The following is a 57,253-nucleotide window of genomic DNA, read 5'->3' as shown; positions in this document are numbered from 1 at the left end:
CCGCACCGCGGTCGCGGAAGGACCACGTGCCGGCACGATCAGATCGGGAAACCCGGAGACGTCGAACCGGCATCCGTTCCCCACGCACCGGTAGCGCGTTGCTGCTCGGGCTGGCCGTCACGGTCAGCCTCGCGGCCTGCTCGGCGGCACCGGCCGCGACTCCCTCGAGCACGGCCACGGCGTCGGCGTCGGCTCGTCCGACCGCGAGCGCGGCGCCCATACCCGCGCCGCAGCTACAGCCGGAGAAGGATGCCGCGGCGAACCTGGCCTACTTCGACAGCGTCGCCACGGCGGTCGTCACCGCCGACGAGAATGCCGGCGGGCGGGCATTCGTGGACGCGCTGGGGGCCTCCGGCTTCGACCGGGCCCAAATGGAGGTTACCTTCGACGAGACCAACATCGACCTCCCAGCGGACTCTATCCAGTTCTCCGTTCGGTTCAACGGCGAATGCCTGATCGGGCAGAACGGACCGGCCACGGGCGGGTACCACAGCGCGGTCACGGCGATCCTCGCATCCGGAACGTGTCTGGTCGGGGCCACCCGGCAAATAGACTGGTAAGTACTATGGCTGAATTTATCTACACGATGGTCCGCGCTCGCAAGGCGGTCGGCGACAAACTGATCCTCGACGACGTCACCATGTCATTCTTCCCCGGCGCCAAAATCGGTATCGTGGGGCCGAACGGCGCCGGAAAATCCACGATTCTGAAGATCATGGCCGGGCTGGACACCCCCAGCAACGGCGAGGCGAAGCTCTCGCCCGGCTACTCGGTCGGCATCCTGATGCAGGAGCCCGAACTCGACGAGACCAAGACTGTCCTCGAGAATGTGCAGGAGGGCGTCGGCCCGATCAAGGCCAAGGTCGACCGGTTCAACGAGATCAGCATCGCGCTCGGCGAACCCGACGCGGACTTCGACGCACTGCTGGCCGAAATGGGCACGCTGCAGGAGGCCATCGACGCCGCCGACGCGTGGGACCTCGATTCCCAGCTGGAGCAGGCCATGGACGCCCTCCGCACCCCGCCGGGCGATTACTCCGTCGCCGACCTCTCCGGCGGTGAGAAGCGCCGCGTGGCGCTGACCAAGCTGCTGCTGCAGAAGCCCGACCTGCTCCTCCTCGACGAGCCCACCAACCACCTTGACGCCGAAAGCGTGCTCTGGCTCGAGCAGCACCTGGCCCAGTACCCCGGCGCCGTTCTCGCCGTCACCCACGACCGGTACTTCCTCGACCACGTGGCCGAGTGGATCGCCGAAGTCGACCGCGGCCACCTGTACCCCTACGAGGGCAACTACTCGACCTACCTCGAGAAGAAGCAGGAACGACTGCTCATCGCGGGCAAGAAGGACGCAAAGATGGCCAAGCGCCTCGCGGACGAGCTCGAATGGGTGCGCTCGAATGCGAAGGGCCGCCAGGCAAAGTCGAAGGCGCGTCTCGCCCGCTACGAAGAAATGGCGGCAGCGGCCGAGAGCACCCGCAAGCTTGACTTCGAAGAGATCCAGATTCCCGTCGGCCCGCGCCTCGGCGCCCAGGTCATCGACGCCAAGAAGGTCAAGAAGGGCTTCGGCGACCGGGTCCTCATCGAGGATCTCTCCTTCACCCTCCCGCGCAACGGCATCGTCGGCATCATCGGCCCCAACGGCGTGGGCAAGACCACGCTGTTCAAGACGATTGTCGGCCTCGAGCCGCTGGACCTGGGTGAACTGAAGATCGGCGAGACGGTCGACATCTCCTACGTCGACCAGAGCCGCGCGGGCATCGACCCGAACAAGTCGCTCTGGGAGGTCGTCTCCGACGGCCAGGACTACATCCAGGTCGGCAAGACCGAGATCCCGTCGCGGGCCTACGTGTCCACATTCGGGTTCAAGGGTCCCGACCAGCAGAAGAAGGCCGGCGTGCTCTCCGGTGGTGAGCGCAACCGCCTCAACCTGGCGCTCACCCTCAAGCAGGGCGGCAACCTTCTGCTGCTCGACGAGCCCACCAACGACCTGGACGTCGAAACCCTCGGCTCGCTCGAGAACGCGCTCCTTGAATTCCCCGGCTGCGCCGTGGTCATCACCCACGACCGGTGGTTCCTCGACCGAATCGCCACGCACATCCTCTCCTATGAGGGAACCGACGAAGACCCGGCGAACTGGTACTGGTTCGAGGGCAACTTCGAGTCGTACGAGCAGAACAAGATCGAACGCCTTGGCCCGGATGCCGCGAAACCGCACCGGTCCGCGTACCGCAAGCTGACCCGCGACTAGGGCCCGCGATGAAGCTGCGCGTTCCGGTGAAGTTGCGCTGGTCGGATCTGGACGCCTACGGCCACGTCAACAACGCCGAGTTGTTGCGTGTGCTCGAGGATGCGCGCATCCAGGCGTTCTGGCCGGATGAAGACGGCGACGGCCCCGGGACGTTCGCCGGCACCGCCGTGCTGGACGGGCGCCCGGGCGCGGCGACGCTGACCCTGATCGCGCGGATGGAGGCCGAGTATCTGGCTCCGATTCCGTATCTGAGGCAGCCTCTGGACATCCGTCTCTGGCTCGGCAAGCTCGGCGGCGCCAGCCTCGAGGTCTGCTACGAGGTCTGGACTCCGATCGGCCTGGAGCCGGCGGTTCTCTTCGCGCAGGCGAGCACCACAATCGTGTTGGTGGACGCCGCGACAGAGCGGCCACGCAAGATCAACGAGGTCGAGCGCGCCGCTTGGGCTCCATACGTAGACGAACCCATCCGATTCACCCGGCGCGCGTCCCTGCCGGCGGAGTAGACCGACCCGGACGCAGTCCGCCTCAGCCTGCGGTGACGGCGTCGCCGGTGACGGTGACCTTCACCGACGCCAGCGGTTCGGTTGCCGGTCCGGCGAGAACCTCGCCGGTGGCACGGTCGAACTTCGAGCCGTGGCAGGGGCAGTCGAACTCGTCCTTTACCGCTTTGACCACGCAGCCCTGGTGGGTGCAGATCGCACTAAACGCCACCACGGTGCCGGCCGTGGGCTGGCTGATCAGGATGGGCTTGTCATCGAGAGAGGCCTCGATCGAGCCGCCCACGGGGATGTCGGCGAGCTTGGCTAACTCCACCGGGCCAATGTTGCCGGTGCCGGAGTCTTCGGCGCCGTCGGTGCTGCAGCCGACCAGCGCGACGGCGGTGCCGGCGGTGCCGAGCAGGAGCGCGGTGCGGCGGGAGATGTCGGTGGCGTTCGTCATGGTTCTCCTCGATCGGGCGGGCGTTCAGAGATGTTCATATACGTTCAGACACGTTCAGACACGTTCAGACACGTTCGGAGATGCTCAGAGACGCTCAGAGCATGTGAAAGAGGCTACTCTGCGTTCGTGGGCACGCGCAGCATGCCCTCCTGCGCGACCGTGGCGAGAAGCAGGCCCGCCCGGCTGTAGATGCTGCCGGTGGAGAGTCCGCGTCCACCCTGGGCGGTCGGGGAATCCTGTACGTAGAGCATCCACTCGTCGACCCGGCCGAAGCGGTGGAACCACATGGCGTGGTCCAGGCTCGCAACCTTGAGCCCGGGTGTGGCCCAGGCCACGCCGTGGCGGCGCATGACAGGCTCCATGATCGAGTAGTCGCTGGCGTATGCCAGCGCGGCGCGGTGCAGGTCAGGGTCGTCGGGCAACGGGCCCATGGTCTTCATCCACACGGCCTGGCGAGAGGTGTGCTCGCCGTTCACCTTGAGGTAGATCGGCGACGGCAGGTGCCGCATGTCGAACGGACGCTCGTTCGCCCAGTAGCGGGCGATGGAGTGGTCGACCTGGGCCAGGGCATCCGCCGCCGTCGGCAAGGACTCCGGGTCGGGCATATCGGTCGGCATCTCGATCTGGTGCTCGAGGCCTTCATCATCGTCCTGGAACGAGGCGATCATCGACAGGATCGGGTGCCCGTCCTGATAGGCCTGCGTGCGGCGGGTGGAGAAGGATCGGCCGTCGTGGATGCGATCGACGGAGAAGGTGATCGGCTGGCCCACGTCGCCGGGGCGGAGGAAATAGCCGTGCATCGAGTGCACATGGCGGTCGTCGGGAACCGTGCGCATCGCGGCAACCAGTGACTGGGCGAGCACCTGCCCGCCGAAAACGCGGCCGAGCGGCATCCACTGCGACGGCCCGGTGAAGATGTCCTCGCTGGTGCGGGCGCCCGTGTCGGTGAGGTCCAGGGCGGTTAGAAGGCCCTCCATCGGCAAGTCCATGTGGCCTCCTCAGGCGCGTGGCGGAGCAGACGCGCGCGCCGGTGTGACGCGCGCCGTACCTTGGTAGTTTAGGAGCAGATGAGTAAATCATTTTCTCTCCCAGAGTCCCTGTCCCTTCGCGACCTCCAGGTCTACCTCTCCCGCGCTAGCCGGGTGGAGGACGGTTCCGTGCGCCTCATTCAGGCCGCGGGGGTGCTCGCTGTCTACACCGCGATCCTCTACCCGCGCGGTCTCCTCGACTCCAGCCCGACCGTGCTGGGCCTGCGCACCTTCGCGCTCACCGCACCGGTCGAGCTCGACGCGGTCGTTCCCGTGCGCTCCCTGCTGGACCGCCTCGCCCGCCTCACCGCGGCCGTGCTGGAGGACGAGGCGACAGTGACCGTAACCGTGCCGCTGGAAGTGACCACCGTGACCTGGGCCGGTATCTCGCCGCCCCAGGGCGGCTGGACCCTGCTCGGTGAAACGGATGCCGCCCTGCTCGACGGTGCGGCGCAGGCAGGCATTGAGGAAGTCGCCGCCGTCATCCCGGCGGGGACCGGCGGGCAGATCGTGCAGCGGGTGCGCTCCGAAGTCTGGAGCCGCCCGATCTCCGGCCTGGAAATCGTGCCGGCCGGCGCCGCCTTCGCGGCCGTCAGCCTCGGCTTCCTTTCGAAAAACGAGCCCGTGCGCCTGTTCGAGACGGGCCTGTGGACCCGGCTGAGCACGAGCCGCGGCCACATCCTCGTGCGTCGCAAGCCCTGGTCGCTGAGCCGCTGACTATTCGCTGGGTGTTCGCACCGTGCCCCGAACGAATTCGACGGAGATTTTGGCCGGATCGGCGTTAAACTGACCGAAAATCGGCTCAAACATCAAAATCTCCGTCGAATTGGTTCGACACCGGTCGCTGACTCGGCGACACGCGGGCGTCCTGCCACAGCCGGGTGAGCACGTCGGCCGCCGGTTCTGCGCGGGCAGAGCGGAAGCCGGTGCCCGCCCAGAGGGCGAGCCCGTCGGCGTCGCCGCGTCGACCCGCATCCGCCCTGAGGCCACTGGTGAGATGGTTCACCTGAGGATAAGCCCGGGGCGCGGTGGCGTCGTGCTCGATGATGAACGCGTTGCGCAGCCCCCGTGCCGGACGCCCGGAGAACGCGCGCGTGACCACGGTGCGATCAAAGTTCGGGTCGACGAGCGCGTCCTTGTGCGCCTGCTGGGCGCCGGACTCCGCGGTGCGGAGGAACGCCGTGCCCAGTTGCACGGCGTCCGCGCCGGCCGCCAGGAGCGTCGCGATCCCGGCACCGGAGTGGATGCCCCCGGCCGCGATGAGCGGCAGAACCGCCAGGTCCGAAATGGCGCGGACCAGTTCGATCAGGGGAGTGGTCTCCGGTTCTTCGGCCGTCGTGAAGGTCGCCCGGTGTCCGCCTGCTTCCGGGCCCTGCACGCAGAGCACATCGACTCCGCGTTCCTCCGCGAGAACCGCCTCTCGAACCGAGGTGACCGTGGCGATCACGCACGCGTCGACGGCGTGCAAACCGTCCACGGTATCGGCCGGCGGCAACCCGAAGGTGAACGACACCACGGGGACTCGGTGCCCGATGAGAAGGGCCACCTTGGCGGAGAACCAGTCATCGTCCGCGGCCAGTGTCGGGGGCAATTCCACGCCGTGTTCCAGCGCGGTCGCTGTCAGGCTCCGGCGGTAGGCATCGACTCCGGCCTGGTCGGTCAGTGGCGGCCCGGGAACGAACACGTTCACGCCGTACGGCGGCCGCGAGCCCTGGTGCACGTCGGCGATCTGCCGGGCCAGCGCATCCGGGGTCTTGTACCCGGCGGCCAGGAACCCGAGGCCGCCCCCCGCGCTGAGGCTGCGCACCAGGGCCGGGGTGGATGCGCCACCGGCCATGGGTGCCGCGATGATCGGAATGCGAAGGTCCTTCAGGCTGAACATTGTCTCTTTCCGGTGTGTGGGTGCTTACGTCACAGTGTGCGAGCCGCCTCGTGCGTGCGGTGTTTCCGGCCTATCCCGCCGACGCCAGCAGCGCCGCCCAGAGGTCGGCGCGGGCGTGGAAGGCGCCGAGGTCCCGCCCGAGCAACTGCTCGGCGTGGCTGATCCGGCCGCGCACGGTGTGTCGGTGCACGCCGAGCTCCGTCGCGGCCGGGCCGAACTGGCCGTTGCGCTCGAGCCACACCCGCAGGGTGGGGAGCAGCGCCGTGCCGTGGGCGGCATCGTGGTCGGAGAGTGGCCGGAGGGTAGCGCGGCCGACCTCCGAGGCATCCGTTCGGGCCAGGAACGCGAGCACGCCCTGCCGTGAGATCACCTCGAATTCGACGATGCCCGCTGCACCTTCGTGGGCGCGCTCGAGCGCCTGTCGGGCCTGGGCCGCCGCGTGCGGCAGGGCACGGTAGGCGCTCCGGTCGGAGACGCCCACGTGCAGCCCGAGGCCCACCAGCTCGGCGAGCACCGGATCGGCGGCGACATCGAGGACGAGCAGCACCTGGCCGCCGTCGCGGGCGAAGAACAGGTGCCCTGGGCGTTCCTCGACCCGCAGTTCGAGCAGCTCGGCCAGAGCGTCCAAGCGTTCGGGCGGCGGGGAGACGACGGCGACCCGTACCGGCTCGGCCGGGAGGGCACCCCAGAGCTCCCGGGAGATGCTCTGCACCAGCGGCAGGTCGCCGCCGAGCAGCGCCTGCAGCAGCCCGGACCGCAGGTGGCCGCGGGCGCGACCCTGGGCGCTGTTCTGCTCGAGCGCGAGCCCGGCGAGGGCGATGACGCTGGTCACCACCTGCTGGCTGGCCTGGTCGAGCAGGGTGCCGCCGCCGAGGGCCAGCACCCCGCGCAGCTGGCCCTGCCGCCCCAGGGTCTGCAGGGTCAAAGTCTCGCCGCCCTCGTCGAGGGTGGTGCCGGCCCGCTGCCCGCGGCGGAGCAGCCGGCCGGCCTCCGCCTGTACCCGCGGCAGGGCGGGGGAGGAGGCGGAACCGGAGAACGCGTCGCGGGGAAAGACCCGGTCGAGCGTGCCGCTCGCGTCGAAGAGCGCGACCCAGTGGCCCAGCTGCCGGGACAGCTCGCTAAGAATGTTGCTCAGGCCGTCGGGTCGGAGGGCCGCGTGCGAGATGGCCCGCTGGGCGTCCAGCGCCCAGGTGTTGCGGGCGTAGCGCAACTCGGCGACCAGGTCGCCGGCCGCGCGGGCCACCGCGATGAACGGAGTGTCATAGGGCACCTCGATCAGGGGCAGCCCCTCGGCAAGGCAGGCCGCAACGAGGGCCTCCGGCGTGCCGGCGCGCACGACCTCCGTGCCGAAGCCGAGACAGGCGATGCCGCGGGCCGTGAGCCGGCGCACGTAGTCGCGGTAGTAGGCATCCGTCATCGGGTCGGCGAACTGGGTGCCGGTGGTGAGGAGCACCTGGCTGGCTGAGAGAAACGGCGTCGGGTCGGCCAGGTCGGAGCCGTGCACCCACTCCACGGGCTGGTCGAGCGCGTGTGCCGGCAGCTGCGGCTCGGCCGTGAGCAGGTGCAGCTGGAGGCCAGGCTGGGCCAGCAGGCGGCGCACGGTGGGCAGAAGCGGCGGGGCCAGGTTCGGAGCCATGCGACGAGTGTACAACGTGGCGAAAGTTCACCCGCGCGTTGTACACGGTGCCGGATGTTGCGGGTGGCCGCCCTGCGTAGCCTTCTGGAATCGGTATCGTCGCCGGCCCCGCGCCGATGCAACAGCCAGCGAACTGGAGCAGCAATGACCCTCGTAGACGCCCTTTCTGTGATCCCGGTCGGCGGACCGTCCCTTCCCCAGGAACGCCGCCTCGTCACCGCCATCCCCGGCCCGAAGTCCCAAGAGCTCGGACGTCGCAAGATCGAGGCCGTCTCCGCCGGGGTGGGCGTGACCCTGCCTGCCTATATCGTCGCGGCCGGCGGCGGTGTGCTTGTTGACGTCGACGGCAACTTCCTGATCGACCTCGGCAGCGGCATCGCCGTGACCGGCATCGGCAACAGCGCCCCCGAGGTCGTGGCCGCCGTGGCCGCCCAGCTGGCCCAGTTCACGCACACGTGCTTCACCGTGACGCCCTATGACTCGTACATCGAGGTAGCCGAGACGCTCAACCGGCTCACCCCGGGCGACCACGCCAAGCGCAGCGCCCTGTTCAACTCCGGCGCCGAGGCCGTGGAGAACGCCGTCAAGATCGCCCGACACTACACCGGCAAGCAGGCCGTCGTCGCCTTCGACCACGCTTACCACGGCCGCACCACCCTGACCATGGGCCTCACCGCGAAGAACCAGCCGTACAAGAACGGCTTCGGCCCCTTCGCCGCGGAGATCTACCGGGCACCCACGTCGTACCCCTACCGCGACGCCGGACTCGACGGGGTCGGGGCCGCCCGGCGCGCCATTTCCCAGATCGAGAAGCAGGTCGGCGCCGACAACCTGGCCGCCCTGATCATCGAGCCGATCCAGGGTGAGGGCGGCTTCATCGTGCCCGCACCCGGCTTCCTTCCCACCCTGGTGGACTGGTGCCGCGCGAACGAGGTCGTCTTCATTGCCGACGAGGTGCAGACCGGATTCGCCCGCACCGGCGACCTCTTCGCCAGCAACCACGAGGGCATCGTGCCCGACCTGATGGTGATGGCCAAGGGCATCGCCGGCGGCCTGCCGCTCTCCGCCGTCACCGGCCGCGCCGAGATCATGGATGCGCCGCAGGTCGGCGGCATCGGCGGCACCTACGGCGGCAACCCGCTCGCCTGCGCCGCGGCCCTGGCCACCATGCGCAGCTATGAGACCGAGAACCTGGCCCAGCGCGCCCGTGAAATCGGCGCCATCCTGACCGGGCGGCTGAACGCCATCCGTGCCGTCGACAAGCGTGTGGGCGATGTGCGCGGCCGCGGCGCCATGATCGCCATCGAACTGGTCGACCCGGTGACCGGAGACCCGGATGCCGCCCTCACCGGCCGCGTCGTGGCCGCCGCTCACGCCTTGGGTGTCGTGCTGCTCACTTGTGGCACCTACGGCAACGTGATCCGCTTCCTGCCGCCTCTGAGCATCTCCGACGACCTCCTCGTCGAGGGCCTGCAGGTGCTGGCGAACGTGCTCGCCGCCGCATGAGCCCTGGCTCCGCGGTCTCCTGCCCGAACCCGACGGGGGTACAGGGCGATCAGTCATACTGGGGGAACGCCGCGGGGAGGGTGGCGGAAACGCCCTTTCTGCACGGCCTCCACCCCTGATCAAAACCTCATTCGCATCTCCCGTATCGCATCGGAAAGAGACTCATCGTGTCCACTCGTGAAACCGAACTGCTCGCCCGCGTCCCGGACGGCCTCTACATCAACGGCACCTGGCAGCAGGGCGGCGGTAAGGCCATCGAGGTCACCGACCCGGCGACCGGTGCTGTGCTCAAACGGATCGCGAACGCGGATGCCGCCGACGGCATCCGTGCCCTCGATGCGGCCGTCGAGGCGGCCGAGTCGTGGGCGGCTACCGCGCCGCGTACGCGGGCCGAGATCCTGCGCCGGGCCTTCGACCTGCTGCAGGAGCGCCGCGATGACTTTGCGCTGCTGATGACCATGGAGATGGGCAAACCTCTCGCCGAGGCCAATGGAGAGGTCACCTACGGCGGCGAGTTCCTGCGCTGGTTCAGCGAGGAGGCCGTGCGCATCAGCGGTCGCTTCGGGCTGAACCCGGAGGGAACCGGCACGATGGTTGTCTCTCAGTATCCGGTCGGACCGTGCCTGCTGATCACTCCGTGGAACTTCCCGCTGGCCATGGCCACCCGCAAGATCGCCCCCGCGCTCGCCGCCGGCTGCACGGTCGTCGTGAAGCCCGCCGAGCTGACCCCGCTGACCACCCTCTTCTTCGTGCAGCTGCTCGAAGACGCCGGGGTACCGGCCGGCGTCGTCAACGTGATCACCACGTCGACCTCTTCCGCCGTTGCCGGGCCGATCATCGCCGACCCCAGGCTGCGGAAACTCAGCTTCACCGGGTCGACCCCCGTGGGCCGCAAGCTCATTCAGCAGGCGGCTCAGGGTGTGCTGCGCACCTCGATGGAGCTCGGCGGCAACGCCCCGTTCGTCGTCTTCGAAGACGCCGACCTGGACAAGGCCGTCGAGGGCGCGATGCTCGCCAAGTTCCGCAACATCGGGCAGGCCTGCACCGCGGCCAACCGTTTCATCGTGCACGAGTCCGTCGCCGCCGAGTTCGCCCGCCGCCTGACCGAGCGAGTCGGCGCGCTGAAGATCGGCCGCGGCACCGAAGCCGGCGTCACCATCGGCCCGCTCGTCAGCGAGGCTGCCGTCGCCGGCACCGACGCCCTCGTGCAGGACGCGCTGGCCCACGGCGCCACCCTGCTCGCCGGCGGCAAGCGCCCCGAAGGCGCCGGCTCCTTCTACGAGCCCACCGTGCTGACGGACGTGGCCCCGGCCAGCGCCCTCCTGACCGAGGAGATCTTCGGCCCGGTCGTCGGCATCGTCACCTTCGCCGACGAGGCCGAGGGCGTGCGCCTGGCCAACTCCACCGAGTATGGCTTGATCAGCTACGTGTACACCCAGGACCTCGCCCGCGGGCAGCGGATGATCGCCAAGCTTGAAACTGGAATGATGGGTCTGAACACGGGCCTGGTCTCCAACGCGGCGGCACCGTTCGGCGGTGTCAAGCAATCCGGTCTGGGCCGCGAAGGCGGGCTCGAGGGCATCCAGGAGTACCTGTCCACCAAGTACACCCTCATCCCGGTCTCCTGACCGGCGACGTACCCGTTTTTCACCTGCTTCCCCACCACCAGAACGCAATGGAGCACTCCTTGAGCATCATCGAACGTGACATCGTCATTATCGGCGCCGGGGCATCCGGCCTGACCGCCGCGACCGAGCTGCGGAAGGCCGGCCTCACCGTGGCCGTGCTCGAAGCGCGCGACCGCGTCGGCGGCCGCCTCCACACCGACGACATCAACGGTGCCATGCTTGAGATCGGCGGCCAGTGGGTTTCGCCCGATCAGGACGCACTCAAGGAGACCATCGCCGAGCTGGGCCTCGAGACCTTCGCGCGGTACCGCGAGGGCGAAAGCGTCTACATCAACGCCGCGGGGGAGCGAACCCGGTTCGAGGGCGAGATCTTCCCGGTCTCGGCCGACACCGAGCGCGAGATGGTGGCCCTGATCGCCACTCTCGACGAGCTCGTGGACCAGATGGACCCCGACCGTCCCTGGGCACATCCGCGTGCGGTGGAGCTCGACCAGATCTCCTTCCGGCGCTGGCTGGAGCAGGAGACCGACGACCAGGAGGCCCGCGACAACATTAGCCTCTTCATCGCCGGAGCCATGCTGACCAAGCCGGCGCACGCTTTTTCCACGCTGCAGGCCCTCCTGATGGCGGCCAGCGCCGGCAGCTTCAGCAACCTCGTCGACGCCGACTTCATCCTCGACGAACGGGTCGTGGGCGGGCTGCAGCGGGTGCCGATCCTGCTGGCCGAGAACCTCGGTGACGACGTCTTCCTCGGGCAGGCCGCCCGCACAGTGCGCTGGGGCGACGCTGGTGTGAGTGTGCTCACCGACGACCTCGAGGTGCGTGCGCGTCGCGTGATCGTTGCCGTTCCTCCCGTGCTCTACACCCGGATCTCCTTCGATCCGCCGCTGCCGCGCCGCCAGCAGATGATGCACCAGCACCTCTCGATGGGCTTCGTGATCAAGGTGCACGCGGTCTACGAGACCCCGTTCTGGCGGGAGGACGGCCTCTCCGGCACGGCCTTCAGCCCCTACGAGCTCTCCCACGAGGCCTACGACAACACCAATTTCAACGACCCGCGCGGCACTCTGGTCGGCTTCGTCTCCGACGAGGCCGCCGACGGCGTGTTCACCGTCTCGGCGGAGGAGCGCAAGCAGCGCATCCTCACCTCGCTCTCGCACTACTTCGGCGAGAAGGCACTGACCCCCGTCGTCTACTACGAGAGCGACTGGGGCACGGAAGAGTGGACCCGCGGCGCCTACGCGGCGAGCTTCGACCTGGGCGGGCTGGCTCGCTTCGGCGCGGACCTGCGCACACCGGTCGGCCCGATCCTGTTCTCCTGCAGCGACCTCGCCGGAAAGGGCTACCAACACGTCGACGGCGCGATTCGGATGGGACGCGCAACGGCCGCGGAGATCGTCGCCGAGCTCGACTCGTAAAGCAGGCGCGGCGGCATCCGTCGGTCGGCCTGGTTCGGTCGGTCTGTGTCTCGCGGCGCAGATTGCAGAAGCGGGCGCACGGTAGAACGTGCGCCTGCGTCCCAAGGGTGCGCCGAGAGCGGGTGCGCTGCTACTCGTCGAAGGTGTTGAGCATCGCGAAGGCCGCGCGCTCGAGGTAGTCCCAGAGCTGGTCGCGCTGCAGCGGTGGCAGAGCGGCCTTGTCGACGGCGGCGCGCATGTGGTTCAGCCAGCGGTCGCGGGAATCCGGGTTCACCTTGAAGGGCTGGTGCCGTTGGCGCAGCCGCGGGTGGCCGCGCTGCTCGCTGTAGGTGGTCGGGCCACCCCAGAACTGCTCGAGGAACATGGTCAGACGCTCGGCGGCCGGGCCCAGGTCGTCCTCGGGGTACATCGGCTTCAGTACCGGATCGGTGGCGACGCCGCGATAGAACTCGTTCACCAGATTCTCGAAGAACGGCCTACCGCCGACCTGCTCGTAGAACGTGGGGCCGATCGCGGTGCCGTTCTCGCCCTCGCGCAGGTGGACCGCACCGGGCGTGGCAGGAGTGGGGGCGTCGGCGTCATTCATCATCGTGAGTCTCCGGATCCGGTGCCGTGTGAGTGGGTGCCTCGGTCTTGGGTGTCGGGGCCTTGGGTGCCTCGGTCTTCGGTGTCGGGGCCGTGGGCACAGCCGGGTCTGTACCGGAAACATCCGCTGACGCTGCGCGTGGGTGTGCCTCTTGGGGCAGCGCGGTCGCGGCGTTCTTGGGTCGGCGGGGTGCACGGGGAGCCTTTTTCTTCCGCACCGGGATCGGGGCGGTGAACGGGCCGGTGGTGAGGTCCGGCATGGCCGCGGCTGCTTCCGCGGCCGCGTCGGGCGTTCCCTCGGAGCCGGGGTCGGAGCCGGCGGCGACCGCGCCATCCGTGCCGGCCATGACCACGCTGTTGAGCGGAGTCAGACCGATGCCGAGCCCGTCCAGCGCCTTCTTCAGGTGCAGGCGCAGGTCGCGGGCGAAGTCCCACTTCGCCGCCACCCGGGTCTTGACGACGAGGCGCACGACGAGGGCCTCGGCGGAGATCGACTCGAGTCCCCAGATCTCCGGCTTCTCCAATATCACCGACCGCCACTTGCGGCTGGAGGCGAGCGCCTTCGCGACGCGCAGCAACTCGTTCTGCACCGCCTCGACATCGGACGAGTAGGGGATGGCGAGGTCGATGATCACGCGCGCCCAGCCCTGGGACATGTTGCCGACGCGCAGGATCTCACCGTTGCGCACGAACCACAGGGTGCCGTCGATGTCGCGCACCTGGGTGACACGGATGCCGACGGTCTCCACGACCCCGGAAGCGAAGCCCACGTCGACGATGTCGCCCACGCCGATCTGGTCCTCCACGACCATGAACAGCCCGTTCAGGATATCCTTGACGATGTTCTGCGCGCCGAAACCGAGACCGGCGCCGAGCGCGGCCGTCAGCAGGGCGAAAGAGCCCAGGATTTCATTGTTGATGATGTTGACGATCAGCAGGATCGTCACGATCAACAGGGTTACGTTGATGATATTCGAGAGCACCGAACCGAGGGTGCGGGTGCGCTGCACGACGCGCACGGCGGCTAGCGGCGAAACGCTCAGCGCCTGCGTGTCCTCCACGTTCTGGGTCTTCTTGACCCCCGTGACGATCTGTTGCACGACGCGGTCGATCACGAAGCGCAACACCCACCGGATGACCAGCGCGGCCACAATGATGACGACGATATTGATGACCCTGAGCCACAGGTCGATTTTGAAAAATTGAATCAGTTCAAGCCAGATTGCGTCAAAGTCCATAACGATCCGAGTCTACAGAGCCGCGTCCTGTCCAAGTCCTGAGTCCGCGGCTCCGCACCCAGCCGCACCCTGTTGAGCCCTGCCACCCGCCCGAACAAATTCGACGGAGATTTCCGCCCAGGTGACGAGCTGAACCGGTTTTGTGCGGCTCGGGGAGCAGAATCTCCGTCGAATTTGTTAGGGGCGAGGGTGGGAGCGGGGGTGGGGACGGGGGCGAGGGCGGATGCGGCGTGGGGCACGAACGGCGCGGGCGGGCGGATGCCTCGGCGCGGCTACTCCGCGTCGCGCGCCTGGGCGGCGAGGGCGCGTTCGACCCCGGCCAGGTTCTCGATCACCAGGCGACGCAGCGCGAGCGGCTCCGGGTTGGCGTCGAGCCACGTTCGCGTCGCGGTGACGAGCGCCCGGTCAGCCAGCGGCGCCGGGTACAGTCCGAGCACCAGCTTTTCCGCGATGGAGAAGCTGCGGGCGGCCCAAACCGGCTGCAACATGGCGAAGTACTGCTCGACGAACGGCTCCAGCAACGTGGTGTCGTTGGCCCGCAGGAAACCGGCTGCCGTGACCCGCACGATGGTGTTCGGCGCGGTGTCCACGTCGATCAGAGACGACCAGGCGGCCTGCTTGCCCTCCAGGGTGGGGATGGCGGCGCGGGCCTGCGCGGCCGACTGGGCGCCGGTCGCGGTGTTGTCCGCGGCCAGTGCTGCGTCGATCTCGACCGCGCCGGCCTTGCCTCCGGCCACGAGGGCGATGAGCAGCTCCCAGGAGAGGTCGGTGTCGATCTCGAGGCCGTCGAGCGGCGCCGTGCCACCCCGCAGCGCGGCAACGGATGCCAGCTGGCTGTCCGTGGTTGCGATGGCGGCGAAGAACTTCACGAACTGGAACTGCTCGTCGCTGCCGGCGTCGGCGTGGCGGGCGAGGGACCAGAGCGCGTCCCCGACCTCCTTGACTGTACTCGTGCGGAATTCCTCGGCGACGTAGTACGAGGCGGCGAGCACAACCTGGCCGAGCACGGTGCGCAGCGTGGTGGACTCGGATTCCGTCGCGACGTTGCCGAGCACAAGCGTGATGAAGTCGCGCGCCGAGGTCTCGGCGTCGCGGGTGGCGTCCCAGACCGCGCCCCAGATGATGGCGCGGGCGAGGGGGCTCTCGATCGCGGAGAGGTTCTCGAGGGCCACCTCCTGCGATGCCGGGTCGAGGCGGATCTTGGCGTAGGCCAGGTCATCGTCATTGAGCAGAACGAGGTCGGGTTGTTGGCGGCCGAGCAGTGACGGGACATCCGTCTGCTCGCCGTCGACGTCGATCTCGATCCGGTGAGTGCGCACCAGGGCGCCGTCCACCCGGTCGTAAAAGCCGATGGCGAGGCGGTGCGGGCGGATGGTGGGGTAGTCGGCCGCGGCGGTCTGCAGCACCGTGAAGCCGGTGATGGCGCCGGACTTGTCCACGGCGATCTCGGGACGCAGCGTGTTCACGCCCGCGGTCTCGAGCCACAGCTTCGTCCACTCGGTGAGATCGCGGCCACTGGAGGCTTCGAGCAGGGCCATCAGGTCGGTCAGCTCGGTGTTGCCCCACTGGTGCTTCTGGAAGTACGCGGCGACGCCGGTGAAGAATTCGTCGCGGCCGACCCAGGCCACGAGCTGCTTGAGCACGGAGCCGCCCTTGGCGTAGGTGATGCCATCGAAGTTGACCTGCACGTCTTCGAGGTCGTTGATCGTGGCGGTGATCGGGTGGGTGGAGGGCAGCTGGTCCTGCTTGTAGGCCCAGCTCTTCTCCATCACGGCGAAGGTGGTCCACGCTTCGGTCCACTCGGTGGCCTCGGCGGTTGCCATGGTCGACGCCCACTCGGCGAACGACTCGTTCAGCCACAGGTCGTTCCACCACTTCATGGTGACGAGGTCGCCGAACCACATGTGCGCCAGTTCGTGGAGCACGGTGACGACGCGGCGTTCCTTGATGGCGTCGGTGACCTTGGACCGGAACACGTACGTCTCCGTGAAGGTGACCGCGCCGGCGTTCTCCATGGCGCCCGCGTTGAATTCCGGCACGAACATCTGGTCGTACTTGTCGAACGGGTACGGGTAGTTGAACTTGCCCTCGAAGTATGCGAAGCCCTGGCGGGTCTTCTCGAACAGGTAATCCGCGTCGAGGAACTCGAACAGGCTTTTACGGCAGAAGAGCCCGAGCGGGATGACGCGGGCGTCGCTGGAGGTCAGCTCGCTGCGCACGACTGCGTAAGGACCGGCGACGAGGGCAGTGATGTAGCTGGAGATGGTGTGGGTGGGGGCGAATGCCCAGGTCTTGTGGCCGCTGCCGGCATCCGTCGGCTCGGGCGTGACGGAGTTGGAGATGACTTCCCAGGCGCCGGGGGCGGTGACGGTGAAGGCGAACGTGGCCTTGAGGTCGGGCTGCTCGAACACGGCGAAGACGCGGCGGGAGTCGGGCACCTCGAACTGGCTGTACAGGTAGACCTCGTTGTCGACCGGGTCGACGAAGCGGTGCAGGCCCTCGCCGGTGTTCGTGTACTCGGCGTCGGCGACGACGGTGAGCGTGTTCTCGGCGGCTAGGCCGTCGAGCTGAATCCGGATGCCGTCACTGACGACTGAGGGGTCGAGCGCGGCGCCGTTCAGCGTCACCGAGTGCACGGTGCGGGTGATCGCGTCGATGAAGGTGGACGCGCCGGGCGTCGCGGTGAAGTGCACCGTGGTCTCGCTGCCGAACGTTTCCGGTCCGGTCGTGAGGTCGAGGGTGACCTCGTAGCTCTGAACGGTGATGAGCGCGGCGCGCTCCTGGGCTTCGATCCTGGTGAGGTTCTCTCCGGGCAACGGTTTCTCCATCTCGGTTTCGCGGTCTGCACGCGCGCCGACGTTTGTGGCGCAGCGCACCGACAATCAGCCTAGCCAAGGAATATGGTGTCTGCACGAGGGTAAGCACCGACCCGCGGGCCGCGACGGACGACCGGTACCGTGAGTTTGCTGACGTGGGAGCGCGCGGCATGAGCGCCTGCTACGAGGCGTGGGCACAAAGTGTCGGATGACCCGGCGACCTCCGCTCCGATCGACCGGCTCTCGGCACCGAAACGGTCTGCGGAAAAGGGCCGATTAAGGCCTCCGTGGAGCCGTTTCGGGCAAGATCTCCGTCGAATTCGTGCTGGGCGGCTCTAGGGTTAGCCACGATGACAACCCGTGACGCGCTCCGTGACGCCTACGACGCACAGCTTCGGCTCTGGGTTCCGAACGACCGGCCCACGGGCATCCGTTACGAACTGTCGGGCCCGGTTCTGCGGATCTTGGGACGGCACCAGGGGCTCGTCGAGACCGCTCGCGACGTGGGTGCGACCGGCGCGGCGCTCGACGCCCTGATCGCGGAGCACCGCGACTTCTTCACTGCCCGCGGCGAGGCCTTCGAGTGGAAGACCCGCGGCCACGACCTGCCAGCCGATCTGCCGGACCGCCTGCTCGCGGCCGGCTTCGTGGCCGAGGAGCTGGAGACGGTCGTCGTCGCCGAGACCGAACGCCTGAACGCCGTGCCGGTGCTGCCGGTCGGCGTCACGATCAGGCAGGTCGACACCCGGGCCGACTTCGAGCGCATCGCCGCGCTGCAGTCGCAGGTCTGGGACGAGGACTACGCCTGGCTGGCCGACCAGCTGGAGGCCGGTGTGCGTGATGCCCCGGGCGACGTGCTCGTGTTCGTCGCCGAGGTCGGCGGCGTGCGCGGCGGCGAGCTCGTCTCCTCGTGCCGGCTCGAGTTCACCCGCGGCACTGATTTCGCGGGACTCTGGGGTGGGTCGACCCTGGCCGCCTGGCGGGGCCGCGGCATCTACCGGGCGCTGGTGGCATACTGCGCGCGGCTCGCGCACCAACGCGGTGTGCGCTACCTGCAAGTGGATGCCTCCGACGACAGCAAACCGATCCTGCTGCAGCTGGGCTTTCAGGCCATCACGACGACGACCCCCTGGGTCTGGACCCCGCCGGCTCCTGACTGAGGTGCGGTTCGGCGGGGCGCGATCCCGGTGCCGGCGCCCAGCAGCATCCGCTCGCCGCACCAAAATGGCCCGCACCATGTCGCCCGCCCGAACCAATTCGACGGAGATTCTGCCGAAACCAGGCCGCAACCGGCCGCCTGGGTGCGCAAACCTCAAAATCTCCGTCGAATTGGTGAGGGGCCTGCTGGCTGTCCTGCTGGCTGTCCAGCGCGCCGACTTGACTCGCCGACTCGACTCGCCGACTCGCAGGCCGACCCCGCCGACTCGACCCGCCGACTCGCAAGCCGACCCCGCCGACGACCGCCCCGGCTACCAGGCGCCGGGCTTGTAGTCCTTGAGGAAGACGCCGCAGAGGTCCTCGCCGCCCTCGCCGCGCACAATCGGGTCGTAGACCCTCGCCGCGCCGTCGACCAGGTCGAGTGGGGCGTGGAAGCCCTCCTCGGCGAGGCGGATCTTGGTGGGGTGCGGCCGCTCGTCGGTGATCCAGCCGGTGTCGACGCTGGTCATCAGGATGCCGTGGGACAGCATTTCCTTCGCGCTCGTGCGGGTGAGCATGTTCAGCGCGGCTTTGGCCATGTTCGTGTGCGGGTGACCGGGCCCCTTGTAGCCGCGGCCGAACACGCCCTCCATTGCCGACACGTTCACGATGTAGGTGCGGCGGGCGTCGGATGCCGCGAGCGAGCCACGCAGACGGCTCACCAGCAGGAACGGGGCCGTGGTGTTGCACAGCTGCACCTCCAGCATCTCCAGCGGGTCGACGTCTTCCACGTTCGCGGTCCAGCTGTTTCGGGAGTCCAGGTCGGGCACGAGCCCGCCGGCGTCGATCGCGGTGCCGGCGGCGAGACGCGCGAGAGACGAGGAGCCCGGCGCGAGCGCCAGGGCGGTCAGGTCGTCGGCCGTGAGTGCGCCACTCGCTCCGGCTGCTGCGGCCAGGATCGGGTGGCTGGTGACGGATGCCGCGAGCGCGGTCGGGTGCGCGTCACTGGTGTGCCCGAACGTGACGATCTCCGGGATGACGCCCTCCGGCAGCGGCGACTGCTCGGCCTCGACCAGCATCGAGTAGGAGCCGGGGGAGCGGCGCACGGTCTGGGCGGCGTTGTTGATCAGGATGTCCAGCGACCCGGCCGCGGCGACGGAGTCGGCCAGGCCGATCACCTGGGCCGGGTCGCGCAGGTCGATCCCGACGATGCGGAGACGGTGCAGCCAGTCGGCCGAGTCCGGCATGGCGCTGAAGCGGCGCACCGCGTCGCGCGGGAACCGGGTGGTGATGGTGGTGTGGGCGCCGTCGCGCAGCAGGCGCAGGGCGATGTACATGCCGATCTTGGCGCGGCCGCCCGTGAGCAGGGCGCGCTTGCCGGTCAGGTCGGTGCGGGCATCCCGCTTCTCATGGCTCATCGCCGCGCAGGCAGGGCAGAGCTGGTGGTAGAAGGCGTCGACGAGGGTGTACTTCTGCTTGCAGATGTAGCAGGCCCGCGGCACGAGCAACTCGCCGGCCGACGCCCGGTCGGTGCCCAGGCGCAGCTGGGCGCCGATGGTCTCGTCGTCGATGCGGGTGGCGGCGCCGGTCGCGGTCGCGGCGATGACCTCCCGGTCGGCATCCGCGATCGCCTGCCGCTTCTCGCCGCGTCGCACCATCTTGACGGACTTGAACATCTTGGCGGTGGCCTGCCGCACGGTGACGAAATCGGGGTCTTCGGGGTCGATCTCGCTGAGCGAGGCGAGCACGCGCAGGGCGATCGCCATCTCGGCAGGGTCGATGCTCAGGGTGGACACGGCCCCGGGAGCGGGCTCGGTCGGAGGCGTCGTGGTCATCGGACAATTCTACGATGGCCCCCGCGATGGCCCGGCCCGGTGCACACAGCACACAGACCGGTGGCCCGGCGCGCCGAGACCAGGGTCTCCGCACGCCGGGCCACCAGTCGATGCAGCAGGGTGTCGCTAGACCTTCAGCGGCTCCGGCTCGGTTTCCGGCTCCGTCGCGAGCGATGAGAGATCCATCGACGAGGTCGGCGGCTCATAGGTCTCGTCGAACGGCATCTCGTCGGTGTCCAGGGCAGGGTTGTCATCCTGCGTGGCTACCAGTTCGCGGGCCTCGAAGACCGAGTCCACGCTGGGCATCGAGCCGATCAGCGGACGCCCGGCAGACTCGCGCAGGAAGAAGATCGCGATTCCACCGATGACGGATGTCCCCATCAGGTAGTACGCCGGCATCATGTCATTCTCGGTCGTGGCGATCAGCGCCGCGATGATGAAAGGCGTCGTGCCACCGAAGATGGCCACCGAGAAGTTGTACGCGATGCCCATGGCACCGTAACGGCTTTCGGTCGGGAACAGCGCCGGCAGGGCCGAGGCGAGGTTGGAGACGTAGAACGTGACGGGCAGGGCGATCAGAGCCAGGCCGAGCAGCGTCGTCCAGATCTCGCCGACGCCGATCAGCATGAAGGCGGGGATGGAGAGCACTACGGCGCTGAGCGAACCCATCCAGAGCACGGGACGACGACCGATCTTGTCGGACAGGCGGCCGGCCAGGGGGATGCAGAGCGCCATGATAACGAGGATCGGGATGGTGAGCAGTGTCCCGTGCAGCTCGTCGTAGCCCTTGGTGGCGGTGAGGTAGGTCGGCATGTATGAGGTGAGCGCGTAGCCGAGCGTGTTGGCCGCGGCGACAAGGATCATCGCGACGATGATGCCGCGCCAGTGGTTCTTGAAAATACTGACCGGGCTGTTGGACGGGGCGGACTCGTCGGAGAACGACGGGTCGGTCGCGGCCAGTTCCTTCGCGTCCAGGGTGGCCTGGAAGGTGGGGGATTCCTCGATCTTCAGACGGAACCAGATGGCGATCAGGCCGAGCGGTCCGGCGATCAGGAATGGGATGCGCCAGCCCCAGTCTTCCATGACGGGCTGCCCGAGGGTGACCTGCAGGATGGACACGAGCGCGGCGCCGATGGCGAAGCCGAGGTAGCTGCCCATATCGAGCAGACTGGCGAAGAAGCCGCGGTGCTTGTCGGGCGAGTGCTCGCTCACGAAGGTGGTCGCACCGGCGTACTCACCGCCGGTGGAGAAGCCCTGCACGAGTTTGGTGAAGACCAGCAGCGCGGCGGCGAGCATGCCCACCTGGGCGTAGCCGGGCAGCAGGCCCACGCTGAAAGTGGATGCCGCCATCAGGATCAGGGTCATCGACAGCACCTTCTGGCGGCCGATCTTGTCCCCGAGCCAGCCGAAGAACACACCACCCAGCGGGCGGGCGATAAACGTCGCGGCGAAGGTGCCGAGCAGGAACAGGGTCTGCACGGTCGGGTCGGACTCGGGCAGGAACACCGGACCCATGGTCGTGATGAGGTAGCCGAACACGCCGACGTCGTACCATTCCATCGTGTTTCCCACGATGGTTCCGCCGAGGGCTTTCTTTAGCCTTGACTGATCGACCACGTTCACGTGTGACACCTTTAAGCGGCGCTGCAGGAGCGGATTCTTGGTCTTCACCGCCGTGCCGTCGGCACCGGAAAGTGAGCTGGTTCTGGGCATTGGAACTTCTCTCGTAGAGATCATGTTGCTGCGAAAAAAAGGGGCCCGCTTTCGGGCATAACGAATAATTTTAGTCGGAAATGGGCAACAACCAGACATTTTGCCGAGGATACCCTCTCTGGACAGGGGTTTACGTTCGGTCTCCGTCGGCGCTTTCCCAGCCGGGAGACACTTAGGCTGGGCCCTATGGCTGACTCTGTGAAGTTCTGGTTCGACCCCTCCTGCCCCTGGGCCTGGATGACCTCCCGCTGGGTGGAGGAGGTCTCCGCCCTGCGCGGTTTCGACGTCGAGTGGAAGGTGATGAGCCTCGCCGTCCTGAACGAGGACCAGGACGTGTCCGCGGAGTACCGCGCGTTCTTCCCCCGGGCTCTCAAGTACACACGCCTGGTTGCTGCCGCACAGGAACTGCACGGCCAGAAAACGGTCAAGGCGCTCTACGATGCCCTGGGCGCCCGCATCCACCTCGGTGGCAGCACAAACCCCGACGAGGTCATTCCCGCCGCGCTCGCCGAGGTGGGCCTGCCGGCATCGTTCGCGGAGTGGGCCGACAGCGACCACCACGACGTGCAGATGCGCGCCAGCCACTTCGACGGCATGGAGCGGGTGGGCCAGGATGTCGGCACCCCCGTCATCGCCGTGAACGACGTGGCCTTCTTCGGCCCGGTCATCTCGCCCGCGCCGAGCGGAGATGCGGCGCTCAAGCTTTGGGACGGTGTGGTGGCCGTTGCCGGGTACGACGGTTTCTTCGAGCTGAAGCGCTCCCGCACCCGTGAGCCGACCTTCGCCGCGGCTGCGACGGTACCGGCCGAGTAAGCCGAGTAAATATAATCGGTTGCATGCGCATCCACATCGCCACTGACCACGCCGGCCTCGACTTCAGCCACCAGCTGGTCACGCACCTCACCCTGGCCGGTCACGAAGTCGTGGACCACGGACCGGAGGTCTACGACGCCCTCGACGACTACCCCGGTTTCTGCATCCGGGCGGCCGAGGCCGTCGTCGCCGACCTGTCCGTCGGCGTCGACGCGCTCGGCGTCGTCTTCGGCGGCTCGGGCAACGGCGAGCAGATGGCCGCAAACAAAGTGAAGGGCGTGCGCGCCGCGCTGGTCTGGAGCCTCAGTACCGCCAGGCTCGCCCGCGAGCACAACGACGCGAACGTCATCTCCATCGGTGCCAGGCAGCACAGCATCGAGGACGCCATCGACTTCATCGACGCCTTTATCTCGGAGCCGTTCCCCGGCGACGAACGCCACTGCCGCCGCATCCTGCAGCTGGCGGAGTACGAGGCGCACTGCACCATCAACGGCACGCGTCTCGCCGACTAGCCGTGCCTGAGGGTCATTCCGTCCACCGCATTGCGCGCCAGTTCGCCCGCAACTTCGTGGGTAAAAGCATCCGACTGTCGTCGCCGCAGGGCCGTTTCGTGGACGGCGCGGCGATGCTCGACGGCCACATCATGACGGATGCCCGTGCCGTCGGCAAGCAGATGTTCCTCGAGTTCGACAACGGGCTCTGGCTGCGCGTGCACCTGGGGCTCTACGGCGCCTGGGACTTTGCCGGGGACATCCAAGCGCACGGTACGGACGCCGCCATCAAGGGTCGCAGGCGCCGGACCGTCAGGCGCGGCGCGGGTGACGTCATGCAGGGCCTGGCGGGGGAGGACTCGCTGCAGAGTATCGGCGCGCCCCGGCTGACCCGGCTGCGGATGGCGGAAGACGAGAAGGTCAGCGTCGAACCCGACGGCTTCCCGCCCGCACCCATCGGTCAGGTGCGGGTGCGTCTGCTGGCCGACGACGTCGTGGCGGACCTGCGCGGGCCCACGGCTTGCGTGGTGCTCGACTCTCAGGAGGTGCACGTGGCGATGGACCGTCTCGGGCCGGACCCGATGCTCGACGACAGCCGCGCCGCCGAGGACCGCTTCGTCACGGTGGTGCGGAAGAAGCCCACCCCGATCGGGCGCCTTTTGATGGACCAGTTGGTGGTCAGCGGCATCGGCAACGTCTACCGGGCCGAGTTGCTCTTCCGTGCGCGCCTGAACCCGTATGCGCCGGGCAAGTCGCTCAGTGACGAGCAGTCCCGTGCGCTCTGGCGAGACTGGGCGCACCTGCTGAAGATCGGCGTGTCGACCGGGCAGATGATGACCATGGACGGCCTCGGCGACGCGGCTTACGGGCGCGCCCTGAGGCGACGGGCCGACCGGCACTGGGTGTACAAGCGCGAGGGGCTGCCCTGCCGGGTCTGCGGCACCCACATCACCCTCGAGGAGATGGCCGCACGCAAGCTCTACTGGTGCCCGAAATGCCAGGCCTGACCTGCTCGCCCTGATCTGCTTCACCTGATCTGAATCCACGACCAGAACGGGACACCGATGAGACACAACCCCATTTTTGCGCAGGGCGACCCGGCCGAGATCCGCCGTCTCATCCGGGAGAACCCATGGGCCACGCTGATCAGCCACACCGAGTCCGGTCTGGTGGCCTCGCACTACCCGGTACTGCTCGACGAGGAGGCCGACGAGACCGACGGAATCGTGCTGGTCAGCCACGTCGGACGCCCCGACGAGGCCCTGCACGAACTCGGCCGGCACGAGCTGCTGGTGATCATCCAGGGGCCCCACGGCTACATCTCGCCCGGCTGGTACGACGCGGCGCCCGCCGTTCCCACCTGGAACTTCGTCGCCGCGCACCTGAACGGCACACCCGAACTACTCAGCGACGAGGAGAACCTGCGGGTGCTGGACCGCCTGGTCGACCGCTTCGAGGAGCGGATGCCTGAACCGCGTCGCCTGTCCGGCACCGAGGCCAACGCCGCCTACGCCGCCCGCATTGTGGCCGGTACGGTCGGCTTCCGGCTTCGGGTGAACCGCCTCACCGCCAAGAGCAAGCTCAGCCAGAACAAGCCGGCCGAGACCGTGGCGCGCATTCTGGGTGAACTCGAGGGAGACGGTCCCTATGCGAGCCCGGGCCTGGCAGCCGAAATGCGCCGGGTGCACGGGGTCGACCGGTGAGCGTGTCCACGCCCGCTCCGGCAACAGCGGCGGCCCCTCCGCTCGTCTTGCGGAACGGCCGGCTGCCGGGAAGCGACGAGATCGTCGACACGCTGATCGTCGACGGCCGGGTGCGCCGGCTCGGGTATCTGAGTCAGGCGGCTGCGGGCATCCGTTCGGTCGATCTGGAAGAACGCTGGTTGATTCCGGGCCTCTGGGACAACCACGTGCACTTCAGCCAGTGGGCGCAGACGAATCAGCGGCTGGATCTGTCCGGCACCGGCAGTGCCGCCGCCGCGGCCGACCTGGTGGCCGGCCGGGTGCCTGGCGTTTCGAGGGGGGAGACCCTGGTCGGGTTCGGGTTTCGCGACGGTCTGTGGCCGGATGCCCCGAGCCGGCCCCTGTTGGACGCCGCCGCCGGCACCGTTCCGACCGTGTTGATCAGCGGTGACCTACACTCATGCTGGCTGAACTCGGCCGCGCTCGCCCGCCACGGTCACACGGAGCACCCGACCGGGCTGCTCCGTGAGGAGGACTGCTTCGCCGTGGTGCGCACGCTCGCCGAGGTGCCCGATGTCGTGATGGACGGCTGGGCCGACAGCGCGGCCCGGGCCGCGGCGACTCGCGGGGTCGTGGGCATCGTCGACATGGAGATGGACTGGAACCTCGCCACCTGGCTGCGGCGCATCCAGGGCGGCACCGACTCGCTGCGGGTGGAGTTCGGTATCTACACCCAGCACCTGGAGCGCGCCATCGCACTCGGTCTGCGGAGCGGGGCCGGCATCGACGGCACCGGCGGGCTGCTCACGGTGGGATCCTGCAAGGTGATCACCGACGGCTCGCTGAACACCCGCACCGCGTACTGCGTCGACGAGTACCCCGGCCTGGAGGGCCAGCCCGGGTCACGCGGGATGCTCACCGTGCCGCCGGAGGAGCTGCTCGCGCACCTGGGCCGGGCCGTGGCCGCGGGCATCCGCCCCGCCGTGCACGCCATCGGCGACCGGGCCAACGCGCTGGCCCTCGACGCCTTCGAGCAGCTCGGCTGCGCCGGCAGCATCGAGCACGCGCAGCTGCTCACGAGGGAGGACGTCGCCCGTTTCGCCCGGCTCGGCGTGGTAGCGAGCGTGCAGCCCGAGCACGCCCTCGACGACCGGGACGTCGCCGACCGCTACTGGGTGGGACGCACCGACCGGGCCTTCGTGCTGAAGAGCCTGCTGAACGCCGGGGTCACGCTCGCGCTCGGGTCCGACGCCCCGGTCGCTCCACTGGACCCGTGGGTGAGCATCGCCGCCGCCGTCGGGCGCACCCGCGGCAGCCGCGAACCCTGGCACGCCGAGCAAGCCATCTCCCGGCAGGCCGCACTCGCCGCGTCCGCGCGCGGCCGGCACCGCGTTCTGGCGGGGGACGTCGCCGACCTCGCGGTGTGCGAGATCGACCCGTTCGTCGCCTCAGTGCCCGACCTGCGACGGATGCCCGTGGCCGCCACCCTGCTCGCCGGCCGCTTCACCCACACCACCCTCTGACCTGGGGGTTTACCCCCGGCGAGATCCGGTTGGCAGCGGGATGTCGTCTACCCGGCCCGGCGATCAGGCTGAGTACCGACAGACTTAATGGAGGACACTATGACCGCACCGACCGAAACCCTCGCAGGCGCCGGATATAGCGCGCTCTGGCGGCGCGTGCCGCAGGAGCTGCTCTTTCTACTGCTGACCCTGCCGGTGGTCGTGATCGCCCTCACCGTTCTGAGCACCGTATTCTTCACCGGCATCGGCCTGCTCGCCGCCGTCGTCGGGATCGTCGTTGTCGTGGCGTCCCTCTACCTCGCCCGCGGCATCGGTCTGGTCGAACTCGCCCGCCTGCGCTGGGCCGGCCAGCCTGCCATCACCCCGCCGCGGTGGGCGACGCCGGGGGAGCCGGCCACCACCCTCCGCGCCCTGCTCGGCCCGCTCGTCAACGGGCACTACTGGCTCTACCTGCTGCACGGCATGGTCGTGAACTTCGTGGTCGGGCTTGTCAGCTGGATCGTCACCGTAGTCTGGCTGTCGGTGGGCCTCGGCGGCGTCAGCTACTGGATCTGGGGCCGCTTCCTCCCCGAGGACTGGAACGACGACCTGCACGCGATCATCCTGAACTGGATTCTGCCGGGCACCACGCTCCCGATCGACCCGCTCCTGGCCGAAAGCCTCCTCCAGCTCGTCCTGGGCATCCTCTTTCTGCTGACTCTGCCGTACATCACGCACGCGTTCACCCGGCTGCACCAGTTCGCGGCCCGCGGCATGCTGGGCGCCTGGCGGTCCGAGGCCCTGCAGCGTGAGGTCGCCGACCTCAGCGCGTCGCGCGGGGCGGCCGTCGCCGCGGAAGACCAGTCCCTGCGGCGCCTGGAACGGGACATCCACGACGGTCCGCAGCAGCGCCTGGTGCGCCTGCAGATGGACCTCGCCAGCGCCGAGCGCAAGCTCGATACCGACCCGGATGCCGCGCGCACCCTGATCGTGGAGGCCCGGGAGCAGGCTCACGACACCCTCGAGGAGCTGCGGGCGCTGTCCCGCGGTCTGGTGCCGCCCCTCCTGCAGGACCGCGGCCTCCTCGCCGGCCTCGAGTCCCTGGCCGCCCGTAGCACCATCCCGGTGCGGCTCGAGCTGCAGGTCGACCCGGCGCTGCGGCTGCCCAGCGAAATCGAGCGGAGCGCATATTTCGTCGGCGCGGAGTTGCTCACCAACGCCGCCAAGCACTCGCGGGCCACGGACATCCGTCTGCACCTGGCCCTGCGCGCCGTCCCCGACGACGGGAGCACCGGCAGCCCTGCCAGCATGGGGGCCGCCGGCGCCATCTGGCTCGACCTATGGGTGATCGACGACGGCATCGGCGGGGCCCGGCTGACCGATGCCCACGGCCTGCAGGGACTCGACGAACGCCTGCACGGCCTTCGCGGGGTGTTGTCGGTGCGGAGCCCCGAGGGTGGCCCGACCGCGATCGGGGCACACATCCCACTGCCCGCGGCCCGGCCGGCGCGAGCCGTCGCCGTATCCTGAACGGATGACCGACCTCGCCTCAGCCATTCCCGCCGCTGCCTCCGCCCCACCCCTGCGGCTCGTGCTGGCCGAGGACTCGGTGTTGCTCAGAGAGGGTCTGATCCGCCTGTTCGACGAGGCCGGGTTTGTGACCGTCGCGTCCTACGGCGACGCGGATTCCCTTCTGGCCGAGGTAGACGCGCTGCGGCCCGACATCGCCGTGCTGGATGTGCGGATGCCGCCCACCTTCCGGGACGAGGGCGTGCGCGCCGCGCTGGAACTGCGCCGCAGGCTGCCGTCGGTGGGCATCCTGCTGCTCAGTCAGTATGTGGAGGGCACCTACGCGCATGAACTTCTCGCCGCCGGCAACGGGGGACTGGGCTACCTGCTCAAGGACCGGGTGGCGTCGCTCGACGAGCTGCGGGACGCCGTGACCCGGATCAGCGCGGGCGGCACCGTGCTCGACCCGCAGGTCGTGCGCGAGTTGCTGGCCCGCCGCACCGACCCGGTCGCGGCCCTCACCCCGCGTGAGCGTGACGTGCTCGGGCTGATGGCGGAGGGGCGCACCAACGCCGGCATCGCCGCGAAGCTCGTGATCGGCGTCGGCGCGGTCGAGAAGAACGTCACCTCGATCTTCCAGAAGCTCGGCCTCGACGACTCGGGCTCCGACCACCGCCGGGTGCTGGCCGTGCTCACCTACCTGCGGCACTGACCCGGCGGCACTGACTCAGCCACGGATATCCGGATGCTCGGATCCGGCCCGGTCAGGGGTGCAGAATTAGCTCATGAGCGAGATCGCGAATTCCAAGCTGGCCATCATCGGAGCCGGGGCCGTCGGGTCGTCCCTGGCCTACGCCGCACTGATCCGGCAGTCCGCGCGGGAAGTCGTGCTCTACGACATCAACGGGCCCAAGGTGGAGGCCGAGGTTCTCGACCTGGCCCACGGCACCCAGTTCACGGGTGCTTCCTGCGTGGCCGGCGGCAGCGACCTCGACGCCATCGCGGGGGCGAACATGGTCGTGATCACGGCCGGGGCCAGACAGCACCCCGGTCAGTCCCGGCTCGAGATGGCCGGCGTCAATGTCGGGATCCTGCGGGAGCTGATGCCCCAGCTGGTCGAGCGAGCCCCGGACGCCGTCTACATGCTCGTCACCAACCCCTGCGACGTGCTTGCCTATGCTGCCCGCCAGTTCAGCGGGCTGCCGGCCACGCGCGTCTTCGGGTCGGGCACGGTGCTCGACTCCTCCCGGCTGCGCTGGATGCTCGCGCACCGGGTCGGCGTCGCGATCGCCAATGTGCACGCCGTGATCGTCGGAGAGCACGGCGACTCGGAGTTCCCGCTCTGGTCCCAGGCCCGGATCGGCCCGATCTCCCTGGCCGAGTGGGTGCAGGACGACATCTCGCCCAAGGGTCTGGTGCCGTTCTCGGAGGCGGAATTCGACGCGATAACCGAGAGCGTGAAGACCGCGGCGTACACAGTCATCGCCGGCAAGGGCGCCACGAACTACGCGATCGGGCTTTCGGGGGCCCGGATCGCCGAGGCCGTGCTGCGCGACGAGGGCGCCGTGCTTCCGGTCAGCTCGGTGCTCACCGACTACCGGGGCGTCAGCGACGTTGCGCTGTCGGTGCCGAGCGTGATCAACGCCGAGGGCGTCTCGCGTGTGATCGAGGTTCCCTTCAGCGAGAAGGAGCAGGAGCTGTTCGAGCACTCGGCGGCGACGTTGCGCACGACGCTGAACGGGCTCGGACTCGACTGAGCCGTGTGAGACGGTCCGTCCAGGGCATGGTGTGGAGGGGATGACGGGAATCGAACCCGCGCCATCAGTTTGGAAAACTGAGGCTCTACCATTGAGCTACATCCCCCGGGCGCAGTTCCCTGCGCACTCACTCAGCGTAGTACACGTCGACGGTCGCCAGCTGCACGTCTCGACCCGCGGCATCCGGACCGTGCAGTAGACTCATTGAGGTCATTCCGCGAATTGCGCGAACTCTGCGCGCCAAGCGGATGCCATCACCGGGTTGAGAAATTGTCCGGGGCGTAGCTCAGCTTGGTAGAGCGCTCGGTTTGGGGCCGAGAGGTCGCAGGTTCGAATCCTGTCGCCCCGACCAACACCCCCTAAATACATCGGTCGAACACAGGAGATTGCCACGTGAAGTCCACGGTAGAACAACTGAGCCCCACTCGCGCGAAGGTCACCATCTCGGTGGCTCCCGAGGAGCTGAAGCCCAGCATCACCCACGCCTACGGCCACATCGCCGAGGACATCAACATTCCCGGCTTCCGCAAGGGCAAGGTCCCGCCGGCCATCATCGACCAGCGTGTCGGCAAGTCCGCCGTGCTCGAGCATGCGGTCAACGAGAGCCTCGACGGTTTCTACCGCTCGGCCGTGACCGAGCACAAGCTGCGCCCACTGGGCCGCCCCGAGGCAGACATCGTCGCCTGGCCCAGCGACAAGGACTTCTCCGGAGACCTGGAACTGGCCATCGAGGTCGACGTGCGCCCCGAGATCGACCTGCCGAACTACTCCGGGCTGAAGCTCACCGTCGACGCCGTCGAGGTGTCCGATGAAGAGGTCACCGAGGAACTCGACAACCTGCGCAGCCGCTTCGGCACGCTCGTCACCGTCGATCGCCCCGCCACCACGGGCGACTTCGTGCAGATCGACCTGATCGCCGCCATCAACAGCGTCGAGGTCGACAACGCCACCGGCATCTCCTACGAGGTCGGCTCCGGCGACCTCATCGACGGCATCGACGAGGCGCTCGACTCCCTCAGCGCCGGCGAGACCACCACCTTCAACTCCAACCTCATGGGTGGGGACCACGAGGGCGAGACCGCCGAGATCACCGTCACCGTCGGCGCCGTCAAGGAGCGCGAGCTTCCCACCGCCGACGACGACTTCGCGCAGATCGCCAGCGAGTTCGACACCATCGCCGAACTGACCGAGAGCCTCAAGGGCCAGGTCGAGCGCTCCAAGGTCTTCGGCCAGGGCACCCAGGCCCGCGAGAAGCTCGTCGAGCAGCTGCTCGAGTCGGTCGAGGTGCCGATTCCGACCGCGATCATCGAGGACGAGGTTCGTCGCCACCTCGAGGGCGAGAACCGCCTCGAAGACGCCGAGCACCGCGCCGAGGTCACCGAGGCCAGCGAGAAGACCTTCCGTCAGCAGATCCTGCTCGACACCATCGCCGAGGCCGAGAAGGTCCAGGTCAGCCAGGACGAGCTCACCCAGTACCTGATCCAGGGCGCAGCCCAGTACGGCATGGACCCGAGCGAATTCGTCCAGGCGCTGAGCGGCAACGGTCAGATCCCGTCGATGGTGGCCGAGGTTGCGCGCAACAAGGCCCTCGCCATCGCACTGGGCAAGGCCGAGGTCGTTGACTCCAACGGCAACGCCGTCGACCTGTCCGAGTTCGTCGCGGTCGCCGACGAGGCGTCCGGCGAGGACGAGGAGATCGAAGAGGACGACTCCGACGCCGCCGAGGTCGACGCCGAGGTCGAGGCCATCAAGGCCTCCGCGGCGAAGAAGAAGGCCGCCGCCAAGAAGTAGCACGACGACCGCTCACGCGAGCGTACGGGTTGGATGTCACAGACATCCGGCCCGTTCCTCGTTTCTGCCCTGCCGCCCCCACCACGCCCATGTCCCTGATCCCGTCCCTGTCCCTCAGGCATCCCGCCCTGGACCAATTCGACGGAGATTTTCGGGTTTAGGGCCGTTATTCACGGTTTTCGGGGCCAGGAGAGCAAAATCTCCGTCGAATTGGTTCGGAGCGACGGATGCGTGGGCGGCGCGTTATCTGCCGAGGGCGAACACAGCCGTTCCGGAGCGTCGGCTCCTATAGATTCAATCTGAAGCGACAAGTGAAACGGAGCGCGACATGGCCGATATGACACCTACACCGGGCATTTTTGACCGACTGCTGAAAGACCGCATCATCTGGCTGGGTTCAGAGGTCCGGGATGAGAACGCCAACGAGATTTGTGCCAAAATCCTGCTGCTGGCCGCAGAGGACTCGGAGCGGGATATCTTCCTGTACATCAACTCGCCCGGCGGCTCAATCACGGCGGGCATGGCCATTTACGACACGATGAGGTTCGTTCCGAACGACATCGTCACCGTCGGCATCGGACTCGCTGCCTCGATGGGGCAGTTCCTGTTGTCCTCTGGAACCAAGGGCAAGCGGTACATCACACCCAACGCCCGGGTCCTGTTGCACCAGCCGTCCGGCGGATTCGGTGGCACGGCCGCCGACATCCAGACGCAGGCGAAGGTCATCCTGGATATGAAGAAGCGGATGGCCGAACTCACGGCAGAGCAGACCGGCAAGTCGGTCGAGCAGATCCTCATCGACAACGACCGCGACAACTGGTTTACCGCTCACGAGGCCGTGGCCTATGGTTTTGTCGACCACCTGCGCGGCTCCGCGTCGGAAGTGGTCGGCGGCGGCGGCACCAACGACTCAGTGAACAAGAAGTAGGACGGGCGAGACGACATGGAATTCACGAATTTTGGTCACCAGGCCGGGGGCCGCGTTTCGCAGGCTCCCGAGGCCCGATACATCCTTCCCACGTTTGAAGAGCGCACGGCCTACGGCTACAAGCGCCAGGACCCCTACGCGAAGCTCTTCGAGGACCGCATCATCTTTCTCGGCGTGCAGGTGGACGACGCGTCCGCCGATGACGTCATGGCCCAGCTCCTGGTGCTCGAGAGCCAGGACCCGGACCGGGACATCGTGATGTACATCAACTCGCCGGGTGGCTCCTTCACCGCGATGACGGCGATCTACGACACGATGCAGTACATTCGTCCGCACATCCAGACGGTCTGCCTCGGCCAGGCGGCATCCGCTGCGGCCGTGCTGCTTGCCGGCGGCACACCCGGGAAGCGCCTCGCCCTTCCCAACGCCCGCATCCTCATCCACCAGCCCTCGGCCGGCGGACAGGGCGGAGGTCAGGCCTCCGACATCGAGATCCAGGCAGCTGAGATTCAGCGGATGCGGGAGTGGCTCGAATTCACCATTGCTCACCACTCCAACCGCAGCGCGGAGCAGGTTCACAAGGATATCGACCGCGACAAGATCCTCGGCTCGGCCGAGGCCCTCGAGTACGGCCTGATCGACCAGATCCTGACCAGCCGCAAAAACGTGCCCACGCTCGTCAAGTAGTAGAGAGAAACCGTGAACGCGACGGATGTCCGGGCTCAACGGAGCCGGGCATCCGTCGCGTTTCGCATATCGGAGAGTTCGGGCACAACGGTGCCTGAACGTTATTCGCCAGATGCGGTCAGCCTGCACCCGTGCCGCACAGGCACAGGCTAGGCTCGATGCAGTTATCAATGGAGGAGGCTGACGGATGGCCCGAATAGGCGAAAGCGCTGACCTGTTGAAGTGCTCTTTCTGCGGAAAGAGCCAGAAGCAGGTGCAGCAGCTCATTGCGGGCCCCGGTGTCTACATCTGTGACGAGTGCGTCGAGTTGTGCAACGAGATCATCGAGGAGCGTTTGGCCGAAGCCACCGCTGAAGACGGTGCCGGCGAATTCGAATTGCCCAAGCCGAAGGAGATCTTCGGCTTCCTCGAGGAATACGTCATCGGGCAGGAAGCCGCCAAGCGCGCCCTCGCCGTTGCCGTCTACAACCATTACAAGCGCGTACGCTCCCGCGCCACCCTCACCGCCGCCGACGCCATCCACGACGACGTGGAGATCGCCAAGTCCAACATTCTGTTGATCGGCCCTACCGGCTGCGGCAAGACCTACCTCGCCCAGACGCTGGCAAAACGCCTCAACGTTCCCTTCGCCGTGGCGGATGCGACGGCCCTCACCGAGGCCGGCTATGTCGGTGAAGACGTGGAGAACATCCTCCTCAAGCTGATCCAGGCCGCCGACTACGACGTCAAGCGCGCCGAGACCGGCATCATCTACATCGACGAGATCGACAAGATCGCGCGCAAGGCCGAGAATCCCTCGATCACCCGCGACGTGTCCGGCGAGGGCGTGCAGCAGGCCCTGTTGAAGATTCTCGAGGGCACTGTGGCCTCGGTTCCGCCGCAGGGTGGGCGCAAGCATCCGCACCAGGAATTCATTCAGATCGACACCACGAATGTGCTGTTCATCGTGGCCGGCGCGTTCGCGGGCCTGGATGACATCATTTCGACGCGGGCCGGCAAGAAGGGCATCGGGTTCGGCGCTCCGCTTCACAGTAAGGGCGACGACGTCAACCTGTTCAGTGAGGTGCTCCCCGAAGACCTGCACAAATTCGGCCTGATCCCCGAGTTCATCGGCCGTCTGCCCGTGGTCACCACCGTCACCCAGCTCGACCAGGTGGCCCTGATGCAGATTTTAACTGTCCCGAAGAACGCCCTCGTGCGGCAGTACCAGCGCATGTTCCAGCTCGACGGCGTCGAGCTCGAATTCGAACAGCCGGCGCTGGAGGCCATCGCCGACCTCGCGGTCCTGCGCAAGACCGGTGCGCGCGGCCTGCGAGCGATCATGGAAGAGGTGCTCGGACCGATCATGTTCGAGGTGCCGTCGAGCTCCGAGGTGGCGCGCGTCGTGGTCACCCGGGCCGCTGTGCTCGATAACGCCGAGCCCACGATCGTGCTGCACAAGGCCCGTCGCGTCGACAAGTCCGCCTAGGTTCAGCGTCCGGCCTCACCCCGCTTCGGCACCCGAACGAACTGAGCCCGGGGGCCGCCGTGTACCAGCCCGCCTTCGTCGGCGTTGTTGCGGCGGTCACCGGATTCGCCGGTTTATTCGTGCTCGTCATCGCCGGGCTGCAGGCCGTGGGCGCCACCGATTCGCAGGCGGCATCCGGCCTGTTGGCCCTCTGCCTGCTGGTCGGCATCGACGGCGTGCTGTATCCCGAAGCCGATCGCCAGTGCGATGCTTGCCGGCATCCTGTTCCCGATCTGCCCGGCCCTGGTGACGGCAGCCGTGCAGCAGCCGCTGCTCGCGGTGCTGGTTGTTCTGGTCTGGCTCGCCGTGTTCAAGCTGGCGCGCGCGTGGATGGTGCCGGCGACCATGGTCGTGGCCGCGATCATCGACGTTCGGCTACCAGCCTCTGCCCTGCGCGATCCTGGTCGGCTCCGGTCTGGCGACCGCGGTCGGATCGGTCGTCGGCGCGCACGGCATCAACCTGACGGCAACTCGAAGTAGGGGCGCATGGCCGCGGTGTCCACGTCGTAGCGGACTCGCCGCACCCTCTCCGTGTAGAAGGCCCAGTCCCAGGCGGCGAGCTCGAAGTCCCCGCCGTCTGCATCGATCTGCACCTGCAGGTCGGCCTGCTCGACGCGCGCATTCCGGGCTGCCGCCGGCGCGAGGCGCCCGAGCATGTCGGCGACCGCCTCCGGGGACTTCGCCGTCTGGTCCGCGGTCACCCCGGCCGCGTGGCTGTCGAATCCGAGCAGCCGGGCCCGCTCGGCGCGCAGCCGCGAGATCTCCAGCACGAGGGCGCGGTTGTCGAAAAGCCCGCCACGGATGCCCCGGGACCGTGAGGCGGCCAGCAGCCGCTCCCGCACACCCCGGTTCGTCAGCTGTGCCAAGTAGGGGTGCGAGGTAGGCAGCACCAGAGTGATCACGTAACGGCCGGTCAGGCCGCGCTCGTGGGCGGCCTCGGCCGCGGCGGAGATCTGACCTGGGGTGAGGCCATCCAGCTCGCTCACGTCGTCGAGCGCGAGTGCCAGATCGATGGTGTCGGCGAGCAGGTTCTTCTCGAACCGGGTGGTGACCGTGGAGAGCCGCGTATTCTAGTCACGCAGCCGGGCCTTGTCGTCGTCGCCGAGGCCCGCGCCCGCGAGCGTGAACTCGGTGAAGTACCGCTCGATCAGGTAGCGCTCCTCCGGCTCCAGGTCCAACCGGTCCCGCTGCTCCTGCAGAGCGGCGATCCGGGTGAACAGGCCAGGGTCCAGACGGATGGCGTCCGCGTGCGCCGCGAGGAGCGGGGCCAATTCCTCCTCGAGGGCGTTGGTGAAGTCGCTGGAGTCCGACGAACTCCGGTTGAAGAACACCTCGGCCACCCGGGTCAGCAACGGTCCGCTGCGCTCGAGCGGAACCATCGTGTTGTCGAAGGTGGGGGCATCCGCGCTCGCGCAGATCGCCGCAATCTCGGCCAACTGCTCGGACATACCGTCCAGGAACGCCGGCCGGTAGTGCTCCTCCGCAATCAACGCGAACGGGGGCAGCTCGAACGGAAGCGTGCTGATGCTGGCGAAGGGGTTCATTTCTTCACCCTGTCTCATCCACATTTCGTCTGTCGGAGTATTCCCCCGCACGCCTAGGATCGATTCATGATCGACGAGCCGGCACGCCCCGAGACCGCGCCCCGGGAGCAGTACACGCACGGGCATCACGAGAGCGTGCTGCGCTCGCATACCTGGCGCACGGTGGCCAACTCGGCGGCCTACCTGATCCCGCACCTGGATGCCGGGCTGACCCTGCTCGACGTGGGCTGCGGTCCGGGCACGGTCACGGTCGACCTGGCACGCCGGCTGTATCCCGGTCAGGTCACCGGCATCGATGCGTCGGAGCAGATTGTGCGGCGCGCAGCCGGGCTGGCCTTCGATGAGGGGGTGCGGAACGTGTCGTTCCGGGTGGGTGACGCCTACGCGCTCGGCTTCGCCGACGCGAGCTTCGACATCGTGCACGCGCACCAGGTGCTCCAGCACCTCGCCAACCCCGTCGCCGCGCTGCGGGAGTTCCGGCGCGTGCTGAGACCGGGCGGGATCCTCGCCGCCCGCGACGTCGATTCCGGGGGAGTGATGTACTACCCGAAGCTTCAGGGCCTGCAGCTGTGGGAGAGCGCCTTCCGCGACGTGCAGTACTGGAACGGCGGCGACCCCGACGCCGGGCGCGCTCTCAAAGCCTGGGCGCGCAAGGCCGGGTTCACCGACGTGGCGAGTTCGGCATCCCTTTGGTGCTTCGCCTCGGATGTCGAACGCGAGTGGTGGGGGCGATCCTGGGCCGAGCGGGTGATCGAGTCCGACTTCGCGGCACACGCCATCGAGGTGGGCGCGGCCGACCTCGCCGACCTTCGGATGATGCAGGCCGCGTGGCTGCAGTGGGCCGGCGACCCCGATGGCTGGTGCGGTATCCCACACGGCGAGATCGTCGCCAGGAAGTAGCCCGTGCCGTTCCTCGACCGACTCCAACACTGGGCCCAGGTCCAGCCCGACGCCACCGCCGTCGCGGTCGGCCCCGACCGAATCAGCTTCGCCGAGCTCCGCGATGCGGCGGCGGCGATCCTGCCCGCGACGCCCCGGATCTCCAGCGTCTGCCTGCCCCACGGCACCGCGTTCGCCGTTGCCTTCGCCGCGGGCGTCTCCGACGGCCGCTGCTCTGCGATTCTCAACCCTGACTGGCCGGAGGCGCAGCGCAGGGTGGTCGAGGAACGCCTGGCGAGGATCGCCGGGTTGGACGGACGGGTCGCCGCCGGCGCGCCCCTGCTCGGCACGGAGCTGCGCGACGGTCCACCCGACAGGGACTTCCTCTACGGGTTCACCTCCGGCACGACCTCCGTGCCGAAGGCATTCACGCGCAGCCGAGCCTCCTGGCAGCGCTCGTTCGCGCTGGGCACCGAGTTCTTCGGCCTGACTCGGCACGACCGCACACTGGCGCCCGGCCCGCTCTCTGCCAGCCTCAGCCTCTACGCTTTCGCCGAATCGCTGCACACCGGCTCCGCCTTCTTCGCTCTGCCCCGCTTCTCCGCCGCCGACGCTGTCGCCTGTGTCACTGTCGAGCAGATCACCCGGATCGTGGCGGCGCCGACCGTGCTCCGTGTGATCGCCGCGCACGCGCTGTCCGTCGGCACGGACGGCAGGCCACCCACCGGCAGGGGGCTCACCGGCATCGTGAGTGCGGGGGCCAAACTCGACCCGGGAACCCTGTCGATGCTGCGCCTCTGGGCGCCGGACGCCAGCATGTTCGAGTACTACGGGGCGGCCGAACTGAGCTTCGTGACGGCATCCGTGCTGCGTCCCGGCGAGGTGTCGCCGATCTCGGCGACCGCCGTCGGGCGGGCTCTGCCCGGCGTGGAGGTGCGCATCCAGGACGACGCGGGACGCGCGCTGCCGACCGGCACCCCGGGCACCATATTCGTGCGCAGCCTTCTGGTGGGCGGCGGGTACGCCTGGGGCGACGACGGCGAGGCGTTCCGCCGCGAGGTCGACTGGTGCACGGTCGGCGACATCGGCTTCCTCGACCCGGCTGCCGTGCTGCACCACCTCGGCCGCCGCGCCGACCTCATCGTCACGTCCGGGCACAACGTCTACCCGCAGCAGGTCGAAGCGGCTTTGCGCGGCCTTCCCGGCGTGGAGGCGGCCGTCGTCACCGGTCTGCCGGACCCCGTTCGCGGAACCCGCGTGGTGGCCGCCGTGATCGCGGGCTCCGAGACGGATGCCGCGCGCATCCGGTCGCACGTCGTGGCTCTGCTCGCCGCGCCCCACCGGCCCCGCGCCTACTACGCCCTGGCGGAACTGCCGCTCACCTCGGCCGGTAAACTCAGCCGGGTGATGCTGCGCCGCTGGATCGAGGAGGGTGACCGTCGTGTGCGCCCGCTCCGCTGACCCAGTCCGGCCGGATGCGGTCGGTGCCGACGGCTCAGCTGCTCCCAGCGCCGACACCGTCGATTCGCCCGCCGGCCCGCCAACCGACGCTGCCCGGGAACCCGTGATCGTTCTTGCCCGCCGCACCGCCTTCGGCCGCCGCAACGGGGTGTTCGCGCACACCCGTGCCGAAGACTTGCTGGCCCCCGTGCTGAACGCCGTGGTGTCCGGCGGCGGGGTGTCCCCGGCTGCCATCGACGACGTCATCATCGGCAACGCGGCGGGCGGCGGCGGCAATGTTGCCCGCCTCGCCGCGCTGACGGCCGGTCTGCCGGATTCCGTCCCCGGCCTCACGATCGACCGGCAGTGCGGCTCCGGCCTTGAGGCCATCGTGCTGGCCTGCCGGTTGGTTGCCGCCGGCGCCGGCGACCTCTACCTTGCCGGGGGAGTCGAGAGTTGCAGCACGGCCCCGCTGCGCGCGCACCGGCTCACCTCGAGCGCCGGGCAGCCGGACTTCTTCGATCGCGTGCGTTTCGCCCCCGATTCGGTCGGCGACCCCGACATGGGCGTCGCCGCCGAGAACGTGGCCGACCGCTACGGCATCTCCCGGCAGCGGCAGGACGCCTTCGCCCTCCGCAGTCACCGGCTGGCCGCCACGGCTGCCGCCGTGCCGGCCCCCGAGATCGTGCCGCTGCAGACAGAGGCCGGCCCGGTCTTCGTCGACGAGGGTCCCCGCCCGGGTCTGACTAAGGCCCTGCTGGCCCGGTTCGCGCCGGTCTTCCGGCCGGGAGGAACGGTCACCGCCGGCAACTCCTGCGCGGATGCCGATGGCGCCGTCGTGGTCCTGGTCACCAGCCGCCGGCGGGCACGCGAACTCGGACTGACCGGCTGGTTATCCTTCGTCGACGCCGCGGTCACCGGCACGGACCCGAACTTCCTCGGCATCGCCGGCGCCGAGGCCGCGCGCCTCGTGCTGCTCCGGCAGGGCCTGACCGGGGCCGACCTGGCTCGGATCGAGTTCAACGAGGCGTTCGCGGCGCAGGTGCTTGCATCCCTCGATCTGCTCGGCGTTGCGGAGGAGCACGCCAACCGCGAGGGCGGAGCGCTCGCCCTCGGGCATCCGTTCGGCGCCAGCGGGGCCCTGCTGGTGCTGAGGCTGCTGCAGCAGTGTCGCGCCGCGGCAACGCCGGGGGACGCCGCCCTCGCGGCGGTCAGCATCGCCGGCGGCCTGGGGGTCGCCGCATTGTTCCGCTGGGAGCAGTCCCTGTCATCGGAGGCAGCGGGCGTCGACCGACTCTCACGCTGACGCACGACCACGGGGTGCGGAGTGGCCCCGCGGAAACAGCAGCGCCGCCGGCTGAACGAATTCGACGGAGATTCTGCCCAAATCGGCCCCAGACTCGCCGAAACCTTCGTTTCCGCCACAATCTCCGTCGAATTGGTTCACCCAGGAGCCGTCGTGGAGGTCACTCAGCCCCGCGGAGTACCGGGATGCCGGTCAGCAGAGGTTAGATCCAGTCGTCCTCGTCGTCGAGCACGATCGACGGCTGCGTGATCGTGGCACTGTCCTCGCCCGGGTCATAGCGGATGATCGTGCCGTCGTCGAGCTCGAGCACGGGGTTGCCCTCGAGCCAGGTCAGTGTCCAGAGCCAGGCGCTGGAGTCCCCCGCCGGCGCGGTGAGGTCCTCTTCGACCGCACGGATGGCGATCTCCACCACATGGGGCAGCCCGGCCGGCGCCGGGTGACCCAGAGGCCAGCGGGTTCCCATTTTCACTTACAGCTCGATCTCGTAGGTGACCCAGTCCATGCGGGTGGCCACATCGTCGTACAGGCGCTGCGCGGTCTCGTTGTCGGCGGCGGTCAGCCACTGCACGGTCGTGAGACGGTCCGCCGCGGCGTACTCCTTGGCGAACTCGATCAGGGCCCGGCCGACGCCCGTGCTGCGGGAGTCCGGCGTCACGAACAGGTCGTCCAGGAACAGTCCGCGAGTGGCGGTCAGGGTGCTCGGGACCTCGCGGTAATGGGCGAAGCCGACGAACTCGCCGTCCTCGTCGACAGCCACGGCACCGGCGAGAGACTCGTTCTTGTCGATGATCCAGCTCCAGACCTGGAGCGCTTTCTGATCAGTCAGTTCGCTCTTGTAGAACTCGCTGTAGCCCTCGAAGAGTCCCAGCCATGAGAAGAAGTCCTTGTCGCCGAGCGCGCGTACCTTGATTGACATTCGGTTCTCCTAGTTCTCCAGCACCGTGGCGAGCACGATGTCAGTGACAGCCAATTCGCTGCCCTCAATAAAAACCAACTCCGAGATGCGGCCAACGGCCCTCAGATCGGCTGCAGCCTGCCTGAGCAGGGCAATCTCTGCAGCCGTACCGCTAATTACAGCAGAAACAACGGCGGATTTCTGGGATGCCTTGGCATCCGTTTTCGCGCGGCGGATGCCGGTGAGCGCCCGGCTGGACAGGTCCAGCAGGGCCACGTTGCCGCCCTGCCCTCCGCCGAGCTCGGTCTGAACGGGCCAGGGGGTACGGTGGATGGACCCCTCGTTGGACCAGGACCAGGCTTCCTCGGTCGCGAACGGCACGAACGGGGCGAAGAGGCGCAGCTGGGTGGCCAGGGCGGTGCGCAGGGCGGCGACGGCCGAAGCCTGGCCGGCTCCCGCTTCGCCGTACGCGCGCTCTTTGACCAGTTCGAGGTAGTCGTCGCAGAACGTCCAGAAGAAGCTCTCGGTGAGTTCCAGCGCACGCGCGTGGTCGTAGCCCTCGATCGCGGCGGTGGCGTGGCCGACGACGACGCTGAGCCGAGCGAGCATGCTCTGGTCGAGCGGCTCGGTCACGGGGGCGTCGGCGGCGCCGTCGAAGGCAAGGATGAACTTTGACGCGTTCAGGATCTTGATCGCCAGGCGACGGCCGATTTTGATCTGGGTCGGGTTCTTGGGGTCGAAGGCGGCGTCGGTGCCGAGGCGCGACGACGCGGCCCAGTAGCGCACGGCATCCGAACCGTGCTGCTCGAGCATGTCTGCCGGGGTGACCACATTGCCCTTGGACTTGGACATCTTCTTACGGTCGGGGTCGACGATGAAGCCGGACAGGGCTGCGTGCTGCCACGGCGAGACGCTGTGTTCCAGCTCGGAGCGCAGCAGGGTGGAGAACAGCCAGGTGCGGATGATGTCCTGGCCCTGCGGGCGCAGCGAGTACGGGTAGACGAGATCGAACAGTGCGGGGTCGCGCTCCCAGCCGCCCGCAAGCTGCGGGGTCAGGGAGGAGGTCGCCCAGGTGTCCATCACGTCGACCTCGCCGACGAAGCCGTTCGCCTGGCCGCGCTGCTCGGCGGCAAAGCCCGGGGCGGTGTCGGAGGACGGGTCGACCGGGAGCATCTCGCGGGTGGCGACGATGGGCTGGCCGAAGAGCGGGTTCGCGTCGGCATCCAGCGGGTACCAGATCGGCAGCGGAACGCCGAAGAAGCGCTGGCGGGAGACGAGCCAGTCGCCGGTGAGGCCGTTGACCCAGTTCTCGTAGCGCACGCGCATGAACTCCGGGTGCCACTGCAGGTCGGTACCGTGCGTGAACAGGCGGGCGCGCAGCTTCTCGTCCCGAGCGCCGTTGCGGATATACCACTGACGGGTCGACACGATCTCGAGCGGTTTGTCGCCCTTCTCGAAGAACTTGACCGGGTGCACGATCGCGCGGGGCTCGCCGATCAGGTCGCCGCCGATGCGGAGCAAGTCGACCACGGCTGCCTTGGCGGAGAAGACGGTCTTGCCGGCCAGCTGCGCGTACGCGGCCTGTCCGGCCTCGCTTGTGATCGCCTCGGGCGCCTCGGCGATGATGCGGCCGTCAAAGCCCATGATGGCGCGGTTCGGCAGGTCGAGTTCACGCCACCAGATCACATCGGTGACGTCGCCGAACGTGCAGATCATGGCGATGCCACTGCCCTTGTCCTTCTGCGCGAGGTGGTGGGCCAGGATCGGCACTTCCACGTCGAAGAGGGGGGTGCGCACGGTCGTGCCGAACAGCGCCTGGTAGCGCTCGTCGTCCGGATGCGCCACGAGCGCCACACAGGCCGGCAGCAGTTCCGGGCGGGTGGTCTCGATCTCGATGGCGCCGCCATCGGGCTTGGCGAAGGCGACCCGGTGGTAGAACGCCGGCATCTCCTTGTCTTCGAGCTCGGCCTGCGCGACCGCGGTGCGGAAGGTGACGTCCCAGAGGGTGGGGGCCATGGCCTGGTAGGCCTCACCGCGCTCGACGTTGCCGATGAAGGCGGACTGGGAGGTGACCAGGGAGTCATTGCCGATCGTGCGGTAGGTCTGGGTCCAGTCGACGCTCAGGCCCAGCATGCGCCAAACGGCCTCGAACTGCTTCTCGTCCTCGATGGTGAGGCGCTCGCACAGCTCGATGAAGTTGCGGCGGCTGATCGGCAGCTGGTCGGCGGCTTTGGTGCTTTTGCCGTCTCCGCCCTCGAACGGGGCGGTGAATTCGGTGGCGTAGGGCAGCGACGGATCGCAGCGCACGCCGTAGTAGTTTTGCACGCGCCGCTCGGTGGGCAGGCCGTTGTCGTCCCAGCCCATCGGGTAGAAGACGCTCTTGCCGCGCATCCGCTGGAAGCGGGCGATGACATCCGTATGGGTGTAAGAGAAGACGTGGCCGATGTGCAGGGAGCCGGAAGCGGTCGGCGGCGGGGTATCGATGGAGAAGATACTCTCCCGCGTGGCCGAGTCACGGTCGAAACGGTAGGTGCCGGCCTCTTCCCACGAGCCGCCCCACTTGGTTTCGAGGCCTTCAAGGGCCGGTTTTTCCGGAACGTTGGCGGCGGTCATGTTTCTCCGATTCGATCTGTGCGGCACCGTGTCGTTGGTGAAGTGCCTGAGTATTGGGCCTTACCCAACTTACCGGATGCCCCGTCGTCCGCCGACTCCGGCCGTCACCAGGCTGCCGGAGCGCCTACAGCGCCCGGCCGGGCCTCGCCGTGAGTGGCAGGATTGGAGCGGGAAGGGGTGCCATGGATGACCCGGGAACACTGTCCGAGGCCCGTCGCACGGTGCTGCGCCGCACGGTGCGCTGGATCGTGGGTTTCACGATCGGCTACAACGTGCTCGAGGCCGTCGCCTCGATCGTGGCGGGCGCCGCGGCATCCTCGACCGCCCTGATCGCCTTCGGCCTGGACTCCGTCATCGAGGTGCTCTCCGCCGCGGTCATCGCGTGGCAGTTCTCCCGTCGCGATCCTGAGCGCTGGCAGAAACCGGCCCTCCGCGCCATCGCGATCGCGTTCTTCACCCTCGCCGGGTACGTGATCCTGGCCGCCGGCCTGAGCTTCGCCGGCGTCGTCGAGGCCGCGCCCAGCCCGCTGGGCATCGTCATCGCGTGCCTCAGCCTCGTGATCATGCCCGGGGTGGCAGGCATGGAGCGCCGGACCGGCGCGGAGCTCGGCAGTGCCAGCGTGATCGCAGACGCCCGGCAGCTGCTGCTCTGCGCGTGGCTGTCCGGGTCGATGCTGCTCGGGCTGGCGGCCAACGCGCTCCTCGGCTGGGCCTGGGCGGACTCGCTCGCCGCCCTCGTGATCGCCGGGTTCGCGATCAAGGAGGGCATCGGGGCATGGCGCGGCGAGGCCGAGCCGCCGGTGGTGCTGCACGTCAACTAGGAGGGTGAGCCCCCCGTATCAGGCGGTGGTCTAACCAATTCGACGGAGATTTTGCTCTGGGAGCCGGTTTTCGGGCCCAACAAGGCGTTTCGGGCAAAATCTCCGTCGAATTCGTTCGGTACGGAGTTGCTCCAGGGTCAGAACCCGATCCGGGGGACCGCGCCGAGCAGGGCCTGCGTGTACGGATGCTCCGGCGCGGCGAAGACCCGGGCCGTTGCGCCGGTTTCGACGATACGGCCGTCCAGCATTACGGCGACCTGGTCGCTGACGTGCTGGATCACCCCGAGGTCGTGTGAGATGAACAGCAGGCTGAGGCCCAGGTCCCGCTGCAGCTCGTCGAGGAGGTCGAGCACCTGGGCCTGCACGGTCACGTCGAGGGACGACACGGGCTCGTCGCAGATCAGGATCTGCGGCCCCGACGCCAGCGCCCGGGCGATGCTCACCCGCTGCCGCTGCCCGCCGGAGAGGGACAGCGGCCGCCGGCCAAGCAGCCCCTGCGGCAGACCCACCGCGTCGAGCAGCGCCAGCACGCGCAGCCGGTCGGCAGCCGAGGCAGTGGCCGCAGTGGCCGCAGTGGCAGCCGAGGCGGATGCCGCGCCGCGCCCGGTGCGCCCACCGCCGACCGCGTCCCGGAGCACCTGCTCGACGCTCAGCCGCGGGTCGAAGGAGCTGAGCGCATCCTGATAGACCGCACCAAGCCGGGGCCGCAGGAGCCGCCGTTCCTTCTCCGAGGCGGCGCTGAACGGCTGCCCGAGCACCCGCACCTCGCCGGCGTCCGGCCGGGTCAGCGCCAGCGCGAGGCGGGCCGTCGTGGTTTTGCCGGAGCCGGACTCGCCGACGATGCCGAGCGTCGTGCCGTGTTCGAGCCGGAACGAGACCCCGTCGACCGCGAGCTGCTCGGTGCCGTCGGGCCGGGTGAAGCGCTTGACCAGGCCGGTGGCCTCCAGCACCGTGTTGCGGGGAGCGACAGGGTCGGCACGATCTGAGAGAGCGAGAAAGGGCGCGGCGGCGGGCGACACCGGGGCCGCGGCCCGCGGGCTGAGGCGCAGCCCGCGCGGCTTGTCGACCGGGATCGCGGCGAGCATCTGCCGGGTGACCGGATGCTCCGGCCGGGTCAGAATCGCGTGCGCCGGTCCCTGTTCCACGATCCGTCCCTCGCTCAGCACAGCGATCCGGTCGGCGATGCGGCCGACGACGGCCAGGTCGTGGCTGATCAGCAGGATGCTGGTGCCGGCGCGTTTCAGACCCGCCAGCAGCTCCAGGATTTGTGCCTGCACCGTGACGTCGAGCGCCGTCGTGGGCTCGTCGGCGATCAGCAGTGGCGGGTCCAGGGCGATCGCGGCCGCGATCAGGGCGCGCTGGCGCTGGCCGCCGGAGAGTTCGCCCGAGCGCTTCCGCACAGAGTTGCCGGCGTCGGACAGGCCCACCCGGGCCAGCACCTCGAGCACCCGGGCGTGGCGCGCCGCGGCACCGAGGCGGGTGTGCAGTCGCAGCGAGTCGGCGATCTCCCGGCCCACCGGGCGCAGCGGGTCCAGCGACACCAGGGCATCCTGCAGCACCAGGCCCACGTCGCGGCCGCGCCGCCGGCGCCAGCTCTGCTCGGAGAGTCCGCGCACGTCGGAGCCTGCGAGGCTCAGCTCGTCGGCGCGCACCCAGGCGTTGTCGCCGGCCAGGCCGAGCAGGCTGCGCGCGGTGACGCTCTTGCCCGAGCCTGACTCTCCCACCAGGGCCAGGCATTCCCCGGGGGCCACCTCGAACGAGACGCCGTTCAGCACCGGGTCGGTATCATTTTGCGGTCCGAAGCCCACGACGAGGTTCTGCACCCGCACGGCCGGGGCAACCCCGCCGTCACCCTCGCCTGGCGCGCCCACCGAGGCGCCCACGCCGCTCTCGTCACTCACGCGCGCCTCACCCGTCGCTCGATGCCGCGACCGAGCGCCGTGGCCGACACCGCCGTCAGCACGATGAACAGCCCGGGGAAGAAGCTCATCCACCAGGCCGAGCCGATGTAGGTGCGCCCGGCGGAGAGCATCGCGCCCCACTCCGCGGCGGGCGGCGCCGCGCCCAGGCCGAGGTAGCTCAGCGCCGACGCCCAGACGATGGCCTGACCGATGCCGAGTGTGCCGAGCACGAACAGCGGCGCGAGCGTGTTCGGCAGGATGTGGCGCATCAGGATCTGGACGGGGCTGCGCCCGAGCACGGTCGCCGCCTCGACGAAGGCCGATGACCGCACCGACAAGAGCTGGCCGCGGATGATGCGGGCGTAGCCGGGAGCGGTCGCCAGGCCCACGGCGATGGTCGCCGTGGCAACGCCCGGCCCGAAGATCAGGATGAAGAGCAGGGCCAGCAGCAGGCCGGGGAACGCGAACAGCACCTCGAGGAACCGGTTCACGGTGAAGTCCACGACCGGGCCGAGCATACCGGCCAGGGTGCCGAGCACGAGGCCCAGGCCGAGGCCGATCACGGTGGCAAGGGTGCCGATCAGCAGGGAGCTGCCGGTGCCGTGGCTGACCCGGGTATAGATGTCCCGGCCGGACTCGTCGGTGCCGAACCAGTGCGCGGGTGAGGGGGTCTGAAACGCGGACAGCGGGTCGATCCCGAGCGGGTCGCCGGGCGCTACGAGCGCGGGGAACAGTGCCGCCGTGACCAGGAACAGCGCGAACAGGCCCGCCAGGACCTCGGCCACGCCGAACCGGCGCGTGCGGGGCGCGCGCGGCGACTGGGGCGCGCCGGTGCGCGGCGACCGGCCCAGCCCGGCCTGGATCTCGAGGTCGCTCATCGTGCCCGCAGCCTCGGGTCGGCGATGCGCTGGGCCAAATCGGTGAACAGGGTCATCAGGATGTACCCGACAGCCACGATCAGCACAGCGCCAACCACGACCGGCACGTCGCGCACGGTCACCGCGTTCAGAAGCGTGCGGCCGAGGCCCGGCCGGGCGAAGATGGTCTCGACCACCACTGCCCCGCTGATCAGGGAGCCGAATGCCCAGCCGGAGAGGCTGATCGCCGGCAGTGACGCGTGCCGTATCACGTGCACCCAGCGCACCCCGCGTTCGCTCTCGCCCCGGGCGCGGGCGGAGAGCACGAATGGGGATTCCAGCGCGGTGAACAGGGACTCCCGCATGATCTGGCCAAGGAACCCGGCCAGCGGCACGGCGAGGGTGAGCACCGGCAGCACCAGCCCGGAAACCCCGGAGGTACTGATCGGCGGCAGCCAGCCCAGCCAGACGCTGAACAGCACGATCAGCGCCGTCGCGAGCCAGAAGTGAGGGAGCGCGGCAGCCACGATCTCCAGACCGGAGCCCAGGTACCAGGCGACGCGCCCGCCGCGGGTCGACCAGGTGGCCAGCCCGAGGGCGAGGAGCCAGGCCACAGCGAGGGCGAGCACGGCCAGCAGCAGGGTGCCGCCGAGCTGGCCGACCAGGAGCGGGGCGACGTCCTGGTTCAGTGAGTAGGAGCGGCCAAGATCCCCGGTGGCCAGGCGAGCTAACTGTGCCAGGTACTGCACGAGCACGGGCTGGTCGAGCCCGTATTCCGCCCGCACCGCGGCGAGCGCCTCCGGGGAGGTCTGCGAGCCGGGGCCACCCAGGATGGCCTCGGCCGGGTCTCCGGGGATCAGACGGATGGCGAAAAAGGTGAGCGTGGCCACCATCCAGAGCACCAGCACCGCCCCTCCCAGGCGGGCCAGGACGACCCGGGCTGCCCGTGCTACTTCAGCCACGCATCGTAGAACGTGGGCGTCGACACGGTCGGCAACGCCCGCGCGCCCACCACATCGGTGCCGAGCAGGTAGTGGTTCTGCTGGTCGAAGAGCGGCAGGATGTAGAAGCCCGCGAGCACCTGGTTCTGCGCGTCGGCGTAGAGGGCGGCGCGTTCATCGGCATCCGTCACCTGGCCGGCCTGGGTGAGTAGGGCGTCGATGGCCGGGTCGTTCACCTGGGCGTGGTTGGCGAAGTAGCCGCTGGGTGCCGGGGTGATCCCGTCGGAGTGGAAGAGGATGCGCAGAACGTCGGGTCCGACCTTCGTGTACGGCGCGCTGACGGCGTCGTAGTCGTTCTCGCCCAGCGCGGTGTACCAACTGGAGAGGTCCATCGGGCTGAGCACAACCTCGAAGCCGGTCTTCTTCGCGGTGGCCTGGATCTGCTCGAACAGGGACTGCTCCGCCGGAATGGACTGGTTCGTACTCACCGGGAAGTCGACCGTGAGGCGCTCGCCGTCTTTCACCCGGTAACCGTTGGAATCACGCTCAGTCCAGCCGGCGGAATCGAGGAGGTCCGAGGCGGCCTCGGGGTCGTACGCGAACAGGTCCGGGCCCGACACGGCGAGGGGTTCGACGCTGGAGAGGGCGGAGTAGGAGCGCTCGGCCGTGCCCCGGAAGAGGCTGGTGACGGCGTCGTCGACATTCGCCGAGCGGATGAACGCCTCCCGCACGAGCGGGTCGTCGAAGGGCGCGCGGCCGGAGTTCAGTTCGATCCGGTTCGAGGCACCCGGGCGCGGGGCGTCGAGGTGCACGATGGTGTCGCTCTTCTCGGCCTGCACGATGGTGTCGGGCTGGGCGTTGTCGATCACGTCGGCGTCGCCGGACTGCAGAGCCGCGTAGCGGGACGCGGAGTCGGGGATGAAGCGCCAGACGATGGAGTCGAGGTAGGCAGGCCCGGTGTGCGCGGCATCCGCGGGCGGGGAGCTGTACTTCTCGTTCCGCACCAGGGTGATCGATTCCTGCTGTACCCACTTCTCGACCTGGAAGGGGCCGGTGCCGACCGGGGAGGCGCAGTTCTCGTCCTGGCTCCGGGCCAGCGCGGTGGGCGATTCGATCGCCAGCCACGGCTGTGACAGGGATTCGAGCAGGGCGCTGTCGGGTTCGCTGAGCGTAAGGCGCACAACGTTGGTGGAGATCACCTCGGTGCCGGTGACCTTCCCCAGAGCGAGGTAGCCGGTCGACGAGGCCGTTTCCGGGTCTTGGATGTGCGCGATATTCGCCTGCACGGCGGCTGCGTCGAGCGGGGTGCCGTCGGTGAACCTCACGTCGGCGGGGAGCGTGAAGTCCCAGGCCAGCCCGTCGGCGCTCTCGGTCCACGAATCTGCCAGCCAGGGGATGATCTCACCGTCCGCGTCGCGGGAGACAAGCGACTCAAGGTACTGCGTGCTGACCAGGGCCTGCGGGTAGTTGCCGCCCACGTGCGGGTCCAGGCAGGTGGGCTCGGCGTCGCCGGATGCGTAGGTCAACGTGCCGCCGGTGAGAGGCCGGGTGGCTTCGGGGGACTCAGCGGTGGCGCAGCCGGTGAGCAGGATGCTGGTGGCGGCGAGGCCGACCAGCCCGGTCAGGGTGCGCGCTGCGCGATGGGTATACCCCGAAGTGTGCATAATGAGTCTCTTTCCGCGGCGCCCGATGGGCCGAGTGTGCACCTGCTGGACCCGTACGATTGGGGGCCTTGTGCACGTGTTGGACGGGATCCACAAATAAAATGATTGAGGACCATCGTAGAACACCGGTGCTGCATGCCCGATCAGGAACTCTGGCGGGCCGGCCGACCCCGCGGATCCTCGCGGGCGATGCTCGAGGAAGCTTTCGCCGAGCTGTTCCGTGAGCAGACGTGTGCGGGCACCGCGCGCTGTACACCCGGGGGTAGGCGCAGGGTAGACTAGAGGAGAATGACTGTGATCCGGCTATCACCGGTGAGTCTTCGGAAGAACGGCAACCACCCTCGCGGCGGTTCTCAGTAGAACCGAACGGGTCGGGCCCGTCACAGCCTCAGAACAAGCGGTTTTCCGAAGCCTCGGCTCCGGGAGACAAGCGAGGTGGTACCGCGGCGAATCCCGTTCGGAGTCGGCGTCCTCGTGGAACAGGGGCAGATCTGTGAATGACAGAACCTGCCCGACTCGTCCAGGAGAGACATGACGTACCCCAAAGGCCAGCAGTCCGCTTCTCCCGCCCAACCCGGCGGAATCGTGCCCTCACCGAACTTTCCCCAGATCGAAACCGACGTGCTCGCGTTCTGGAAAGCCGACGGCACCTTCCAGGCGTCGATCGACAACCGTGCGGATGCCCCCGAGTGGGTCTTCTATGACGGCCCGCCGTTCGCCAACGGGCTGCCGCACTACGGCCACCTGCTGACCGGGTACGCGAAGGACCTCTTCCCGCGCTTCCAGACCATGCGCGGCAAGCAGGTGCACCGCCGGTTCGGCTGGGACACGCACGGCTTGCCGGCCGAGCTCGAAGCCGAACGCGAGCTCGGCATCACCGACAAGAGCGAGATCGAGAAGATGGGCATCGGGGCCTTCAACGCCGTCGCCCGCAGCTCCGTGCTCAAGTACACCAAGGTGTGGGAGGAGTACGTCACCCGCCAGGCGCGCTGGGTCGACTTCGAGAACGACTACAAGACGCTCGACATCACCTTCATGGAGTCCGTGATCTGGGCCTTCAAGCGCCTGCACGACAAGGGCCTGGCCTACGAGGGCTACCGGGTGCTGCCGTACTGTTGGCGCGACCAGACACCGCTGTCCAACCACGAACTGCGCATGGACGACGACGTCTACAAGATGCGCCAGGACCAGACCGTCACGGTCACCTTCCCGCTGGTCGGCGCCAAGGCCGAAGCCCTCGGGCTGACCGCCGTGCGCGCCCTGGCCTGGACGACCACCCCCTGGACCCTCCCGACGAACCTGGCGCTCGCCGTGGGCCCCGAGATCGTCTATGCCGTCGTGCCGGCCGGGCCGAACGGCACCCCGGACGCCACCGTGCTGCGGGAGGCCGCTTCCGGGGCGGATGCCGCGGCATCCGTCGCAACCACCGAGGTTTTCGGCGCCGAATACCTGATCGCGATCGACCTGGTCGGCAACTACGCCAAGGACCTCGGCTACGACTCGGCGGCAGAGGCGACCGCGGCGATCTCCCGCACGGTGCTCGGCAGCGCCCTGGAGGGCGTCAGCTACGACCGCCTCTTCGACTACTACGCCGACACCGCGGTCTGGGGCACCGAGAACGCCTGGACCGTCGTCGTGGCCGACTACGTCACCACCGCCGACGGAACCGGCATCGTGCACCAGGCGCCCGCCTACGGCGAGGAGGACCAGAAGATCTCCGTGGCCGCCGGCATCCCGGTGATCATCTCCCTCGACGCGGGCGGCAAGTTCCTCTCCGACGTGCCCGAGGTCGCCGGCCAGCTCTGGAGCGACGCGAACAAGCCGCTCACCCAGCTGATCAAGAATGAGGGGCGCCTGCTGCGCCAGGCCAGCTACGAGCACTCCTACCCGCACTGCTGGCGCTGCCGCAACCCGCTGATCTACAAGGCCGTGTCGAGCTGGTTCGTGCGCGTCACGGACTTCCGCGACCGTCTGGTGGACCTGAACCAGGAGATCAATTGGGTGCCGGAGAACGTCAAGGACGGCCAGTTCGGCAAGTGGATCGGCAACGCCCGCGACTGGTCGATCAGCCGTAACCGGTACTGGGGTTCGCCCATCCCGGTCTGGAAGAGCGACAACCCCGACTATCCGCGCGTCGACGTCTACGGCTCGCTCGACGAGCTCGAGGCGGACTTCGGCGTGCGCCCCACCGACCTTCACCGCCCCTATATCGACGCGCTCACCCGACCCAACCCCGACGACCCCACCGGGCGGTCCACCATGCGGCGCATCACGGATGTGCTCGACGTCTGGTTCGACTCCGGCTCGATGCCGTTCGCGCAGGTGCACTACCCGTTCGAGAACGCCGACTGGTTCGACAGCCACAACCCGGCCGACTTCATCGTGGAGTACATCGGCCAGACCCGCGGCTGGTTCTACATGCTGCACACGCTCTCCACCGCCCTGTTCGACCGTCCGGCCTTCAAGAACGTGGTCAGCCACGGCATCGTGCTCGGCAACGACGGCCAGAAGATGTCCAAGTCGCTGCGCAACTATCCCGACGTGAACGAGGTGTTCGACCGGGACGGCTCGGATGCCATGCGCTGGTTCCTGATGAGCTCCTCCGTGCTGCGCGGTGGCAACCTGATCGTCACCGAGGAGGGCATCCGCGAGGGTACCCGCCAGGTTATGCTCCCGCTCTGGAGCACCTGGTACTTCTTCTCCCTCTACGCCAACGCGTCCGGCGAGAACGGCTACGACGCCACCTGGCGCACCGACTCGACCGACGTGCTCGACCGCTACCTGCTGGCCAAGACCCGCGATCTGATCGTGGAGGTCACTGCCGACCTCGAGAACCTCGACAGCACCCAGGCGACCGCTCGAATCCGGGACTTCGCCGACGTGCTCACCAACTGGTACGTTCGCCGCTCGCGCGACCGGTTCTGGGCCGGCGCCGGGGCCTCTGTCTCGGTCTCGACGGTCTCATCCACCGCAAACGAGGCCTTCGACACGCTCTACACCGTGCTCGAAACGGTGACGCGGGTGGCCGCCCCGATGCTCCCGCTCGTCACCGAGCGTATCTGGCAGGGCCTCACCGGCGGTCGCAGCGTGCACCTGACCGATTGGCCCGACGCCGAATTGTTCCCGGCCGATGCCGTTCTCGTCACCGCGATGGACCAGGTGCGCACCATCAGCTCCACCGTGCTGTCACTGCGCAAGCAGTCCGGGCTGCGCGTGCGTCTGCCGCTGGCCACCCTGACCGTGGTCACCGCCGACACGGCGGCCCTGGCCCCGTTCGAGGGCATCCTGCGCGACGAGCTGAATGTGAAGAGCGTGCGTTTGGTCGAACTGGCCGACGACAGCGCGAGCGCCTACGGCATCACCTCCCGGCTCACCGTGAACGCCCGGGCAGCCGGCCCGCGACTCGGCAAGCAGGTGCAGCAGGTCATCAAGGCCGCCCGCGCCGGCGACTGGAGCGAAACCGACGGCGTCGTCACCGCCGGCGGTACCTTGCTCGCCGCTGGGGAGTACGAACTCGTGCTGCAGACCGGTCCGGCCGACGGTTCCGCCGTCGCTGACGACACGGCGGCGGATGCCCCGGCTCTGGCGCTCCTGGCGGGCGGCGGTTTCGTGCTGCTGGAGACGCAGACCACCCCGGAACTCGAGGCGGAGGGCTTCGCCCGCGACCTGATCCGCGCCGTGCAGGACACCCGCAAGTCGGCCGGATTCGAAGTGAGCGACCGCATCCGTCTCGACCTCGTCTTCTACTCCGCCGAGGACGCCGCGACCTTCGCCCTTGCGGCCGACGTCGACGTCGACGTCGCCGCGGAGACCCTGACCCTCCGGTTCGCCACCCATGTGGCCACCGAGGTGTCCGATGACAGCCTGGCGCACGGCCTGCCGTCCGAATGGCTGCAGAGCCTGGTCGGCTTCCCCGTCGAGCACTACGTGCTTTACGAGGCTGGTCACTATGCCAACCGGGGGACCGTCCTGGTCGCCGTCGCCCGAGAGAACGGACTCGTCCATGTCTGAACCCAAGAAGCCCGGATCGAAGAAGCCCGGATCGAAGAAGCCCGGATCGAAGGAGCCCGGATCGAAGAGGCCGCGCCAGTCTTCCGACGCCGGCCGTGAGGCCGGGGACGCCGTCTTCGCCGCCCTCCTCGCCCGCGTGGGCGAGGGTGCGCCGAAGCCGCGTCTGGCCCCGACCCGTCGGGCGCTCGAACTGCTGGGTGACCCTCAGACCGTCTACCCGGTGATCCATATCACCGGCACCAACGGCAAGACCAGCACGAGCCGCATCACCGAGAGCATCGTGCGCGCCTACGGGCTGCGCACCGGACTGATGACGAGCCCGCACCTGGTGCGGCTCAACGAGCGCATCGTGATCGACGGGGAGTTCATCACCGATGAGGCCCTGGCCGCGAACTGGGCCGACATCGAACCCTTCCTGGCCATGGTCGACGCGGAGCTCGAGGCGGCAGGCGACGACGTGCTCACCTTCTTCGAGGCGCTCACCGTGCTGGCCTTCGCCTGCTTCGCCGACGCCCCCGTCGACGTCGCCGTGATCGAGGTCGGCATGGGCGGCGAGTGGGATTCCACCAACGTCGCCGACGGGCAGGTGGCCGTGTTCACGCCCATCGCCCTCGACCACACGCTCCGCCTCGGCAACACGATCGCCGAGATCGCCCGCACCAAGGCCGGCATCATCAAGCCGTCCGCCGCCGTGGTCTCCGCCCGGCAGGGCGAGGCGGCGCAGGCCGAACTCGAGCGGGCCGCCGAGCTGACCGAGTCGACCCTGGCCAGTGAGGGCGAGGATTTCGCCCTGCTCAAAAACCAGGTCGCCGTGGGCGGGCAGCTCATCTCGGTGCGCGGCCTCGCCGGCACCTACTCGGACCTGTTCCTGCCGCTGTACGGCACGCACCAGGCGCAGAACGCGGCCGTCGCGATCGCCGCCGTCGAGTCCTTCCTCGGGGCCGGCACCACGGCGCTCTCGCAGGACCTGGTCGAGGAGGGCCTCGCGCAGGTCACCTCGCCCGGACGCCTGCAACTGATCGGAATCGCACCGACCGTCCTGGTGGATGCCGCGCACAACCCGCACGGAGCGGCCGCCCTCAGCACTGCACTGGCCGACTACTTCGACTTCGACGAGATTGTGGCCGTGGTGGGCATCCTCACCGACAAGGATGCGACCGGCATCATCACCGCGCTGCAGTCCAAGGTGGTGCGGTTTCACGTCACACAGTCGCAGTCCGAGCGCGCGATCGGCGTCGACGACCTCGCCGACCTGATCGCCGACCTCGGCAGCGAGGAGACAACCGTCCGGTTCGACGACCTCGCGCAGGCCCTCGACTCCGCCAGGGACTGGGCCCTCGAGTCGCCCAAGCGGGCTGTGATCGTGACCGGGTCGATCACCCTCGTCGGCGAAGCCATCATTCTGGCCGACGCACGGGAATGGCTGGCGAAATGACGTCCGCTCCCCGCTCGGTGAAGCGCACGCTCGCGACGATCGTGCTCGGCTTCGAGGTCATCGTGGTTGCCCTCGCCGCCCTGGTGATCTTCGGTCTGCAGGCGTTGCCGCCGTGGCTCGCCCTCGGCGGGGGAGCCGTGCTCGGGCTGGCCATGGTCGCCGTGCTCGCGCTGCTCCGTTACGAGTGGGCCTACGTGGTCGGCTGGATCCTCCAGCTGATCATGGTGGCCGCCGGCTTCCTCAACCCGGCCATGTTCTTCGTCGGCGGCATGTTCGCCGCCATGTGGGCGTACTGCATGATCGCCGGCTCCCGGATCGACAACCAGAACCAGAACTTTCCCAACAACGAGAACAACGAGAAGGAGAACTCATGAGCACCCAGGTCCAGGAAACTCTCGTATTGGTCAAACCGGATGGCGTTGCCCGCAACCTCTCCGGCGAGATCCTGCGTCGCATTGAGCAGAAGGGGTACTCCCTCGTCGACGCGAAGCTCGTGCAGGCCGACAGGTCCCTGCTGGCCGAGCATTACGCCGAGCACCAGGGCAAGCCGTTCTTCGAACCTCTCGTGGAGTTCATGGAAAGCGGTCCGATCCTCGTGCTGCGCATCGCCGGCGAACGCGTGATCGAGGGCTTCCGCTCCCTGGCCGGCACAACCGACCCGACCACCGCGGCTCCCGGCACCATCCGCGGCGACTTCGGCCGAGACTGGGGCACCAAGGAGCAGCAGAACCTCGTGCACGGCTCCGACTCGCCCGAGTCGGCCGACCGCGAACTGGCCCTCTGGTTCGACTGACCCGTACCGACCGGGGAACAGCCACTGACCGGATGCTTGGAGGCGGCTGTTCTCGTCGGTACCAGATGTCGTTGCTTTGTGCACCAAGCGCACCGCTGTCGCAGAATGGCCGATGATGGCAGAGCCCCGCTGAGCATGTGCCGACATCCTCTTTGATTCGTCTGACTAGAAAGCCTCACCATGCCGCACGCCCGGAACCTCTGGTTCAATCTAGTCTGGGCAATCCCGCTGGCGATCATCCTGCTGGTCGCCGTCGTGCTCGCCGCCCGGGGCATCCGTTCCCTGCCGATGGCGCAGGAGTTCCTGGTCGACTTCCCGGGGGCCTCGCCGCTGCCGTCGTGGGCCCCCGTCGGCTTCCCCACGTGGCTGGCGTGGCAGCACGGCCTGAATGTTTTCTTCCTGCTCTTCATCGTGCGTTCGGGTTGGCAGATCCGCACGGCCGGGCGCCCGAGCATGTTCTGGACCCGGCGCAACACCGGCCTTTTTCGAACCCGACGTGCCCCCCGCCGGTTGGGTATCAACCTCTGGCTGCACCTCGCGGTGGATGCCCTTTGGGTACTCAACGGGATCGTCTTCTACGTGCTGCTGTTCGTCACCGGTCAGTGGGTGCGCATCGTGCCGGTCAGCTGGGACATCATTCCGAATGCGCTCTCGGCCGCCCTCCAGTACGCCTCGCTGGACTGGCCGATCACCGACGGCTGGGTGAACTACAACGCGCTACAAACTCTGAGCTACTTCAGCATCGTGTTCGTGGCCGCGCCGCTCGCCTTGGCCTCGGGCATCCGTCTGTCACCGCTCTGCACGTCGCGCCGGCTTGGAGAACTGATCCCGCTGCGCCCGACCAGGGCCGTGCACGTGGGCGTGATGGTCTTTTTCCTTGCATTCATCGTGATCCACGTCACGCTGGTGTTCGCCACCGGTGCCCTGCGCAACCTGAACCACATGTACGCGGCGCAGAGCGACGACGGCTGGACCGGATTCTGGATCTTCGCCGCATCCCTGGTCGTGATGCTCGTGGCCTGGGTCGCCGAGGGTCCCCGACTGCTGCGGGCGGTCGCCTCTCTCGGCGGAACCGTAACCACGCGCTGAGCCGCGGTGCTGGCTGAGCCGGCCGATGGCTGAGACGGTCGAAACCCGGTGGTTGTGTAACCCCCCCCCCCGGCCGGGGTCCCTCCCTGGCCTTGTCTTTGGTTGCCTGGGCCGCGTCGCGGGCCAGGGCTTCGGCGAACCGGCGGGCCTGATCGACCTGTTCGGGCAGGTGGGCGTCGACCCGGGCGGCGTCCGCCTGGGTCTCCCGGATGGCGTCGAAGTGACGACTTAGGCGTTCTAGCTGCTCACTGTATGAGGACTTCATGAGACAAACGTTACGGGCAGCCACTGACATTCCATGCCCCAGATCGGCACCCGTCAGCGCCCTGTGGATAACCTGATCAAACGCGTATTGTGGTGGAACGGAAGCAGCCGTCGCGGGGCGCGCAGCACGCATCCGTCGTCACGTAAAAGCGGAGATTTTCGGGAAACGCCGGTTGTGGCGCCTGGGGTGACCCGGTGTTTCCGGACAGTCCTCCTGAATTCAGGATTGGATAGACAAATGGAACACGAGAAACACAAACACTTCAGCCCGGAGTTTCGGGCTGCCGCGGTGGCCCGCGTCGCGGAGGGCGACAAATCGATCGTGAAAGTCGCCGCAGCGCTCGGGATCAACCACCGGACTCTGTGGACTTGGGTCAACGCCGCGAGGCTGAAGACCATCGATCCTGCTGGTGAGCTCACGCCGCAAGCCCGGAAACGGATCCGGGACCTGGAGAAGGAAAACGCCCTGCTGCGGAGGGATCTCGACTTCGAGAAAAAAGCGAAGGCCTTCTTCCTGGAACTCG

50 protein-coding genes and 2 tRNA genes are annotated in these 57,253 nt (G+C 68.3%); 32 read left to right on the top strand and 20 right to left on the bottom strand.

Translation table 11 applies throughout. The features are described 5' to 3' along the window. Window positions 1-26 precede the first annotated feature (26 nt). The 3 genes from E3T40_RS10675 to E3T40_RS10665 are packed head-to-tail and all read left to right on the top strand — an operon-like array spanning window position 27 to window position 2,751. A complete protein-coding gene (locus tag E3T40_RS10675) occupies window positions 27-560 on the top strand; it encodes a hypothetical protein (RefSeq protein WP_233194180.1) in 534 nt (177 codons plus the stop codon). 5 nt (window positions 561-565) lie between these two features. Further along, complete coding sequence (gene ettA, locus E3T40_RS10670; RefSeq protein WP_134543428.1) at window positions 566-2,248, top strand: energy-dependent translational throttle protein EttA; 1,683 nt, start codon at window positions 566-568, stop codon at window positions 2,246-2,248. Window positions 2,249-2,256: 8 nt separating this feature from the next. Further along, complete coding sequence (locus E3T40_RS10665) at window positions 2,257-2,751, top strand: thioesterase family protein (protein WP_104170266.1); 495 nt, start codon at window positions 2,257-2,259, stop codon at window positions 2,749-2,751. A gap of 22 nt (window positions 2,752-2,773) precedes the next feature. Here the strand turns inward: E3T40_RS10665 and E3T40_RS10660 are convergent, their stop codons facing one another. Together E3T40_RS10660 and E3T40_RS10655 are read right to left on the bottom strand one after the other, a co-directional pair. Beyond that, entirely contained in the window at window positions 2,774-3,187 is a 414-nt protein-coding gene (locus tag E3T40_RS10660; protein WP_104170267.1) for a ubiquinol-cytochrome c reductase iron-sulfur subunit, read from the bottom strand. Between the two features lie 113 nt (window positions 3,188-3,300). Continuing rightward, window positions 3,301-4,176, bottom strand: a complete 876-nt coding sequence (locus tag E3T40_RS10655; protein ID WP_233199239.1) for an acyl-CoA thioesterase II — start codon at window positions 4,174-4,176, stop codon at window positions 3,301-3,303. Window positions 4,177-4,254: 78 nt separating this feature from the next. Here E3T40_RS10655 and E3T40_RS10650 point away from each other — a divergent pair, with 78 nt between their 5' ends. After that, the gene (locus E3T40_RS10650) at window positions 4,255-4,932 is read left to right on the top strand and encodes a hypothetical protein (RefSeq protein ID WP_104170268.1); all 678 of its coding nucleotides are present in this window, start codon (window positions 4,255-4,257) and stop codon (window positions 4,930-4,932) included. A gap of 85 nt (window positions 4,933-5,017) precedes the next feature. On the opposite strand, the gene E3T40_RS10645 is transcribed toward E3T40_RS10650, so the two are convergent. Together E3T40_RS10645 and E3T40_RS10640 are read right to left on the bottom strand one after the other, a co-directional pair. Beyond that, the gene (locus E3T40_RS10645; RefSeq protein WP_104170269.1) at window positions 5,018-6,097 is read right to left on the bottom strand and encodes a nitronate monooxygenase family protein; all 1,080 of its coding nucleotides are present in this window, start codon (window positions 6,095-6,097) and stop codon (window positions 5,018-5,020) included. 70 nt (window positions 6,098-6,167) lie between these two features. After that, window positions 6,168-7,733 carry a PucR family transcriptional regulator gene (locus tag E3T40_RS10640; RefSeq protein WP_104170270.1) on the bottom strand — a complete coding sequence of 522 codons (1,566 nt, stop codon included), beginning with the start codon at window positions 7,731-7,733 and terminating at the stop codon, window positions 6,168-6,170. 144 nt (window positions 7,734-7,877) lie between these two features. Between E3T40_RS10640 and gabT the strand changes: the two genes are divergently transcribed. From gabT to E3T40_RS10625, 3 genes are all read left to right on the top strand, one after another. Then, complete coding sequence (gene gabT, locus E3T40_RS10635; protein WP_104170271.1) at window positions 7,878-9,239, top strand: 4-aminobutyrate--2-oxoglutarate transaminase; 1,362 nt, start codon at window positions 7,878-7,880, stop codon at window positions 9,237-9,239. A gap of 164 nt (window positions 9,240-9,403) precedes the next feature. Further along, window positions 9,404-10,867, top strand: coding sequence for an NAD-dependent succinate-semialdehyde dehydrogenase (locus tag E3T40_RS10630; RefSeq protein ID WP_104103314.1), 1,464 nt, complete (start codon window positions 9,404-9,406; stop codon window positions 10,865-10,867). Window positions 10,868-10,926: 59 nt separating this feature from the next. Further along, window positions 10,927-12,285 (top strand): NAD(P)/FAD-dependent oxidoreductase, encoded by a 1,359-nt coding sequence (locus E3T40_RS10625; RefSeq protein WP_241981747.1) that lies wholly within the window; start codon window positions 10,927-10,929, stop codon window positions 12,283-12,285. Between the two features lie 130 nt (window positions 12,286-12,415). On the opposite strand, the gene E3T40_RS10620 is transcribed toward E3T40_RS10625, so the two are convergent. The 3 genes from E3T40_RS10620 to pepN all read right to left on the bottom strand — a co-directional run bounded on the left by E3T40_RS10620 (window position 12,416) and on the right by pepN (window position 16,924). Then, window positions 12,416-12,874, bottom strand: coding sequence for a globin (locus tag E3T40_RS10620; RefSeq protein ID WP_369828393.1), 459 nt, complete (start codon window positions 12,872-12,874; stop codon window positions 12,416-12,418). Beyond that, complete coding sequence (locus E3T40_RS10615; protein ID WP_104195207.1) at window positions 12,864-14,108, bottom strand: mechanosensitive ion channel family protein; 1,245 nt, start codon at window positions 14,106-14,108, stop codon at window positions 12,864-12,866. Before E3T40_RS10615 ends, E3T40_RS10620 begins: the two co-directional genes overlap by 11 nt. A 272-nt stretch (window positions 14,109-14,380) precedes the next feature. Then, window positions 14,381-16,924 (bottom strand): aminopeptidase N, encoded by a 2,544-nt coding sequence (gene pepN, locus E3T40_RS10610; protein ID WP_134543426.1) that lies wholly within the window; start codon window positions 16,922-16,924, stop codon window positions 14,381-14,383. Window positions 16,925-17,274: 350 nt separating this feature from the next. Between pepN and E3T40_RS10605 the strand changes: the two genes are divergently transcribed. Further along, window positions 17,275-18,084: a GNAT family N-acetyltransferase gene (locus E3T40_RS10605; protein WP_134543424.1), complete on the top strand. Its 810-nt coding sequence runs from the start codon at window positions 17,275-17,277 to the stop codon at window positions 18,082-18,084. 309 nt (window positions 18,085-18,393) lie between these two features. On the opposite strand, the gene E3T40_RS10600 is transcribed toward E3T40_RS10605, so the two are convergent. Further along, complete coding sequence (locus tag E3T40_RS10600; protein WP_134543422.1) at window positions 18,394-19,896, bottom strand: SDR family NAD(P)-dependent oxidoreductase; 1,503 nt, start codon at window positions 19,894-19,896, stop codon at window positions 18,394-18,396. 126 nt (window positions 19,897-20,022) lie between these two features. Further along, window positions 20,023-21,609 carry an MFS transporter gene (locus tag E3T40_RS10595; RefSeq protein ID WP_233194182.1) on the bottom strand — a complete coding sequence of 529 codons (1,587 nt, stop codon included), beginning with the start codon at window positions 21,607-21,609 and terminating at the stop codon, window positions 20,023-20,025. A 186-nt stretch (window positions 21,610-21,795) separates the two neighbouring features. Between E3T40_RS10595 and E3T40_RS10590 the strand changes: the two genes are divergently transcribed. The 8 genes from E3T40_RS10590 (at window position 21,796) to E3T40_RS10555 (ending at window position 29,363) form a co-directional block, all read left to right on the top strand. Next, a complete protein-coding gene (locus E3T40_RS10590; protein ID WP_134543420.1) occupies window positions 21,796-22,422 on the top strand; it encodes a disulfide bond formation protein DsbA in 627 nt (208 codons plus the stop codon). A gap of 23 nt (window positions 22,423-22,445) precedes the next feature. Further along, a complete protein-coding gene (locus tag E3T40_RS10585) occupies window positions 22,446-22,934 on the top strand; it encodes a ribose-5-phosphate isomerase (protein WP_104170280.1) in 489 nt (162 codons plus the stop codon). A gap of 2 nt (window positions 22,935-22,936) precedes the next feature. Then, entirely contained in the window at window positions 22,937-23,920 is a 984-nt protein-coding gene (locus tag E3T40_RS10580) for an Fpg/Nei family DNA glycosylase (protein ID WP_104170281.1), read from the top strand. Window positions 23,921-23,977: 57 nt separating this feature from the next. Beyond that, complete coding sequence (locus E3T40_RS10575) at window positions 23,978-24,616, top strand: FMN-binding negative transcriptional regulator (RefSeq protein ID WP_104170282.1); 639 nt, start codon at window positions 23,978-23,980, stop codon at window positions 24,614-24,616. Continuing rightward, entirely contained in the window at window positions 24,613-26,118 is a 1,506-nt protein-coding gene (locus tag E3T40_RS10570; RefSeq protein ID WP_241981746.1) for an amidohydrolase, read from the top strand. Before E3T40_RS10575 ends, E3T40_RS10570 begins: the two co-directional genes overlap by 4 nt. A gap of 99 nt (window positions 26,119-26,217) precedes the next feature. Next, window positions 26,218-27,627 (top strand): sensor domain-containing protein, encoded by a 1,410-nt coding sequence (locus E3T40_RS10565; protein ID WP_134543418.1) that lies wholly within the window; start codon window positions 26,218-26,220, stop codon window positions 27,625-27,627. 4 nt (window positions 27,628-27,631) lie between these two features. Next, the gene (locus tag E3T40_RS10560) at window positions 27,632-28,318 is read left to right on the top strand and encodes a response regulator transcription factor (protein ID WP_104195215.1); all 687 of its coding nucleotides are present in this window, start codon (window positions 27,632-27,634) and stop codon (window positions 28,316-28,318) included. A 73-nt stretch (window positions 28,319-28,391) separates the two neighbouring features. Further along, window positions 28,392-29,363, top strand: coding sequence for an L-lactate dehydrogenase (locus E3T40_RS10555; RefSeq protein WP_134543416.1), 972 nt, complete (start codon window positions 28,392-28,394; stop codon window positions 29,361-29,363). Window positions 29,364-29,395: 32 nt separating this feature from the next. On the opposite strand, the gene E3T40_RS10550 is transcribed toward E3T40_RS10555, so the two are convergent. Beyond that, window positions 29,396-29,469, bottom strand: a tRNA-Gly gene (locus E3T40_RS10550). A 169-nt stretch (window positions 29,470-29,638) separates the two neighbouring features. Between E3T40_RS10550 and E3T40_RS10545 the strand changes: the two genes are divergently transcribed. From E3T40_RS10545 to clpX, 5 genes are all read left to right on the top strand, one after another. Then, window positions 29,639-29,715, top strand: a tRNA-Pro gene (locus tag E3T40_RS10545). Between the two features lie 41 nt (window positions 29,716-29,756). After that, on the top strand, window positions 29,757-31,154 hold the full coding sequence (gene tig, locus E3T40_RS10540) for a trigger factor (protein ID WP_134543414.1): 1,398 nt from the start codon (window positions 29,757-29,759) through the stop codon (window positions 31,152-31,154). 328 nt (window positions 31,155-31,482) lie between these two features. After that, window positions 31,483-32,082 (top strand): ATP-dependent Clp protease proteolytic subunit, encoded by a 600-nt coding sequence (locus E3T40_RS10535; RefSeq protein WP_104170288.1) that lies wholly within the window; start codon window positions 31,483-31,485, stop codon window positions 32,080-32,082. A 15-nt stretch (window positions 32,083-32,097) separates the two neighbouring features. Beyond that, complete coding sequence (locus E3T40_RS10530) at window positions 32,098-32,769, top strand: ATP-dependent Clp protease proteolytic subunit (protein WP_104195231.1); 672 nt, start codon at window positions 32,098-32,100, stop codon at window positions 32,767-32,769. 187 nt (window positions 32,770-32,956) lie between these two features. Beyond that, window positions 32,957-34,237 carry an ATP-dependent Clp protease ATP-binding subunit ClpX gene (clpX, locus tag E3T40_RS10525; protein ID WP_104103359.1) on the top strand — a complete coding sequence of 427 codons (1,281 nt, stop codon included), beginning with the start codon at window positions 32,957-32,959 and terminating at the stop codon, window positions 34,235-34,237. 113 nt (window positions 34,238-34,350) lie between these two features. Here clpX and E3T40_RS17625 read toward each other — a convergent pair whose 3' ends face one another. Then, window positions 34,351-34,497: a hypothetical protein gene (locus tag E3T40_RS17625; protein ID WP_370287915.1), complete on the bottom strand. Its 147-nt coding sequence runs from the start codon at window positions 34,495-34,497 to the stop codon at window positions 34,351-34,353. On the opposite strand from E3T40_RS17625, the gene E3T40_RS17620 reads away from it, so the two are divergent. Further along, on the top strand, window positions 34,484-34,756 hold the full coding sequence (locus tag E3T40_RS17620; protein ID WP_134543412.1) for a benzoate/H(+) symporter BenE family transporter: 273 nt from the start codon (window positions 34,484-34,486) through the stop codon (window positions 34,754-34,756). The two genes, E3T40_RS17625 and E3T40_RS17620, sit on opposite strands and share 14 nt — an antisense overlap. Here E3T40_RS17620 and E3T40_RS17100 read toward each other — a convergent pair. Then, window positions 34,732-35,262, bottom strand: coding sequence for a M3 family metallopeptidase (locus E3T40_RS17100; RefSeq protein ID WP_241981744.1), 531 nt, complete (start codon window positions 35,260-35,262; stop codon window positions 34,732-34,734). The two genes, E3T40_RS17620 and E3T40_RS17100, sit on opposite strands and share 25 nt — an antisense overlap. A gap of 84 nt (window positions 35,263-35,346) precedes the next feature. Next, window positions 35,347-35,820 carry a hypothetical protein gene (locus tag E3T40_RS17095; RefSeq protein WP_241981743.1) on the bottom strand — a complete coding sequence of 158 codons (474 nt, stop codon included), beginning with the start codon at window positions 35,818-35,820 and terminating at the stop codon, window positions 35,347-35,349. Window positions 35,821-35,886: 66 nt separating this feature from the next. Here E3T40_RS17095 and E3T40_RS10505 point away from each other — a divergent pair, with 66 nt between their 5' ends. The 3 genes from E3T40_RS10505 to E3T40_RS10495 are packed head-to-tail and all read left to right on the top strand — an operon-like array spanning window position 35,887 to window position 39,445. Then, complete coding sequence (locus E3T40_RS10505) at window positions 35,887-36,720, top strand: class I SAM-dependent methyltransferase (protein ID WP_104195234.1); 834 nt, start codon at window positions 35,887-35,889, stop codon at window positions 36,718-36,720. Window positions 36,721-36,723: 3 nt separating this feature from the next. Next, window positions 36,724-38,160, top strand: a complete 1,437-nt coding sequence (locus E3T40_RS10500; protein ID WP_134543410.1) for a class I adenylate-forming enzyme family protein — start codon at window positions 36,724-36,726, stop codon at window positions 38,158-38,160. After that, window positions 38,141-39,445, top strand: coding sequence for an acetyl-CoA C-acyltransferase (locus E3T40_RS10495; RefSeq protein ID WP_370287914.1), 1,305 nt, complete (start codon window positions 38,141-38,143; stop codon window positions 39,443-39,445). The genes E3T40_RS10500 and E3T40_RS10495 overlap by 20 nt, the downstream gene beginning before the upstream one ends. Before the next feature lie 202 nt (window positions 39,446-39,647). Here E3T40_RS10495 and E3T40_RS10490 read toward each other — a convergent pair whose 3' ends face one another. The 3 genes from E3T40_RS10490 to valS are packed head-to-tail and all read right to left on the bottom strand — an operon-like array spanning window position 39,648 to window position 42,953. Continuing rightward, window positions 39,648-39,908, bottom strand: a complete 261-nt coding sequence (locus tag E3T40_RS10490) for a hypothetical protein (RefSeq protein WP_233194196.1) — start codon at window positions 39,906-39,908, stop codon at window positions 39,648-39,650. 6 nt (window positions 39,909-39,914) lie between these two features. Continuing rightward, window positions 39,915-40,361 (bottom strand): GNAT family N-acetyltransferase, encoded by a 447-nt coding sequence (locus tag E3T40_RS10485; RefSeq protein ID WP_104195236.1) that lies wholly within the window; start codon window positions 40,359-40,361, stop codon window positions 39,915-39,917. A gap of 9 nt (window positions 40,362-40,370) precedes the next feature. After that, a complete protein-coding gene (gene valS, locus E3T40_RS10480; RefSeq protein ID WP_134543408.1) occupies window positions 40,371-42,953 on the bottom strand; it encodes a valine--tRNA ligase in 2,583 nt (860 codons plus the stop codon). 182 nt (window positions 42,954-43,135) lie between these two features. Between valS and E3T40_RS10475 the strand changes: the two genes are divergently transcribed. Next, window positions 43,136-43,774, top strand: a complete 639-nt coding sequence (locus E3T40_RS10475) for a cation transporter (RefSeq protein WP_134543406.1) — start codon at window positions 43,136-43,138, stop codon at window positions 43,772-43,774. A gap of 137 nt (window positions 43,775-43,911) precedes the next feature. Here the strand turns inward: E3T40_RS10475 and E3T40_RS10470 are convergent, their stop codons facing one another. Genes E3T40_RS10470 through E3T40_RS10455 form a run of 4 tightly spaced genes read right to left on the bottom strand, consistent with a single transcriptional unit; the run spans window position 43,912 to window position 49,137 of the window. After that, the gene (locus tag E3T40_RS10470) at window positions 43,912-45,675 is read right to left on the bottom strand and encodes an ABC transporter ATP-binding protein (RefSeq protein WP_241981742.1); all 1,764 of its coding nucleotides are present in this window, start codon (window positions 45,673-45,675) and stop codon (window positions 43,912-43,914) included. Beyond that, window positions 45,672-46,553, bottom strand: coding sequence for an ABC transporter permease (locus tag E3T40_RS10465; protein ID WP_104170300.1), 882 nt, complete (start codon window positions 46,551-46,553; stop codon window positions 45,672-45,674). The genes E3T40_RS10470 and E3T40_RS10465 overlap by 4 nt, the downstream gene beginning before the upstream one ends. Next, entirely contained in the window at window positions 46,550-47,494 is a 945-nt protein-coding gene (locus E3T40_RS10460) for an ABC transporter permease (RefSeq protein ID WP_255408576.1), read from the bottom strand. Before E3T40_RS10460 ends, E3T40_RS10465 begins: the two co-directional genes overlap by 4 nt. Further along, window positions 47,482-49,137 (bottom strand): ABC transporter substrate-binding protein, encoded by a 1,656-nt coding sequence (locus tag E3T40_RS10455; RefSeq protein ID WP_134543405.1) that lies wholly within the window; start codon window positions 49,135-49,137, stop codon window positions 47,482-47,484. Before E3T40_RS10455 ends, E3T40_RS10460 begins: the two co-directional genes overlap by 13 nt. A 531-nt stretch (window positions 49,138-49,668) precedes the next feature. On the opposite strand from E3T40_RS10455, the gene ileS reads away from it, so the two are divergent. The 6 genes from ileS to E3T40_RS10425 form a co-directional block, all read left to right on the top strand. Continuing rightward, complete coding sequence (gene ileS, locus E3T40_RS10450) at window positions 49,669-53,148, top strand: isoleucine--tRNA ligase (protein WP_134543403.1); 3,480 nt, start codon at window positions 49,669-49,671, stop codon at window positions 53,146-53,148. Beyond that, window positions 53,141-54,583 carry a folylpolyglutamate synthase/dihydrofolate synthase family protein gene (locus E3T40_RS10445; RefSeq protein WP_134543401.1) on the top strand — a complete coding sequence of 481 codons (1,443 nt, stop codon included), beginning with the start codon at window positions 53,141-53,143 and terminating at the stop codon, window positions 54,581-54,583. The genes ileS and E3T40_RS10445 overlap by 8 nt, the downstream gene beginning before the upstream one ends. Continuing rightward, complete coding sequence (locus E3T40_RS10440; protein WP_158252073.1) at window positions 54,580-54,957, top strand: DUF4233 domain-containing protein; 378 nt, start codon at window positions 54,580-54,582, stop codon at window positions 54,955-54,957. The genes E3T40_RS10445 and E3T40_RS10440 overlap by 4 nt, the downstream gene beginning before the upstream one ends. Further along, a complete protein-coding gene (gene ndk / locus E3T40_RS10435) occupies window positions 54,954-55,376 on the top strand; it encodes a nucleoside-diphosphate kinase (RefSeq protein WP_104103399.1) in 423 nt (140 codons plus the stop codon). Before E3T40_RS10440 ends, ndk begins: the two co-directional genes overlap by 4 nt. A gap of 180 nt (window positions 55,377-55,556) precedes the next feature. Continuing rightward, window positions 55,557-56,465, top strand: a complete 909-nt coding sequence (locus E3T40_RS10430) for a cytochrome b/b6 domain-containing protein (protein ID WP_134543399.1) — start codon at window positions 55,557-55,559, stop codon at window positions 56,463-56,465. Window positions 56,466-56,763: 298 nt separating this feature from the next. Next, window positions 56,764-57,253, top strand: a 490-nt coding sequence (locus E3T40_RS10425) for a transposase (protein WP_166786620.1), incomplete at its 3' end; no start/stop codon positions are given.

Source organism: Cryobacterium sp. TMT1-19 (genome assembly GCF_004403055.1).
GTDB lineage: Bacteria > Actinomycetota > Actinomycetes > Actinomycetales > Microbacteriaceae > Cryobacterium > Cryobacterium sandaracinum.
The sequence above is the reverse complement of the archived record's forward strand: the minus strand, read 5'-3'. Positions and strand labels throughout refer to the sequence as shown.

Coding starts and splice junctions, on each gene's coding strand:
- ettA (WP_134543428.1), top strand. CDS start 566: ATGGCTGAATTTATCTACACGATGGTCCGCGCTCGCAAGGCGGTCGGC.
- E3T40_RS10620 (WP_369828393.1), bottom strand. CDS start 12,874: ATGATGAATGACGCCGACGCCCCCACTCCTGCCACGCCCGGTGCGGTC.
- E3T40_RS17620 (WP_134543412.1), top strand. CDS start 34,484: ATGCTTGCCGGCATCCTGTTCCCGATCTGCCCGGCCCTGGTGACGGCA.
- E3T40_RS10535 (WP_104170288.1), top strand. CDS start 31,483: ATGGCCGATATGACACCTACACCGGGCATTTTTGACCGACTGCTGAAA.
- ileS (WP_134543403.1), top strand. CDS start 49,669: ATGACGTACCCCAAAGGCCAGCAGTCCGCTTCTCCCGCCCAACCCGGC.
- E3T40_RS10530 (WP_104195231.1), top strand. CDS start 32,098: ATGGAATTCACGAATTTTGGTCACCAGGCCGGGGGCCGCGTTTCGCAG.
- E3T40_RS10475 (WP_134543406.1), top strand. CDS start 43,136: ATGGATGACCCGGGAACACTGTCCGAGGCCCGTCGCACGGTGCTGCGC.
- E3T40_RS10505 (WP_104195234.1), top strand. CDS start 35,887: ATGATCGACGAGCCGGCACGCCCCGAGACCGCGCCCCGGGAGCAGTAC.
- E3T40_RS10485 (WP_104195236.1), bottom strand. CDS start 40,361: ATGTCAATCAAGGTACGCGCGCTCGGCGACAAGGACTTCTTCTCATGG.
- E3T40_RS10650 (WP_104170268.1), top strand. CDS start 4,255: ATGAGTAAATCATTTTCTCTCCCAGAGTCCCTGTCCCTTCGCGACCTC.
- E3T40_RS10665 (WP_104170266.1), top strand. CDS start 2,257: ATGAAGCTGCGCGTTCCGGTGAAGTTGCGCTGGTCGGATCTGGACGCC.
- E3T40_RS10555 (WP_134543416.1), top strand. CDS start 28,392: ATGAGCGAGATCGCGAATTCCAAGCTGGCCATCATCGGAGCCGGGGCC.
- E3T40_RS10585 (WP_104170280.1), top strand. CDS start 22,446: ATGCGCATCCACATCGCCACTGACCACGCCGGCCTCGACTTCAGCCAC.
- E3T40_RS10440 (WP_158252073.1), top strand. CDS start 54,580: ATGACGTCCGCTCCCCGCTCGGTGAAGCGCACGCTCGCGACGATCGTG.
- E3T40_RS10660 (WP_104170267.1), bottom strand. CDS start 3,187: ATGACGAACGCCACCGACATCTCCCGCCGCACCGCGCTCCTGCTCGGC.
- E3T40_RS10595 (WP_233194182.1), bottom strand. CDS start 21,609: ATGCCCAGAACCAGCTCACTTTCCGGTGCCGACGGCACGGCGGTGAAG.
- gabT (WP_104170271.1), top strand. CDS start 7,878: ATGACCCTCGTAGACGCCCTTTCTGTGATCCCGGTCGGCGGACCGTCC.
- E3T40_RS10430 (WP_134543399.1), top strand. CDS start 55,557: ATGCCGCACGCCCGGAACCTCTGGTTCAATCTAGTCTGGGCAATCCCG.
- valS (WP_134543408.1), bottom strand. CDS start 42,953: ATGACCGCCGCCAACGTTCCGGAAAAACCGGCCCTTGAAGGCCTCGAA.
- E3T40_RS10490 (WP_233194196.1), bottom strand. CDS start 39,908: ATGGGAACCCGCTGGCCTCTGGGTCACCCGGCGCCGGCCGGGCTGCCC.
- E3T40_RS10655 (WP_233199239.1), bottom strand. CDS start 4,176: ATGGACTTGCCGATGGAGGGCCTTCTAACCGCCCTGGACCTCACCGAC.
- E3T40_RS10560 (WP_104195215.1), top strand. CDS start 27,632: ATGACCGACCTCGCCTCAGCCATTCCCGCCGCTGCCTCCGCCCCACCC.
- E3T40_RS10645 (WP_104170269.1), bottom strand. CDS start 6,097: ATGTTCAGCCTGAAGGACCTTCGCATTCCGATCATCGCGGCACCCATG.
- E3T40_RS10640 (WP_104170270.1), bottom strand. CDS start 7,733: ATGGCTCCGAACCTGGCCCCGCCGCTTCTGCCCACCGTGCGCCGCCTG.
- E3T40_RS10565 (WP_134543418.1), top strand. CDS start 26,218: ATGACCGCACCGACCGAAACCCTCGCAGGCGCCGGATATAGCGCGCTC.
- E3T40_RS10605 (WP_134543424.1), top strand. CDS start 17,275: ATGACAACCCGTGACGCGCTCCGTGACGCCTACGACGCACAGCTTCGG.
- E3T40_RS17095 (WP_241981743.1), bottom strand. CDS start 35,820: ATGAACCCCTTCGCCAGCATCAGCACGCTTCCGTTCGAGCTGCCCCCG.
- E3T40_RS10445 (WP_134543401.1), top strand. CDS start 53,141: ATGTCTGAACCCAAGAAGCCCGGATCGAAGAAGCCCGGATCGAAGAAG.
- E3T40_RS10600 (WP_134543422.1), bottom strand. CDS start 19,896: ATGACCACGACGCCTCCGACCGAGCCCGCTCCCGGGGCCGTGTCCACC.
- E3T40_RS10575 (WP_104170282.1), top strand. CDS start 23,978: ATGAGACACAACCCCATTTTTGCGCAGGGCGACCCGGCCGAGATCCGC.
- E3T40_RS10615 (WP_104195207.1), bottom strand. CDS start 14,108: ATGGACTTTGACGCAATCTGGCTTGAACTGATTCAATTTTTCAAAATC.
- E3T40_RS17625 (WP_370287915.1), bottom strand. CDS start 34,497: ATGCCGGCAAGCATCGCACTGGCGATCGGCTTCGGGATACAGCACGCC.
- E3T40_RS10590 (WP_134543420.1), top strand. CDS start 21,796: ATGGCTGACTCTGTGAAGTTCTGGTTCGACCCCTCCTGCCCCTGGGCC.
- E3T40_RS10465 (WP_104170300.1), bottom strand. CDS start 46,553: ATGAGCGACCTCGAGATCCAGGCCGGGCTGGGCCGGTCGCCGCGCACC.
- clpX (WP_104103359.1), top strand. CDS start 32,957: ATGGCCCGAATAGGCGAAAGCGCTGACCTGTTGAAGTGCTCTTTCTGC.
- ndk (WP_104103399.1), top strand. CDS start 54,954: ATGAGCACCCAGGTCCAGGAAACTCTCGTATTGGTCAAACCGGATGGC.
- E3T40_RS10455 (WP_134543405.1), bottom strand. CDS start 49,137: ATGCACACTTCGGGGTATACCCATCGCGCAGCGCGCACCCTGACCGGG.